Source organism: Colwellia sp. Arc7-D (assembly GCF_003061515.1).
Classification (GTDB): domain Bacteria; phylum Pseudomonadota; class Gammaproteobacteria; order Enterobacterales; family Alteromonadaceae; genus Cognaticolwellia.
In genome coordinates this window covers 403700-461370 of sequence record NZ_CP028924.1, presented here as the reverse complement: position 1 = coordinate 461370, position 57671 = coordinate 403700, and the positions used below count along the sequence as shown (strand labels likewise).

The following is a 57671-nucleotide window of genomic DNA, read 5'->3' as shown; positions in this document are numbered from 1 at the left end:
CCCATATTAAGGCAAGTACGTTAGGTAGTAATATTACTATTCCCTTAAAAAACGGCAGAATGAACCTAGGTATTTGGCAGGGAATTTACCTTGGTGAGCATAGAGATTATGGTGGTTCGAGAACGTTAGTCATTACTGTAAATGGTGAATAAATGTTGTGATATAACGAATGCCTTTGTTTACATCACACATTTTTAAACTGCGGTCTATTTTCTCATTCACTAATATTTTTTGAACGATTGAACTTATCTATACCATTAGGTACAATATAAGTGATGAATATAATTAATGGTGATAATTGTGGTAAGTGGACGTAAACGAAAGTTTGATGAGCAAACAGCATTGCAAGCTGCAATGGAGGTTTTCTGGGCTAAAGGTTTTGTCGGTGCGTCTTTGGCCGATTTAACGAAAAGCATGAATATCAACAAACCTAGTATGTACAGCACGTTTGGCAATAAAGAAGCTTTATTTATAAAAGCGACTCAACATTATATTGATCATAATATGAAGGTACACCTAGATGCTTTGTTTACGCCCGACACGCCATTAAAAATCCGTTTAAAAAACTATATGATGTCGATAGTCGGTATGCAATGTAGTACTGAACAGCCTAAAGGTTGTTATCTTGTATTGTGCCAATCAGAAATTGCTGGTGGCGATATTCCCGATGAAGCCAAAAAGTTACTTATTGATATTGAAACTGCGCCAAACGCTTTATTTACCGATTTATTTACTACAGATAAAGAATCGATATCACTAGGCTTAAATGTAAATGCCGAAGGTAACGCATTAAGTTTATACACCGCATTAAAAGGCTGTGCTGCTATGGCTCGCTCTAAAGTAGCATCTACCGATCTTTCGTTCGTTATTGATACTATTTTAGCTGGTGTGTTTATTAGTAATACTGATATCGAAGCAACAGCAAATAAATTGCAATCCTGACTTATAAGCTTTTGTTAATAAAGTTATTTTTATCTTTCATTACCTTAAGCTTGGCTTTTTTTAACAATAATTATTTAGACTTAATAGATATCAACTCGTTTTATCCGCCCTTCGAAAAATCATATAGCGCTTCATAAAGACAGGCTAACTTTTAAGCCTGTCATTACACAACTAAAATAATCGTATCAGCGCATTGTAAAATATTTACACAAATATTTTTCAAAATAACTGTTGACTTAAATATACCGATCGGTACAATAACAATTAATTACCGACCGGTATGAAAAATAATGTACTGGTTATTTTCTTTAAACTATAGATATATTATCTTCAAAAATATCTCAATAGATACTTTTGAAAGACATATTATTAAGGTACTTTGACATGACTACATTAACTACACACACAATCGAATCAGCACCAGAAGCAAGTAAAGCACTTTTAGAAAAGTCTGTTGGCGCATATGGCATGTTACCGAACTTACATGGCGTATTAGCTAGCGCACCTAATACATTAGATGCATATCAAATATTGCATGAGCTTTTCCTTAACACTTCATTTGACGCAGAAGAGCTTACCGTAGTATGGCAAGGCATTAATGTTGAACATGGCTGTAACTACTGTGTTCCTGCTCATACAGCGATTGCACACTCAATGAGTGTAGATGCGGATTTGATTCAAGCATTACGTGATGAAAAACCTATGCCAACCGCAAAACTACAAGCTTTACTTGATACAACATTAATTATTGTCCGTAACCGTGGTCACATTTCTGCTGATGAATTAGCAAACTTTTACGCAGCAGGTTATGGCGAGCAACAAGTATTGGAAATTCTTTTAGGCTTATCTCAAAAAGTGATCAGCAACTACACAAACCACATTGCTAATACCGTTGTTGATAAACCATTTAGTAAATTTGCTTGGGAAAAAGTAGCTAAGTAATTTAAGCATAGTTTGAACGACCAAAGCTTGATTTCATGCTTTGGTCATTTTTATATCTCCATTTAAATGTTAAATACTTACGACATACATTCAAGTAATGCTATTAGAACAATGGTCGCTAGAAAAGCCATCATGATAACGTCAGGTTCTAATATCCGTTTTTAACATCAAACATAACTATTGAAGAGAAATACTATGAGCAATAAAATCAAAATAGATATCGTTTCAGATGTCGTATGTCCGTGGTGTGTTATCGGTTACGGCAATTTAACTAAAGCAATTTCAGAATTAGGGCTAGAAGGTAAGGTAGAAATTGAATGGCAACCCTTTGAGCTAAATCCCGATATGCCGTCAGAAGGCGAAGAATTAGGTGCACATTCTGCACGTAAATATGGCTCTACCCCAGAAAGTAGCGCTAAATTTAGAACCGAAATGACAGCGCATGGTAAAACCGTTGATTTTGATTTTCACTACTTCGAAGGTATGAAAATCATTAATACGCGCGATGCTCATATATTACTTGAATATGCAAAAAAGCAAGGTAAGCAAACCGAATTAAAAATGCGCTTATTTTCTGCTTTTTTTACTGAGAAAAAAGACATTTCAATACGAGATGTTCTAGCCAATGAAATAGCGACTGTAGGGCTAAATGTGGAAGAAGCAATGGCGCATTTACAAAGCAGTAAAGCAATAGAAGCTGTTATTGAGCAAGAGTCTTATTGGCAAAAACTCGGTGTTTCTTCAGTTCCAACCGTGGTTTTTAACCGAAAGAGTGCCCTTGCAGGTGCCCAACCAGTTGAAGCTTTTAAACAAATTTTAGCCGAACACTTAGAAAATTCATGATGATTCATTTATGTTATGAGCTGTAAAGAATACAAGTAAATAATATTGATAAAGCGTAAAGTGAAACATTGATAACGTTTTAATAACGATCAATGTTTCATTTTTTCTCTTTTGTTTATTTTGAACCTAGTGTTTAGAAATAACTTTAGTAAACTCCCTTTAATCTTATTAATAATGACTACTCAGCTAACTGAACAAGTACCCGACGAGTAATATTACATAAAAGTTCATAAGGGATAGTTGTCGCAAATGCTGCAACTTCTTCCACGGGTAAATCTTTGCCCCATAACGTTGCAATATCACCTACTTTGTCTTGGCTTTGTGAGCCTAAATCTACTGAGATCATATCCATTGATACTCGACCAATTAACGGTACGCGACGATTATTAATAAGCACAGGCGTACCATTAGTTGCATGACGTGGATAACCATCTCCATAGCCAATGGCAACGACACCTATGGTTGTGCTTTTTTCACTTGTCCAAGTACCGCCATAACCTACAGCTTCTCCTGCCGCTAATTGGCGAACAGATATCAAGCTTGATTGCAAAGTCATCACAGGTTCAATACCTTCAATAACATTATCTGCAGATAATGGCGAAACGCCATACAGTAATAAGCCAGGTCTGATCCATTGATAATGACTTTCTGGCCAAAGTAGAACACCGGCAGAGTTAGCCATACTTTTTTCTGATGGCAGTGCTGACGTTAACTCATCAAATAAGCAAACTTGTTGCTGAGTTGCAGGGTTATCTTTATCATCAGCACAACCTAAGTGGCTCATTAATACTATGGGTTGTTGAACATTTTTTGATTGCGTTAATGCTTGATAAAATGCCGGTAGCTGCTCAGGATTAATACCTAACCTGTGCATACCAGTATCAATTTTCAACCAAACTTTTAACGGGGTAGCTAAATTAGCGTTAACAATTGCAGCAAGTTGCTGTTCGTTATGTACTATAGTTTGTAAATTATTAGCGGCTAAGGTGTTTATATTTTCTTCAGAAAAAAAACCTTCAAGCAAAACAATAGGTTTAACTATTCCCGCCTCTCTCAAGGCAAGCGCTTCATCAATGCGAGCGACACCAAAAGCATCAGCATGAGGTAACGCATTAGCAATTCGCTCTAAGCCATGCCCGTAACCATTAGCTTTTAAAACTGCTAGCACTTTTGCATGGGGAGATAACGATTGAATAAGGCGGTAATTATTGCTTAAAGCCGCTAAATTAATTACCGCGGTTGCTGTGTGTAATGCCATTAGTACTTAGTCTTCATCCAGTACATGCGGGCCAGCATAATTGTCGAAACGTGAGAACTGCCCTTGGAAAGTAAGTGGTACACGACCTATAGGACCATTACGTTGCTTACCTATAATAATTTCAGCCATACCTTTGTATTCAGAATCGTCGTGATAAACCTCGTCACGGTAAATAAACATGATTAAATCGGCATCTTGCTCAATGGAACCTGACTCACGTAAATCTGAGTTAATAGGTCGTTTATCTGCACGTTGCTCCAAGCCACGGTTAAGTTGCGATAGAGCGACAACCGGCACTTGTAATTCTTTAGCTAAGGCTTTTAATGATCGAGATATTTCAGCGATTTCTAGCGTTCTGTTATCGGAAAACTGTGGTGCACGCATCAGTTGAAGGTAATCAATCATAATTAAGCTGATACCTCCATGATCTCGAGCAATACGTCTTGCTCTTGAGCGCACATCTGTTGGTGTCAAACCTGCAGCGTCATCGATAAACATTTTACCTTTTTCGATTAATAAGCCCATGGTTGACGATAAACGCGCCCAATCTTCATCTTCTAATTGCCCGGTACGAATTTTAGTTTGATCAATGCGACCAAGTGAGGCAAGCATTCTCATCATCAACTGTTCTGACGGCATCTCTAAACTAAAAATTAGCGCGGGTTTATCTTCTGTCATCGCCGCATTTTCTGCCAAGTTCATCGCGAAGGTTGTTTTACCCATCGATGGACGACCTGCAACAATAATTAAATCTGATTTTTGGAAGCCAGCGGTCATTTTATCGAGATCAGTAAAGCCGCTTGAAACACCAGTAACACCGTTAGTGGGTGATGCACAAAGTTTTTCAATACGATCAACTGTTTTTTCCAATACCGAACTGATGTTCTCTGGACCTTCAGATTTATTTGCTCGTTGTTCAGCAATAGCGAAAATCTTGGTTTCAGCGAAGTCGAGTAAGTCTGCACTGGTGCGCCCTTGCGGATCATAACCTGCTTCAGCTACTTCATTCGCAACACTGATCATTTCACGCGTAACGGCACGCTCACGTACAATATCTGCATAGGCAGTAATATTGGCGGCACTGGGCGTGTTTTTCATCATTTCAGCGAGATACATAAAGCCACCGGCATCATCAAGCTTTTGATCGTTTTCAAGTGCTTCAGATAAGGTGATCAAATCGACAGGATTACCTAGCTCAATTAAGCGGCCAATAGTTTCAAAGGTAATGCGATGAGAACGGCTATAAAAATCTTGTGCAACTACACGCTCACTGACTCGGTCCCAAGTTTCATTATCTAATAATAAACCACCTAGCACAGACTGCTCAGCCTCTAATGAATGTGGCGGAACCTTTAATTCATCAATTTGTTTATCTCGAGGAAATTGGTTGTTTTTACTAAACTTGGCTGGCTTGCGATCGGCCATATCACACCTTAAATGCTTGGCGATAATCTCAGCTAATGAAAGAAAATAATCTTCAATAGCGTAATAAAATTATTCGAAAATAAAGAGAGCTAATGTAGCAGAAATTCACCTTAAGCAAAATGATAAAACAAAAAGATTTATTTCATATACATTAAGTTTTTCGAGATATTGAAAGTGTTATTTATAGTGCTGTGGAAGATAATAAATTTGATTAAAATATAATGGGATTTACCGGTAAAATTTAGGCTATTCAAATACCGTAGACGAACGCCTCAAAACATGAGGCGCTGCTGATATTATTTAACTTCTATACGACCACTCACGGTACTTGCTCGCACTGAGCCACTGGCATTACCGGTTTCAAAAGACAATTTAGAACTTGGACCATATTTAGCGCGTCTAGCTTTTGCTGATGTTAGGCCATTGACAATGTTTCCCCCGGCATTAGTTTTTAAATTAAAACTCGCTTGTACTTCATTTTTAAAGTCGACCGTTAAATCACCACTGACACTCGACATTTTCACCAAGCCATTTTCATTTAATGATAATTGGCTTTCAAATTCACCGCTCACCGTTGAAACAATTAATTCGTCAACTTTTGCGAGTTTTAATTCAATGTCACCCGACACTGAATTAGCTGATACTTCATTAGCTGTAGAACTTGAGGTTAAGTTGCCGCTCACCGTTTTAAAAAGTGCTCGCCCAGACGAGTTTCGATCATGAATGTCGCCACTTACCGATGACAAACGTAATTTTCCTGATAAGTTTGTACTTTCGATATTGCCACTGACCGTTGCTAACTCGATCTGTTGCATAAGATCTTTAGCATTAATATCACCACTAACAGTTTGTATTTCACTGCCATGAGTAAAGTGGCTAATATTAATATTTGAAGATACGCCTTTAAAGCTAACACGTACATGTTTAGGCATTACGATAGTAAGATCTGAACCTTCAACGCCCCATCCACTATGACTGTTGTTTGGTATTTCAACTTTAATAATGATACGCGAACCTGACTTTTCAAACGTTAAGCCTTCAGCTTTATTGTCTAACTCACCCGAAACTGAAACCGTATCGCCACTGTTACCTATAACCGTTACTTCACCGCGTAAATTTTCAATACTGACATTGGTAATATTGCCTAACAACATTGACTCATCGACACGTTCGCCAGCCACACTAGGTATTGCCGTAATCAACAGCAAAAGGGGTAAAAAATTACGTAAGCTTCTCATGTTAACCTCTTATATCGAGTCTAATAACGACTAAATTTTTTGCCACTGGGGGCTATATAATTGTGTCAGCAAATCTAACTCTTGCTGCTGTGTCCAACGTAATAAATTTAATAAATCACTATTATTAGGATCATCTGCTAAGGCTTTGCTAATCGTTTTTTGCGCAGAGCTTAGCTTAACTAATTCGGCCTGCATTGCCACCGGCAACTGCCTAATATCTGGTGTACCAAAACTCACCAACATACTTTGTTTTTGTTGTTCAAAGTCTTGTTGCATTGCAGCAACTAAGTTTACCGATGGCATACTTGTCAAAGGCTCAGGGCTTATTGTAACCCAAGTGAGCAATACCGCAGCAACTAGAGAAGCGGCCCATGCAACAGGCATAAAGGTTTTGCGCTTGCTATGATTATTTGTTGTGGTTACTTTTTGGTTAATTGCTTTGTCGATACCAGACCATAAATCACGCTCAGGCGTTATTTCTTTGGGAAGCTGTGCAATCGCTTCTTGTAAGCGTTGTTCCGTATTTTTATTAACATTCATCGTTTCTTTCATCATTTACTCACTTAACGACTCGCGTAATAAGCCTCTAGCTCTATGGTATTGGGCTTTACTTGTGCCTACCGCCATGCCTAACATATTGGCAATTTCTTCATGACGATAACCCTCAATAGCAAATAAAACAAAAACCAGTCGTGCTCTTTCAGGTAGTGTTTGAATTTTTTTATCTAAGTTTGAACAATCTGGCATTTCAACTGTAGCAACTTCAATAGTTTGATCTTCAATACTAAAAATACGTTGTATCCAGCTTTTATTTTTACGAATATGTCCTAAAACAATATTTGTGGCGACACTATGTAACCAAGTTGAAAACTTACTTTCACCACGAAAATTACTGATTTTTTGCCACAATTGTACAAAAACTTCCTGACAAACATCTTCAGCGCTGTCTTTGTCGGCTAGCATACGCCAACACAACGCATAAATACGCCGGTGGTAGTTTTTATAGAGATGATGAAATGCTTGCTGATCTCCTTGCTGAGCTTGCGCGATCCATTGCGGCTCCAGATCTGGGCTAAAACATTCATTGGCATCAATAATTTTCAACTTATCCAAAAAGTAAATTCTCGACGTATTTCATCATTATTAAGTTAGATGCAGTATGCCGCAAAAGGGTTTAAAAAAAAGTAAAAATAAAATAACTAAAAACAAAAGCGAGTGCGGTGATGCATTAAAAATACAATCATACTCATAAATATGAGCATATTATTAGCAGGTAGGAAAGTTAATTTTTGGCAAAAAAAAAGCACCAAAGGTGCTTTTTTCATCTGGTATATTAGCAGAATTACTTCTTGCTAAGAGCACCAAAACGCTTGTTGAATTTATCAACACGACCACCAGTCTCAGCAGCTTTTTGCTTACCAGTGTAGAATGGGTGACATTCTGAACATACGTCTAAATGTAAGTCTTTACCTACAGTTGAACGAGTTGTAATAACGTTACCACAAGAACAAGTTGCCTTGAACTCTACATAATTTGGATGAATACCGTCTTTCATGGGAAACCTCTGTTAAGGCCGTATCGCCACTTGATCAGTCATTATTGCTGCCAAGCACCATACGAGTTAAAAATAATGGAGGCGAATGTTATAGGATCATTATCGCTATAGCAATAAAAATCGCTAAAAAAGTAGGCACTTTTTAACATTATTACATTAAAACAAAAATAGCTTCATTTTGTAGCTTGGCATTGCGTCATTTAGCAGTAGAATAAGCACAACATTTGGTTTCAATATGGCAGTATTTTTGGCAATACCTTCTACAGACATTTATGTGCAAGTTGCAATACCGGTGCCTATGCGCCAGTTGTTTACTTACAAAGTACCTGCCGAATTAAATACTAAAACTATCACATTAGGTGAACGAGTAATTGTGCCTTTTGGCTCTCGCCAAGTGATCGCCATAGTTTTGTCGATAGATGAAAGCACAGAATATGCGCCAGAAAAAATAAAGTCTGTATTGAGTAGAGTCAGTGATAGCTTTAATTTTTCACCCACACTACTCAATTTCATTCAGCGCTGTAGCGACTATTACCATCACCCGATTGGTGATGTATTCCAACAAGCATTACCCGTGCTGTTGAGACAAATAAAGCAACCTGACGTTGAATTACCCCAAATTTGGTTAACAAAATCAGACTTAAGTAATGAAGAGCAAGCAACCACAGCTAAACGCTCACCCAAACAAGCTGAATTATTAACTATGCTTAAGCAACACCATGGCATGACATGGTCAGAGTTATTAACGCTTGGCTTTAATAAAGTACAGCTCAACGCTTTAGAGAAAAAACAATTTATTTACAGTAAAACCCGAACAGTTTCTCAATTTAAGTGGCAAGATCAAGCATTACAACAAGAAAATAAGCTCGCATTATCCCCGAGCAAGCCATTATTGTTGCTACCGTAAAAGAAATGCAATCGCAGTTTTCTTGTCACTTAGTCGACGGTATAACCGGCAGTGGTAAAACAGAAGTATATTTACAGGCTATTGAACAAATATTAGCAAAAAGTCAGCAAGTGCTAGTCTTAGTGCCTGAAATAGGGCTTACACCACAAACCCTAAGCCGTTTCGAACAACGTTTTAATGTACCTATTAGCTTGCATCACTCGGGGTTAAACGATAAAGAGCGTTTACAAACTTGGTTAGAAGCTCAGCGCGGTACAGCAGCGATTGTAATTGGTACACGTTCAGCTATATTCACACCGCTACATGATCTAGGTCTTATTATTGTTGATGAAGAGCACGACGCCTCATTCAAACAACAAGACAGTTTTCGCTATCATGCTCGCGACATTGCCATACTAAGAGCCAGACAACTTGATATCCCTATTATATTAGGCACAGCAACACCAAGTTTTGAATCGCTACAAAATGCCTTAACGGGAAAATACCATTATCATCAATTGCGCAAGCGTGCTGGTAATGCCTCAACGGCTAAAATAACCCTTATCGATGTTGCACAGCAACAAATGGAACATGGGCTTTCTGGCACCTTAAAGCAAGCCATTAAAAACACCCTTGCCCGTGGCGAGCAAGCCTTAATTTTTCTTAATCGTCGGGGTTATGCTCCAGCAATTAATTGTCAAGAATGCCATTGGGTAGCAGATTGTCAGCGTTGCAACAAACCTTACACGCTTCATCAAGGGCAAGGATTACTCATTTGCCATCATTGTGGCAGCCAAAAGCGCATACCTCCTCAATGCCCAAGCTGTGGAAGCGTACGTATTAAACCAATTGGCCAAGGTACAGAGCAATTAGAAGAAAAAATTAGCAGCCTTTTTCCTGATTACTCTACCGTAAGAATCGACCGGGATAGCACGCGTAAAAAAGGCGCATTAGCTAAGCTCTTAACCGAAGTGAGTAATAAAGAACACCAACTGTTAATTGGTACGCAAATGTTAGCCAAAGGTCATCATTTTCCAGATGTCACCTTAGTAGCGGTACTTGATGTAGACGGTGCACTTTTTAGTTATGACTTTCGCGCAGCAGAGCATATGGCGCAATTACTTGTTCAGGTATCAGGACGAGCCGGTAGAGCAAGTAAACCGGGTCGAGTAATGGTGCAAAGTAATTTCCCTGAACATCCTTTATTACAAGATTTAGTCAACAATGGTTATCAACATTTTGCTAAACAAGCATTGATAGAGCGCCAACAAGCCTTATTACCACCATTTAGTTTTCAAGCTTTATTTCGCGCCGACGCTAACTACCCTTCTTATCCAGAAAAGTTTTTACGCGCCATGACAGAAATGCCTTTTGAAGGCTGTCAGTTTGCGGGTCCTGTTCCTGCAGCAATGGAAAAAAAGGCCGGTAAATTTCGTTTTCACTTAATTTTGCAAGCAAAATCAAGAAAACAACTGCATCAGGCGGTCTTTAAACTTATTCATCAAAGTGCAAATAATGAATGGCAATCAAAAGTGAGATGGTCAATTGATATCGATCCAGTCGACTTGAGTTGGTAATTCGCTAAGTCTGAGAAAAGTTTATTTACAAGTTAATCAACTCAATGGGTGTTATTTCTTTACCAGTTGGTTAGAATTGGCGAAAGTCTTCAGGTATTTATTTTCCATGGCACATCAAGATTACGTTTCCCGCTCGCGAGCAAAAAATAAAAAGCAAAGTCCTTATAAAAAAAATGAGCAACCGCCTCAGGGACTTTCGACGAAATTGAAATTAATTACAGCATTTCTCATTATCGCTATACCTAGCTTTAGCTATATGTTGTGGAGTATTAAAGACAAACAACCTGAAACCGTTATTGAACCTAAAGTCATTAAGGCTAAGAAAAAAGCAGCAGAACTTCCTGAACTTCCGGAAGAAAAATGGACATACGTTGACGACCTAAAAAGCAAACAAGTTGAAGTGGGTGAATATGAAGTTACCCAAAGAGGTCCTTATAAAATGCAATGTGGTTCGTTTAGAACTCGTAAACAAGCTGAATCATTAAAAGCAAAAATCGCTTTTACAGGTTTAGAGGCGCAAGTGAGTAAAGCAACGGGCACCTCATCGGTCTGGTATAAAGTTTACTTAGGTCCTTATACGAAGAAGCGTGAAGCAGAAAAAGATAAACACAAATTAAAAAATAACTCAGTACATGGCTGTAAAATATGGGGCTGGGATTAATAAAGCTTAACAATCTACCAATATGAATACCTCCTGTGCAGCTGATAATCTTTGGCTGCTCATACCTCAATATAATATATACATTCAGGCAAGTGTAATTAGGCATTTATGCCAACAAATCAATCTTATAATATACCTTCATCAAGCGACCTTAAAAACTAAGCGTATTAACATCTAACTAGCCACTTAAAACGGCTAGCGAACAAGCGATTAAACTACTCGCTGGTTATTAATCATCGCTGCTCCCTTGAAAAAGCTCAAGCTACCCCTTATCTAATCTACATTAGACAAGCCGACTATCTCAGTTGGTAATATGTAAGAGGTTAATTGTGACTACTATTGTTTCTGTCAGACGTAATGGCAAAGTTGCCATAGGTGGTGATGGTCAAGTTTCCCTTGGCAACACTGTAATGAAAGGCAATGCGCGTAAAGTACGCCGCTTATACAATGGCAAAGTACTGGCCGGTTTTGCTGGCGGCACAGCTGATGCCTTTACTTTATTTGAACGTTTTGAAAGCAAGTTAGAAATGCACCAAGGCCATTTAACGAAAGCGGCGGTTGAGCTTGCAAAAGATTGGCGCAGCGATCGTGCACTGCGCAAACTTGAAGCTTTGTTAGCGGTTGCCGATGAAACAGCCTCGCTGATCATCACAGGTAATGGCGATGTAGTGCAACCTGAGCATGATCTTATTGCTATCGGTAGTGGTGGTAACTTTGCACAATCGGCTGCAACAGCACTACTAGAAAACACCGAACTTTCTGCGAAAGAAATTGTTGAAAAATCATTAAAAATTGCCGGTGACATTTGTGTATTTACCAATCAGCAACACGTGATTGATGAACTTTAACCGCCAATTGTAAGGAATTAATATGTCGAATATGACACCACGTGAAATAGTTCACGAACTCGATAGCCACATTGTTGGTCAAGCGGATGCCAAACGTGCCGTCGCAATAGCGCTAAGAAACCGCTGGCGTAGAATGCAACTTAATGAAGAGTTGCGCGATGAAGTTACCCCTAAAAACATTCTGATGATTGGCCCTACAGGTGTCGGCAAAACAGAAATTGCTAGACGTTTAGCCAAGTTAGCCAACGCCCCTTTTATTAAAGTTGAAGCGACTAAGTTCACAGAAGTAGGTTATGTTGGTAAAGAGGTTGAAACGATAATTCGCGACCTTGCTGACATGGCTATTAAAATGACCAAAGAACAAGAAATGACGCGTGTTAAGCACTTAGCCGAAGAAGCTGCTGAAGAGCGTATATTAGATGTTTTATTACCATCAGCACGTGATGGCTTTGGTAATGACGAACAGCCAGATAATAGCTCTACTCGCCAAGTATTTCGTAAAAAATTACGTGAAGGCCAACTTGACGATAAAGAAATTGAACTTGATTTAGCTGCCGCTCAAATGGGTGTTGAAATCATGGCACCTCCAGGCATGGAAGACATGACCTCGCAGTTGCAAAGCATGTTCCAAAACATGTCGAGTGAAAAAACAAAAAAGCGTAAGTTAAAAATCAAAGACGCTTTTAAGGCTTTACAAGAAGAAGAAGCCGCAAAAATTGTTAACCAAGACGACATCAAAGAAAAAGCGATATATCAAGTTGAACAAAACGGCATCGTATTTATTGATGAAATAGATAAAATTTGTAAACGCGGTGACAGCTCAGGCCCTGATGTTTCAAGAGAAGGTGTGCAACGTGACTTACTACCATTAATTGAAGGCTCTACCGTTAGCACTAAACATGGCATGGTTAAAACTGACCACATCCTCTTTATTGCTTCAGGCGCCTTTCAAATGTCAAAGCCATCTGACTTGATCCCAGAGCTACAAGGCCGATTGCCGATTCGTGTTGAATTAAAAGCGTTAACCACTGATGATTTTGTCAGGATATTAACCGAACCTAACGCTTCACTGACCGAGCAATATATTGCCTTGTTAGCGACTGAAGGCGTTGATATTTCATTTAGCAAAGATGGTATTCAAGCTATTGCGAATGCAGCATGGCAAGTAAACGAAAGTACTGAAAATATTGGTGCGCGTCGCTTACATACTATGATGGAGCGCTTAATAGAAGAGCTTTCGTTTACCGCGAATGACCGTGCAGGTGAAACGATCCTCATCGATGCTGATTTTGTTGCTAATATCTTATCTGATTTAATTAAAGATGAAGATCTTAGCCGCTTTATTTTATAATTAGCGGTTAGTATCAGGAGTTAAACATGAGTAATATAAGCCGCTTCATTATCAATAAGGCTGCATCGGTTTTATCTGTTTTTTTTGAAAATGATAAACAAGAAAGCCATAAAACTATTGATTTGAATATCGAATATTTACGTGTGTTTGCTCCAACTGACGACAAAGGTAAAGCCACAGGCGAAATACCTAAGGTCTATCATAAGAAACAAGTACAGTTAGTAGAAATTGAATCGGTAGGCAAGTATGGCTACCGGTTCATTTTTGATGATGGACACAGCAATATATATCACGACGATTATTTATTACTATTAGCGGCTGAATATCAACAACGTTGGCAGCGTTACCTTGCCAGTACAAGTACCGTAAGTAATAGCCGAGAGGCAATGATAGAGATTAAAGAAGTTAAATAACATCAGCTATATGATGCAATTAATAGCATCATATATCGTCACTAAATTCATGCTGAGTTATTTCCGTCTAAAGTATTTAGTAAACGCTTCTTCACTTATTGGTTTGCTAATAAAATAGCCCTGAACCGCATCACAGCCAATATTACGCAATAATTGTAATTGCTCTTTTGTCTCAACGCCTTCTGCCAGAACACGCTTACCTAAGCCATGTGAAAGTTCAATCATAGTTTTCACTATGGTTAAGTCTGAATCGTTAGAAGCAACTTCTTGAATAAAGCTCCGATCAATTTTTATTTTATCAATCGGTAACCTTCTTAAATATGCCAATGATGAGTATCCTGTACCAAAATCATCAATCGACACTTTAATGCCCATATTTTGTAACTCTATTATGGTTTTCATTACTAACTCAATATCCGTTATAACCACATTCTCTGTAATTTCTAATTCAAGATAAATAGGCGGAATAGCATATTTTTTAAGGAGAGTTTGAATATTTCGAATAAAGTTAGAGTTTTGAAACTCATCTGCCGTAATATTTATGGCTAAAGGGACTCGTCGATTATATTTTTTATACCATTTTTCAATTGTTTGACAGGTTTTTTCAAGCACATAATTATCTAACTCACTAAATAAATTAAGCGCTTCAATATCAGCAAAAAACTGCCCTGGTGCTAACACCCCCTTTTCAGGGTGTTGCCAACGAACTAATACTTCGGCGGCTTCTAAACGGTTTTGCTTCAAATTTAATTGTGGTTGAAAATGTAAAATCAGCTCTTCATTTGCTATAGCTTGGCGAATTTCTTTTTCCATTGCCATCAAATGTCGACCGTGTGACTGCATACCTGATTCATATTTAACAGTTCGAATATTAAGGCTTTCAGCTTGAAAAAGCGCTAGGTTAGACTTTTGCAGTAGCTCATCAGCATTATCGGCGTCAGTAGGAAATTCACAATAACCAATACTGCATTGTAAGTGCACCTCATGTTGCTCAATTTGATAAGGGTGAGCAATTAAAGCGTGCAGATGCTCTTCAGCTGTCAACTGCTGGCGCTCAGTACTGTAGTTAATAACATACATGAATGAGTCGCCGCTCAAGCGCCCTACAACTTTAGGTTGCAATAGGCTTTGCGTTAACCTGCGGGCAGTTTCACCCAGAATTAAATCACCAACTTTTAAGCCATAAGTATCATTAACGAATTTAAATCTCTTGAGATCAAGTAAGTAAACACAAAGTTTATCTCCGTTCTCGCCAGCAGTTTGCATTTCGTGTGTTAATTTTTCGAGTACCTGTTCACGGTTTAATGCGCCAGTTAGCGCATCGTGCTCATCTAAATATTTAGCGCGATTAATAGCTGTGTCCGCGATATTTCTTTCTGCGCCTTGCATCCATATAAGTATAATAAAACCTAATGTTGTATGAATGCCTAGGTCAACATAAATCAACCATTCAGTTAAATGCCTAAACCAGTCTTCGGTTAATGAAATAATAGAAGTAAATGAAAAGGCTAAATATCGAATGCCAACAAGCACACAGTAAACTAATAAAATTTTTCCAGAAAAATGTTCTACATCAGAGGAGTATAAATAGCATGCTGCAACAATAAATCCACAACCAAAAATAAATGCAGCTAAACTTTCACGTAGATAAAAGCGATTAAAAACATTTGCACTATCAAAGCCATAAGGCAGAACAGCGATGCAACTGAGAGTTATCACAACGAGCACACCAATAATAAGCACTCGAGGGTTAATTGGAGCTTTTTTTGTCGCGCTGTAAATACCCAACATCAAGAATAAGAAGTGAAAATATTGACTTATTTGTCTTATTAACGCTAGCGATGTATCAATGAGACTGCCAATGTTTTGTTGGCTCAAAGTACTTTCTAAAGCGAGAGATAGTTGGTTTACAGCTAAGGCGGTTAAACTAAATAGCCAATATTTAACATAGGTACGTCCAAAACCTCGATAATAAGCGAGGAGAAGTAAAGCAAGAATGCTAAAAATAAGAGTTTCTGTGGAATAGATTAAGCTATGGGCAAATTCCCGAACAGCCATAAATGCAACTATTAATAATAGATAATAATGGCTATTAAATAATGTTTTTTAATGAATTACAAGTTAGCAACACTTTCACTATTTTTACTATCAATAACAGCTTATCGGTTGTGCCTATGTATTCAGCCGTTATACTAGTTAAGAATAAACATTATTAGGAATACTTAACATGGAATACAACACTTCAGAGCTATGTGATATTTACACTGATTTAATCGATGTTCTTGAACCCGTATTTAGTAATTACGGCGGCAGGAGCTCTTTTGGCGGCAAGGTTGTGACAATAAAGTGCTTCGAAAATAATGGCTTAATTGCCGAAGTGGTAGACACTGACGGTACTGGCAAAGTATTGGTTATTGATGGCGGTGGTTCAACGCGCAGAGCACTTATTGATATTAATATTGCTGAACAAGCAGCAAAAAACAACTGGGAAGGCATAATCTGCTTTGGCAGTGTTAGAGATGTAGACGCTTTAGAAGATATTGATATTGGCATTCAGGGATTACTGTCTATTCCCGTAGGTGCAAGTACCAGTAATATCGGTGAAAGCGACCTCGCTATAAACTTCGCAGGGGTTACTTTTTTGCCTGACGACCATATTTATGCCGACAACACTGGGGTTATTTTATCACCTGAGCCCTTAGACATAGATTAATAAACTAACCCTAACAACATCAAGCCTAGCTAGGCTTGATCAGGGTATTGCTTATGCCATGCAGTTAACCAAGGTGGCAATTCTTCTAGCGTTATTCCTGAACTATATCTTTGCCCTTGACCAAACTCACCACCCATCGCAATAAACATTTCTTCAACAGCAATAGCATTAATATTCGTACCAATTAAGGGTAAATTCATTTTACGCGTCAGCGTTATTAACGCATTAATAATGGCCTTATCTGAAGAGCCCGCCGTTACAGTAGCCAATGAATAGCAATCTATTTTAATACCATTAACCGCCATACGACGAATATAACGCAACGCTTCATAACTCCCTGAAAACTGGTCAATCACAATGCTAATGCCGAGTGACTTAAGTTGATCAATACTTGCTTTAGCTTGAGGTGAAGACATCAAAAGAATCGCTTCTTGAACCTCAACGGTAAGTAACTGGCAATCTATACCATGAGCTTTACTCTGTTGCTCAATATAATCAACCAGATCAGGCTCAAGTAAACTCTGATCAGACAACTTAATCGCAACAGGAATAGCAAGATTTAAGTGCTGAAGTTCTACAAGTGCTTTAAAAGCTTGATTAATTATCTGCAAACTCAGCGCATACGTATCGCCACTTTGGTCTGCAATCAACAGCATTTCATCTAAACTGAGTAATTCGTTATCTTGGCGCTGCCAATTAACCTGCATTTCGAAACTTATTAACTGCTTGCTTTGAACTTTTACTTGAGGTTGAAGGTGCCATTGTAAACTTTTTTGTTCAATCGCCAGCTTAAGTTGTTCCATTTTATGTAACTGTTGTTGATTAAAAAGAGCAATGTCTTGATTAAAAAAGCTCACTAGCTGCTGTTCTTTTTCAGCTTGTAATAAAGCATCTTCTGCATAAGCAATAACTTCAGTAACGTTTAGGCTATCTTTCCCTAGAAACGCAACACCAAAAGCGAGTTTAAAATACGACGAAAAACTTTTAAAACTCATAGGACCAGGAACCGCCAGAGCGAGGTCTTTACAAAGCTGCTCAATGATAACGTTTTCATTGTGCTTAGTTTGAGATACATCTATTACGAGTAAAAAGTGCAGACCTTGCAGGCGAGCAATCCTAACCGGTGACTCTTGTGTTGAAAAATTAAGTAATTCAGTATTATTAACAATCGACTGTTGAAGACTATACGCCAACTGTAACAGTAAAATATCGGAATTATGATGGCCTAACACCGAATTTATTTGCTGAAAGTCTATTGGTTTACAGATAATAACCGCATAGCGAGCAGAGTCATTGATGGCAATGCTGTGCTCAAATAAAGATAAAGCATATTGGTAGTTAGGCAAGTTTGTTGTTGGATCATAAGATATTTGAGCTTGAGGCATTGTTGCCAGTATCTGCTGCTCATTTTCTCTGGTAATAAGGGTAGTAACAATATGCCAACAGCCGTTCGCCATGGCTAACAAGTAGGCAATAACACTCATCCCGACAAGTAAGTTTAATGATAGGCTTCCTGCTAGCCAAAAATAAACGCCTGTGGCAAAGGCGACATTAATGGTCAACAAAGATATTGAACGAACATTGACTTCACGACTGGTCTGCCGTGATAACCAAACATAACTCAGAGTGAGAATAATTTGTAGGCTTGCCAATATCAGCCAGGCCATTGAAATGCTGATAAAGTCTGTCCAAAGTAAAAGTATGAATATCGAAAAAAGCGCGATAAAAAGACTATTTTTCAATTTAAAACTGATAGCTGAAGCTTTATCTATAACGGGATAATTACATGACCAATAACTGATTATTTGGAACAATAAACCGCTAAAGATCAGGCTGAGGTATAAATGATTTTTCGGAAAAAAACTTAAAGAATAAAGTAAGCCAAGCAACGCTAAAGTGAGTAATACAGGTAAACGCTTTTTAATGGTAGGTTTTGGCTTAATAATAAAAACAATCAGTAATACCGGCAGACTAAGTCCTAAAACAAAGGCAATATTAAACTCAATAAAGGTGAAAGACTCACTTGAAGCATGAGCCTCAAACGGAATAAATCCTAAGCTTAAAAAGGTAGCAAACAAATAAAGCATAACAAGACGCGAAGTATTATAGCTAGCCATAACAAAACCCAAACCAACAACATTGACTAAGACTAATCAATTCGCCAGCTTTTGTACAGCAACAAGGTTTAAGCTCTGCTAAGCTTTTGTAATAACAATTAAATAACTACTTTTCCTGCCTGTATTAAGTTGACCAACGGATTGACACCAAACTGATAACATAATTCAGCAGGCTGCTCGATATCCCAACAAGCAATATCAGCATCATAACCAACGGCTAACTGCCCTTTTTTTCCTGACAACCCTAACGCTTTAGCACCATGACAAGTAACACCTGCCAATGCCTCAGCAGGCGTTAATCTAAACAGTGTACAAGCCATATTCAGCATAAGTTGAATGGAGTTAATAGGTGATGAACCTGGATTTGCATCTGTTGCAATAGCCATACTTACCTTGTGCTTACGTAATAGCTCCATTGGCGGTAATTGGGTTTCGCGTAGAAAATAGAAAGCACCCGGTAACAAAACCGCAGTCATATCAGCCGATTTCATTGCTTTTACACCCGCTTCATCTAAAAACTCTATGTGATCAGAAGACAATGCCTGATATTTAGCCGCTAATTCAGTACCACCAAGATTTGATAATTGTTCAGCATGTACTTTAACAGGTAAGTGATGCGCTTTTGCAGCGGCAAAAACTTTTTCGGTTTGCGCTAAGTTAAAGCCAATTCCCTCACAAAACACGTCAACTGCATCGACGAGTTTACTGGCCGAAATTTTAGGGATCATCTCTTCGCAAACTAAATCGATATATTCATCGGCTCGGTCTTTGTATTCAGTTGGCAGTGCGTGTGCGCCTAGAAAAGTTTTTAACACAGTCACCGGCAGTGTTTCACCTAAACGTTTTGCTACCTTTAACATTTTAATTTCGTTGTCAGTATCTAAACCATAACCCGATTTAATTTCAATACTGGTGACACCTTGCTGATGTAATGCTTTTAAACGTTTTAATGCACTTTTGAATAACGCTTCTTCACTGGCAGCACGTGTTGCTTTAACGGTAGAAATAATACCACCGCCGGCATTAGCTATTTCTTGATAACTTTTTCCTTCTAGGCGCATTTCAAATTCATTTGCACGATTACCACCATAAACAATGTGCGTATGACAGTCGACCAAGCCAGGTGTTAACCAAGTGCCGCCACCGTCAATAACTTTAACGGTATTAAAATCGAAATCTGGCAATTGAGCTTCAGTGCCTAGCCAAGCTATTTTTCCATTAGCAATTGCTATAGCACCATTTTCAATAGCGCCATAGCCTTTAGCTCCCTCGGTCATGGTAGCTAAATTGACATTAGTCCAAAGGGTTTGCCATGCAGTAGTGTTTATTGACATAAGAATTCCAGATTACCTGTTGAAGGCCAACGTTCATTTGTAATGAGTGAGGTCACAAGGGTTAGCGGGTGATATTTCTGGTTAATACTCTAACTGATAGTATTTTAACAATCAAGCTTGTATATACAAGTGTTGACCCTGAGTTAAAAAAATGAGATTGTATATACAAGTAAGAGTTTACTCTGCATATTATTACGTATTGGGCATGACAATGACACAAGTAAAAACAGCAAAATATAATATTATTAAACAACATATTTGTGAAAATATTGAATCTGGCGATTGGCAGGAACACAGTAAAGTTCCCTCAGAAAATGAACTAGCCGAGCAGTTTTCAGTCAGTCGAATGACCGCACGTCGAGCTTTACAAGAGCTTACCGAACAAGGTTTATTGGTGCGTTCTCAAGGCTCAGGTACATTTGTTGCTACGTTTAAGTCACAGTCATCCCTATTAGAAATTCGTAATATTGCCGATGAAATACAAGAGCGCGGACATCAGTATCATGCTGAACAGTTAACCTTACAAAGTGTCGAAGTTAATGACGAGGTCGCTATTCTTTTAGCCCTTAAAACCGGCGAAACCGCTTACTACTCGAGCGTATTGCATTTTGAGAATAATGCGCCTATACAATTAGAGCAACGTTTTGTTAATCCAAAATTGATCCCAAATTACCTTGAGCAAAATTTTACTCAAATAACACCACATGAATATTTATCATCTGAAGCACCATTAACTGAAGCAACTCATGAAGTTGAAGCGGTGTTAGCCAAAGATGAAATCAGTCAATTATTGGCTATTAGCAATACTACCCCTTGTTTACAGGTTAAGCGTCGTACTTGGTCGAGCCAAGGTGTTGTCAGCTTAGCCATATTAACGGCACCTGGTAATAAATACCGTTTAGGTAGCCATTTAATTTTTTAGTTTAGGAGCGTTAAGATGACATTTAAATACGGTATCGACCATCTAGATCTTGATATTGTTAATGGTATTGCCAACGGCAGTATCAAAGCAGAACTTTGCCAAGAAGCTTTAAATAACATTAATATCAGTCGTCAAAGAGTGGAAAAAATGGCCGCGTCTGATAAAGCGGTATACGGTATTAATACCGGTTTTGGTCCATTATGCGACACTCAAATCACACCAGCTCAAACCAACTTACTGCAAACAAATTTATTGATCACTCATGCTGTTGGTGTTGGTGAGCCAATAGCTAAAGCTATTTCAAAATTAATGTTGATCACTAAAGTGCACGCATTAAGTAAAGGTTTTTCAGGTATTCGACTAGAAACTGTTGAAAGAATGTTGGCGTTTATCGAACTTGACCTTATTCCTGTCGTACCAGAACAAGGTTCGGTTGGCGCATCAGGTGACTTAGCCCCCTTTCACATCTATTTTTACCTTTACTTGGCGAAGGCGAGTTCTGGCAGAGTGAAGATGGCCAAGCTGATAAAATCATCCCAGCCGCACAAGCACTAAAAGAACACGGTTTAATGCCAATGGAATTGCACGCTAAAGAAGGTTTGGCGTTAATAAATGGCACACAGTTTATTTTATCTCATGCTATTACTGGTTTAACGAAGATGCGTTACTTGCTAAATTTAGCTGACTTAACCGGTGCAATGAGTATTGAAGGCATGCAAGGTAGTCAGTCACCTTTTAGAGAAGAGCTACACGCGACTCGTCCATTCCCTGGCAATGTTGAAGTAGCATCACGTATGCGTAGGTTTTTTACTGGTTCTGAAAACATGTCATCACACACCAACTGTGATCGTGTGCAAGACCCTTATTCGCTTAGATGTATACCACAAGTTCATGGCGCATCTCGTAACGCCTATAACCATTTGAATGACCTAGCTGAAATTGAAATGAATTCTGTAACTGATAACCCTATAGTTATCAGCAGTGAAGAAGCTATTTCAGGTGGTAACTTCCATGGTCAGCCTTTAGCAATGGTGCTTGATTATGCTTCGATTGCCAGTGCAGAACTGGGTAACATCTCTGACCGTCGTTGCTATTTATTGTTAGAAGGTCTGCATGGTTTACCTCGCCTACTTACCGCTTCAGGTGGTTTGAATTCAGGCATGATGATCCCGCAATACACTACAGCCGCATTAGTCACCGAAAACAAATCGCTTTGTTTTCCGCCTTCAGCTGATAGCGTGCCTACGTCTATGGGTCAAGAAGATCACGTATCTATGGGCAGCATTTCAAGTCGACAGTTTAACCAAATCTTAGGAAACTTAGAAAAAATTATAGCGATTGAACTTATGTATGCTGCACAAGCAATTGAGTTTAGGCGCCCAAATAAATGTTCAGACATTATTGAGAAAAACTTCGCTGTGATAAGAGCGAAAGTGGCGAAACTAGAAGAAGATAGACTGTTAAAACCTGATATTGATGCCATGATCGCCTTAGTTCGATCACAAGCATTTACCGTTAGCTTTGATGAATAATTAGGGAGCTTTAATAATGGACACAACAATGAATCTTCAAGCGTCAACGCTTTTTAAAGAGAGTGTAAAGCAAGGCATTCCGGCTATATTACCAGAAGCTAAGCCTTACCCAATTGACGCTAACCGCGCACCTAAGCGTAAAGACATTCTTTCCGTAGCAGAAAAACAATTAGCCGTAAGAAACGCCCTACGCTATTTTCCAAAAGAGTGGCATCAGGAGCTAGCAACTGAATTTGCACAAGAGCTAAAAGACTTTGGCCGTATTTATATGTATCGCTTTAAGCCTAGCTATCACATGAAATCACGCTCAATTGCTGACTACCCAGCAAAATGTCAGCAAGCTGCAGCTATTATGTTGATGGTTGAGAATAACCTAGATCCAGCGGTTGCACAGCATCCTGAAGAGCTAATTACTTATGGTGGTAACGGTGCGGTGTTCCAAAACTGGGCACAATATTTATTAACCATGAAATACTTAAGTGAAATGGAAAGCGATCAAACTTTACATTTATACTCTGGTCACCCGATGGGCTTATTTCCATCATCGGAAGATGCACCACGAGTAGTTGTGACCAATGGTATGATGATCCCGAACTACTCTCAACCTGATGATTGGGAAAAGTTTAATGCCTTAGGTGTTACTCAGTATGGCCAAATGACAGCGGGGTCATTTATGTATATTGGCCCACAAGGCATAGTACACGGCACAACCATTACCGTCATGAACGCATTTCGTAAGGTGCTTAATAAAGGTAATAACAAAAATGAAACGACCAAAGGTAAGATTTTCCTAACGGCTGGATTAGGCGGTATGAGTGGCGCACAGCCAAAAGCAGGTAATATTGCAAACTGTGTCACTGTATGCGCTGAAGTTAACGCAAAAGCGGCAACTAAGCGTCATCAACAAGGTTGGGTTGATGAGTTAATTGATAACATGAGCGAACTTGTTACACGTGTAAAAGCAGCACAAGCCAATGAAGAAGTGGTATCAATTGCTTATATTGGTAACATAGTTGATGTATGGGAAAGCTTTTTTGAAGAAGATATTTTCATTCATCTAGGCTCAGACCAAACATCACTGCATAACCCATGGTCAGGCGGTTATTACCCAGTTGATATAAGCTATGAAGAGTCAAACCGTTTGATTCGCGAAGAGCCAGAAGTATTCAAAGAAAAAGTACAATCTACATTAAAACGCCATGCTGATGCGGTTAACAAACACACAGCACGTGGAACTTACTTCTTCGATTACGGTAATGCTTTTCTGTTAGAAGCGTCACGCGCAGGCGGAGATGTAATGGCAGAAAATGGCATTGATTTCAAATATCCATCATACGTGCAAGATATCTTAGGCCCCATGTGTTTCGATTATGGTTTTGGGCCATTTCGTTGGGTTTGCGCTTCAGGTAAACCAGAAGATTTAGATAAAACTGATGCCATTGCCGCCAGTGTATTGAAAAAAATCATGCAAGAGTCACCTGAAGAAATTCAGCAACAAATGCAAGACAATATCACTTGGATTGAAGACGCCAAACAAAACAAGTTAGTGGTGGGTTCACAAGCTCGTATTCTTTATGCTGATGCGCAAGGCCGTATGGAAATCGCTAAAGCTTTTAATGATGCGATTAACAATGGCGAAATTGGTCCAGTAGTCCTTGGTCGTGATCATCACGATGTTAGTGGTACTGATTCACCGTTTCGTGAAACATCAAACATTTATGACGGTAGCCGATTTACCGCTGATATGGCAATACACAATGTTATTGGTGATAGTTTCCGTGGCGCAACTTGGGTATCAATTCATAATGGCGGCGGCGTAGGCTGGGGTGAAGTGGTCAACGGTGGTTTTGGTATGTTACTTGACGGTAGCGAAGCGGCAGAACGCCGATTAAAATCAATGTTATTGTTTGACGTTAACAATGGTATTGCTCGTCGTAGTTGGGCACGTAATGAAGAAGCCAACTTTGCCATTAAGCGCGAAATGGCACGAACACCCAAACTTAAAGTTACCTTAGCAAACTTAGTTGAAGATGATATTTTAGATAACTTATCGCTGTAAGCTGCATTTGCTTAAATTTCAAAGCATGAATTTCCACACTTTGAATTAAGCGCCTATCAAACGAACTAAAAACCGGCATCAGCCGGTTTTTTTATGTACAGAAAGTACGGTGTTTTGTGAATCTGCGTAAAGCTTTCGCTATTTAACATCAAAGATAAACGAATCAGCAAGCTTGACATAATATGTCGCACTTGTTACTTTGAATGCATCGCTGTTAACTTTAGATTAACAGTACTCATATCTTGGAGATGGTAATGGAATACATACTATTTTTTGAAACTTGGATTATCTTGGCTATTTTATTTGCCTGTTTAGAGATTTTCGTACCCGGCGGTATCTTACTCAATTTAGGCATAGCGTCATTAATAGTCGCTGTTGGCGTACAACAAGAAATTCTTGATACTTGGATAATAACGCTAACCACATGGTTTATCGTTGCAACCTTCCTACTTATCCTTGTGTACTTTATTACCCAACGATACTTCCCTGGTGAAACTATCATTGAAAATATTTATGAAGAGGTAGATATTTACGGAAAATCCGTACTCGTTCTTGAACAAATAGGCCCAGGAACACGTGCAGGTAGAGTTGAATATCAAGGTACAACTTGGACAGCGTTAGGCGATGGCTCTATTATCGAAGCAGGCAGCCAAGCCGACATCGTTTGCAAAGAAAACATTTCATTAGTGGTTGAAGCCAGTAAAGAACACGCGCTAAATTAATCAATTTAATTCAATTCAAATAATACTAAATAAAATAGGAGAATACCTATGTTAGCGACTATTACATTTGTATTTCTAGCATTACTCTTTATCGTTTTAAAACTTGTACTGGTAGTACAAATGAAAGAAATTTGCGTGATCGAGCGTTTAGGAAAATTTCGCGCCGTTTTGCCTCCAGGATTGCATTTTTTAATCCCCTTTGTTGATCGCGTAGCTTATCGTCACGAAACCCGCGAGCAAGTGTTAGATATACCAGCGCAGAGCTGTATTTCACGCGATAACGTGCAAATTAGTGTCGATGGATTGGTTTATATTCAAGTAATGGACGGCGAAAGAGCCAGTTACGGTATTGAAGATTATCGTCGTGCTAGCATTAACTTAGCGCAAACTACGATGCGCTCTGAGATTGGTAAATTAAACTTGGGTCAAACCTTTTCTGAACGCGACACCTTAAATGAAACCATAGTACGTGAAATTGACAAGGCGTCTGATCCTTGGGGGATTAAAGTCTTACGCTATGAAGTGCGTAACATAACACCGTCAGTCAATGTTATTCATACATTAGAAAAGCAAATGGAAGCTGAACGCCAAAAGCGTGCTGAAATTACGCTAGCGGAAGCGGAAAAAGAGTCGACTATCAACTTATCTGAAGGTGAACGCCAAGAAGCAATAAACCTGTCAGAAGGTGACAAGCAAAAACAAATCAACGAAGCTCACGGTCGAGCACAAGAAATAGTTATTCTTACTCAAGCTTCAGCAGAAGGTATTAATTTAATTGCCAAAGCAGCGGCTTTACCTAGCGGAGACCAAGCGATAAAAATGCGTTTATTAGAACAATTTATCTCACAAACCGGCAATATTCTTAAAACAGCTGACGTGTCTATCGTGCCAAGTGAAGTCGCTAAATTAGAAGGTTTTTTCCAAGGCATGGAAAAAGTAACGCAAAATATTCAAGGAGCAAAATCATGATAGCACTCGATGGAAATACGCTCGATTTAGCCGTATTAGCTGTTTGGGCATTTATCTTTTTATACCTTGCCTATAAGTTTTTCCAAGCTATTTGTTTAGTACCCACCAAATCAGCTTATATTGTTGAACGTTTAGGTAAGTATCGCTGCACATTAGAAGCAGGCTTTCACTTGCTATTACCTTTTATTGATCGTGTGGCATTTATTCAAGATCTAAAAGAAGAAACCATAGAAGTACCGCCTCAAGAATGTTTTTCAAAGGATGAAGTTAATGTTGAAGTCGATGGTGTTATTTACATTCAAGTCATTGATGCGGTAAAAGCAAGTTACGGTATTACCGACTATCGCTTCGCTGCCATGCAACTTGCCCAAACCACAACGCGCTCGGTAATTGGCACCTTAGAGCTAGACCGTACTTTTGAAGAACGTGACATTATTAGCGCTAAAGTCGTAGAGGTACTTGATAAAGCAGGTGAAAGTTGGGGTATTAGAGTGCATCGCTACGAGATTAAAAATATCACACCGCCAGTAACCGTTCGCAATGCTATGGAGATGCAAGTGAATGCCGAACGAGAACGTCGTGCTATTTTAGCGAAAAGTTTAGGTGATAGAGCCAGTCGTATTAATCGCTCTGAAGGTAAAATGACAGAGTTAATTAACCTGTCTGAAGGTGAAAAACAACGCCGAATCAATTCTGCTGAAGGTAAAGCAGCAGAAATACTAGCGATAGCGCAAGCAACTGGTGACTCTATTAGCAAGTTGGCAGAAGCGATTGAACAACCGGGTGGTCAACAAGCTTTAGATATGCAATTAAGTGAGCAATACTTACAGCAAATGAAAGGCTTAAGCCAACCTTCAACTAAGGTTATTCTGCCAGCAAACTTACTTGATTTTAAACAATGGTTATCAACTGCAGGTATTCACAACAAGCTTTAATATCGTTTAATGACTCGTTAATGCTGATTGTATACATAAAAACCCGACGTTAAACTGTCGGGTTTTTATTTTTGATTCTAATAATAAATTAGTCGTTGGAGCGGGTCACTTCATTAAAGGCACTAGGCTAGTGGGTTAAATAATCAAAAATGTAATGGAAGCGAGTAAAAGTATAGAGCATAGCAACCAAATCTTATCCGATATCTTTACTTTTTTATGACGATTTATCATGCGTAATTTTGTCACTAATAAAAAAAATACGGTTGTAATCAGCGCAATAAAAAAGTGTGTTTGTATAGTCAATAATTGTGAGTTTTGTTCCCAGAGAAAAACCGGGCCGCTGTAATTTACAAAGAATAAATTTAACAATGAAACATGCGCCCACAAGATAAAAAACAACAACACCATTTTATATTGATATATTGCTTTTAATGTTTTGGTAATTACATTTTTCGCCATAGTGCTTAAACCTTACATGTTATCAATTGCCGTTAACTCTTATAGAGCGCGGCTAGCTTCTTTTAACCAAGTTAACAAATCGTCTTTCTTATAAGAATAATTCAACTTACTTCGTAATCGTTCACCTATAATTTTTTTACCGGTAGTTTTTTGCTGCTCAAAGCTGAATTGTGGCAATGGCAAACCTAATGATTCAGCAGCGACCTGATAATACTGTTGGCGATTACTATCGGTATTACTGACCACATTATAAATATTTGGCTTAATATGAACATTATCATCACCGATCAGCTTTTCTATAATTTGTATAACATCAACTTGGTGCACTAAATTTACGGGTGCGCCAGCATTTTCGAATACACGTTTTACCTGCAAGAACTTACCTGGATGTCGATTAGGCCCAACGAGCCCTGCTAACCTTAAGATAGTTAAACCTTTAGTAAATTTTTTAGCCGCTTGTTCTGCATCAACTAACGTTTCAACTTTTTCAGCGCTTAAATTCAGCTCACTTGTTTCATCAACTCGCCCATACAAGCCATTATAAATCGCAGTCGAATTAAGTAAAATAATGTGCGCAGTGTTACCCAGTTCAGCCATGTGTATCAGCTGTTGAATTTTCAATGGATAATCTAAACGCCCTTTTTTCAATTGCGGGGGAATAGCAATAATCAGTACCCGTTTTTGAAATAACTGAACATCAATATTCGCAATATCATCAAGGCTTTGACAACTCAACACTTCATCTTCAAGGGGCAAACTGAGCTTTGCCGCAGGTATATCAAGTTCAATCAGCTTTTCATGCGTTTTTTTTGATTGGTAGCTGGCAATAATATCGACTTTATTAGTCATTAAATGCTTAGCTAACGCTTGCCCTAACCAGCCACAACCTATAATACTAACACTCATATTTAACTCTTCTCCGCTACAAATAGCATCTAACAAGTACGTTTAACCTAACATTAATTAGTGGTTAATCGGTGAGTCTTAATTGACTCAACCACTTCTTTGGCAATAGCATTGGGCACGACAATGGATAAATTATATTGTAATATTTTCCAACCTTTTGGCGTGTTAATTAACACGCCCGTACCTCGGCATAAGCCGTAGTTTTTATTTTCCAATAACTCATCAAAAAAAACAATATGACTGGCCTGTGTTCCCGTTACATTTCGCTCAATTGGTTTATATAACCAGCCATTACCCTGACTAAAATAAGGTTTTACGAATGCAGAAAATTCATTTTTATTCCAACGTTCACTACTATCGGTACCGAGGTAAATAGCATCTCTAGCGAGTAAACTCATGTATTTTTCAAAATCAGCTTCACTCGCTGCTTGGTGAAAACCATCAAGCACTTCATCAAGTTCACCATGAACCGTTTTAGTTAACGTTGCTGCTTGGGTAAATAAGCTGAAAAATATAAAACCGAACAATACTTTATACATAATGAATGACCTCATTGTTTAATCATTTTAGCCGTGTAATTTAATACCCGCTTTACGCGAGTATAGGTCGCTAAACGGCTAATTTTAACCACCTTGCTCATTGCGTTTTGCAATCGCAACATACGAACCGCTAAATAATGCCGCCACTTTATCACCACAACACACTTCTACATCAATATTAAAACGTGCATTTTTTCCAGCAATTAAAGGCTCTGTGTTACCCGTAATTAGATTCAACGTTGTTTGAGCATGTGCTATGCCCTCAAGTGGTGCAACATAACGAATACTCCCTTCAGCTAATACTATATCAGCGTGGTATGTTTGTTTTTGCAACAAAAAATATACCCACGCCCAGCCTGTTAGCGTTGCCAAAGTATAAATACTGCCGGCAAACATTGTATTATGAAGGTTTTTATTAAAACTTGGTTCACAGCTTGTCAGTAACTTCTGTTCATCAAAATAACAAATATTGATATTCATCGCCTTACTTAGCGGTATCGTTTCATGCCAAAGTTGCTGTAAATCAACTGCATTGTGAATTAGATGCTCATTAGCGTGTGAGATACTTTTAGTCATTTTAACGTGCTCAACATCGCCATAAAGCGTATGAGAGTATCCACCATTGGCATATCCTAGCTGTTGATAAAAACCTACAGCATTGCTGCGAGCATTTAACTCTATCGTTTTTATTCCTGCTACTGCAGCTATCTGCTCTAATTGACTTACCAGCAGTTTTCCAAGCCCTTGACCACGTAAATCGTCACTTATTGCCATGTAACGAATTTGTGCATGATATTGACTACTTTTATGTATTCGACCAACACCAACAATGTTATCCATATCGTCTACAATTACACGATGGTATGATTGGGCTTCTAAATCATCCTTTTCACTACCTAAGGGCTGTTGCCAAGGCGCACGCAATACTTGCCAACGCAGTTGATAATAGTGTGCTAGTTCAGCTTTATTTTTTGGAGCTCTACATGTGTACATTGTCTATGATTAATCTTATGCCAATGAAATATATTTATTTCAGGAATTTAATAACACGTGAAACTTACTCAACATGTTAACCAAGGTCGCTTAGTTTACCTCAGTAATACTGAAGACCAAATAACCATTAGCGAAAATAAGCACTATCGTTGGTTAGCATTTGACGATGTTATTCAGAGCGTTATGCATTTACGTTGCACATCAAAATTAACCTTACCTCACCAATACGCCGCCTTAATGCCTTTGTTATTTTTTCGACCAAATAAAGTGATAGAGCTTGGGCTCGGCGGAGGTAATTTAAGTCGATTCTTAAGTGCCTTGCAACCTAATATGACTATTTTAAGTATAGAGCTATCACAAACGGTTATCACTTGCTTTAAACGCTACTTTAACCCTCAACAGCATCCAATAATAATCGAGAATAGCGAAGCTTTAGAGTGGCTTCAACAATCACAACTTTCAACTACACCAGCAGCTGATTGGCTAATTTGTGATGTTTATCAACATCATGCTAAAAGCTTTCAAAGTCGAGTTGTGCTGCTAACCGCGCTAATAGATAACTTACAGAACAATGCTTGTTTAACTTTTAATTTGCCTGATCTTGACGATCATGAAATTAATCTCTGTTTGACTATTTTAAGGCAGCTGCAAAGCTCGCATCATATTATCTACTTTCATATCCCACGTTATCTCAATGTAGTTGTTCATTTACTACCAAAGCATTGGATAATTGATAATCTTAAAAAACGCTCAAAAAGTACTTACCTTTCACCCATTCAATATCTTAGGTGGCGAAAGTTATTCAGTCATCATATGAGTGCAAATTAACTAAAACTAGCCTTGTAGGTTGATAGTAACAGGGCCGTCATTTAACAACCTGACTTGCATGTCAGCCCCAAAAACACCTGTTGGCACTTTAAATCCCAAGTTGCGCAATTGCAGACAAAAATATTGATAAAGCGTATTGCTTAACTCTGCAGGTGCTGCGCTGGTAAAGCTTGGACGTAAACCTTTTGTTGTATTCGCTGCCAAAGTAAATTGTGAAACAACCAATATTTCACCTCCAACTTGTTTAACATTTAAATTCATTTTGCCATTTTCATCAGAGAAAATTCTATAGCCTGCTAAACGTTCAGCTAGGCGCTTAGCTTTTGCCTCTGTATCTTCAGGCTCAATGGCTAACAGCACTAATAAACCCTGTTCGATTTCGCCAACAATATTATTATCAACGCTGACACTGGCTTCTGTTACTCTTTGCATTAATGCGATCATTTACTAACACTCTGTTCGGCAATAAAATTAGCCATGGTATCTGTTGCTTTACAAAAGCCATCAATTGTTTGTGATTCAAAACCGCTATGCCCCGCATTAGGCAGAATTTGTAATTGTGCAGCAGGCCAGTTTTTCACTAACAAATCGGCACTACGTAATGGGCATACCATGTCATAACGACCATGAAGAATAATGGCAGGTATGGTACTAATCTTATCAATTGAGGCTAATATTAGGCCTTCTTCAATAAAGCATTTATTGACAAAATAATGACTCGATATTTTCGCCATACATAACGCTCGATGCGGGTAGTCATCAGCTTGAATATCAACTGGACTATGTTCTATTGTAGATAACCTTAACTCCCATAAACACCAAGCTTTACTAGCGGCTATCGCGGCAATTTCATTATTTCCGGTCAGCACGTCATAATAAGTTTGCAAGGTATTTACATCACTCAGTTCAGAGATTTGCTCTTTAAACTCACGGTAATATTCAGGAAAGAAGCTTGCAGCGCCATGCGGTTTATAAAGCCAGTCATACTCTGCTTTTGTGCCAAGAAATATACCTCTTAAAATAAAGCCTAATATTACCTCGGGATATTGAATACCATAAAGTAATGCTAACGTTGTTCCCCATGACCCACCTGCAATTAACCAATGCGAAATAGATAAATGCTTTCGAATGGCTTCAAGGTCTGACACTAAGTGAGGCGGAGTATTGTGACTTAAGCTAGGAGATGGTTTTGAGCGTCCACAGCCACGTTGATCGAATAAAATGATACGATATTTTTCAGGGTCAAAATATCGTCGATGATTTTTACTTGAGCCACCACCTGGACCGCCGTGAAGATAGACTACCGCGATCCCATTTGGGTTACCCGATTGTTCAATATAGAGTTGATGTCCATCGCCAACGTCAAGCCACTCTTGATGATAAACCGCAATATTTGGAAAAAGCATTCTAGACATATACCGTCCCTTATATAAAATCTATTCGGTTGAATATAATACTGTATAAAGTAATAAGCGTTTAATCTGCTTCTTGCTCAGATAATTTAGCTTTTTGTGCCTCGTCAAAATCTTCCAGTGACACGGTAAACAAAGCGCCAATTAACACGACTAACCAGCTCAAATATACCCATAAAAATAAAATAGGAATACTGGATAATGCTCCGTATATAGCTTGGTAAGATGGTATTTGAGTCACATAAATCGCAAACGCTTTTTTCGCGATTTCAAATAAAACAGCCGCTAATGCTGCCCCCGCCAAAGCAAATTTAACGGGTATAACTTTATTAGGTACTACCATGTATAAAATGAAAAAAGCCGTCGTAGATGCAATTAAAGGCAGTGCTCGTACAAAAATATTAGTAACGCCTAATAGGTCGTAATCACCTATAGATACCAGTGAGATAATATAAGAGCTAATAACTAAACTACTGCCCACCAATACAGGCCCTAACGTTAATACCATCCAATACATTGAGAATGAAGTGATGACTCTGCGCTTTTCATTCACACGCCATAATTTATTTAAACATTTATCAATAGCGGAAATCAGCATCATAGCCAAAACAAATAATGCACTTATTGCCACAGCAGACATTTTAGATGCATTACTTACAAAGCCTGCAATATGTTCTTGAACAACATCTCCAGAAGCAGGCACAAAATTTATATAAACGAAGTTTTCAATCAGTTGTCTTATTTCGGAGAATATAGGAAAGGCAGTCATCATAGATAACATAACGACCATTAATGGCACCAATGACATCAAAGTAACATAAGATAAATAGCCCGCCGTGACATGGATACGTTCAGTTTTAAAATTCTCTATAAATAAGAGCAAAAAGCCAAAGCCATTTTCTACAAAACGATGTTGTTTTACTTTTTCTAATTTAGGATGCATATATATTACTAGTTAGCGCTATTACATTTATAGTAAGGCAATGTATAAAATAACGGTAGTGAAAATCGAAAAATTTTACCTTTCAGCTACTTATTTCGCCAGGTAGCCACTTATCTAGGTATTTTTTCAAATTGCCACTTCTCCAGATAAGCGATGCACAATTAAATAAATAGACTATTTACACTCAAATTATTTAATGTAGTCTCGCAATGATAAATTCAGCGCCTTAATTAACTGAATCAATGAGCTAAAATTATCAAAAAATTTTTAAGAGGTAAAAATGGTGTATTAATTTACAAGCTTACTCTCGTAATAAGATGAAAGTAAGCTTGTAAATAACCTAACCAATCTTGTTAGGTTACTTCAAAGAATTGAGTCAGTACGAGGATGTAATTTGTTCTATATTTTCATCTGGCCAGCTAGATAATTGATTAATTTCCGCGAGCAGCGTCGACAGTTGTTTTATATTATTTGGACTAGCAATTCCTTGCTCAAATAATTCACTCAATCTTTGTAAGGTTTTCAATTGCTCTGGTGACATTAAGAAATCTCCCTTTTCTCTCATTATTCAACAAATGGTTATAAAGCTAGCTTGCTGTTCTTATAGCAGCGGTTGGAAAAGTCATCACTTTACTTTTTATATGATCTCGCCCTTCATTGATATATTCACTATACAACTCTGCAAGCTCCCCTTTTTCTAATAATTTTGCATTATTATTAACAGCTTTCTCAAATAGGTAATTTAGCCTAGTTAATTTATTAGCACCCATGATAATTACCCTCCTGATATTGAAACGATAATAAACACTTCATAAATTAAATATAGCAGTTAATACCATGACTAAAAGGTAGGGAAATACAATTTAAGAAATAAATTTACAGTAGTGATAAGTGCTCATTAAAAATAAAGCCTAATAAATTGAATTTATTGACTTTATATGATTGTAGAAATATTCAGAGTGGATATTAAGAGGTATTGATTGAGATATGTCTTACATTGACTGCCGATATAACTTCATTTATTAACATGTTGAAATAAAAAAGCCACCTGAATTACTTCAGATGGCTTGATATTAATTAACTTTTAACGTTATTTAGGTGAACGACCTTCACGTTTACGATCATTCTCTTTCAAGAATTTTTTACGTATACGAATACTTTCCGGTGTTACTTCTACCAATTCATCGTTATCGATAAATTCTAATGCTTGCTCTAAAGACATAACAATAGGTGGCGTTAATGTTTGTGCTTCATCAGTACCTGATGAACGAACGTTAGTTAACTGCTTACCTTTAAGGGCATTTACTGTTAAATCGTTATCACGGCTATGAATACCAATAACTTGACCTTCATAAATATCAACACCGTGTCCGATTAACATACGACCACGAGACTGTAAGTTAAAGATAGCGTTAGTTAATGCTTTACCTGTTGCATTACCAATCATTACACCATTTTTACGTTGGCCAATTTCGCCACCTTTATGAGGACCGTATTCGAAGAATGTATGGTAAATCAAACCAGAACCAGACGTTAATGTCATGAACTCAGTTTGGAAACCAATTAAACCACGGCTTGGCATGATAAAGTCCATACGGATACGACCAGTACCATCTGGTGCCATATCAGTTAACTCTGCTTTACGAACACCCATTTTTTCCATGATAGGACCTTGATGCTGTTCTTCAACATCAATAGTTACTGTTTCGTAAGGTTCTTGCAATTCGCCATTAACTTCACGAATAATTACTTCTGGACGTGAAACAGCAAGTTCAAAACCTTCACGACGCATATTTTCAATTAGGATACCTAAATGAAGTTCACCACGACCTGATACTTTAAATTTATCCGCATCATCTAACTGTTCAACACGTAAAGCAACGTTATGAATCAATTCTTTTTCTAAGCGGTCTTTAATGTTACGTGAAGTAACATACTTACCTTCTTTACCACAAAATGGTGAAGTGTTTACTTGGAAAGTCATGTTGATTGTAGGTTCATCAACAGATAGTGCTGGTAAGCCTTCAACTTCTGTAGGACAACATACAGTATCTGATATTTTCAATTCGCCCAAGCCAGTGATAGCGATAATGTCACCAGCAAAACCTTCAGCAATATCGTGACGCTCTAGACCTAAGTAACCAAATACTTTACCAACTTTAGCGTTATGAACGCCACCGTTTGCTAATTTGATAGTAACTTGTTGATTCGGTTTTACAGAACCACGTGTAATACGACCAACACCAATTACACCTAAGTATGAGCTGTAATCAAGTTGAGAGATTTGCATTTGGAATGGACCATCTGGATCCGCTGTTGGTGCTGGCACTTCTTTAAGAATAGTATCAAAAAGTGGTGTCATATCTGTACCAGTTGCGCCTTCTTCAAGCGTAGCCCAACCATTGATTGCTGAAGCGTATACAACTTTAAAATCAAGTTGTTCATCAGTAGCACCAAGGTTATCAAACAATTCAAAAACTTGATCCATAACCCAATCAGGACGAGAACCAGGCTTATCAACTTTATTGATAACTACAATTGGCTTTAAACCTTGAGCAAACGCTTTTTTCGTTACGAAACGCGTTTGAGGCATAGGGCCTTCTTGTGCATCAACAATAAGTAGCACTGAATCTACCATTGACATAACACGCTCAACTTCACCACCGAAGTCAGCATGGCCAGGAGTATCTACAATGTTTACACGGTAGCCATTCCAGTTAATAGCCGTGTTTTTAGCTAAGATTGTGATACCACGTTCTTTTTCGATATCATTTGAGTCCATCGTACGTTCTTCTAGACCGCCACGGGCGTCTAGCGTACCTGACTGCTCAAGTAATTTATCAACTAAAGTGGTTTTTCCGTGGTCAACGTGAGCAATAATTGCCACATTTCTTAATTTATCTAACACAGGCGTTACTCGCTGTTACTATCGTTTATTGCTACTTCAAGCAGTTTAACGAAATAGGGCTACAATTGGGCGCGTATTATACAGTAGAAGTCTCAGCAAAGACACCATGATAAGAAAATATAACCAACAAAATATTATTCAATTGATATACTGAGTTGGTTAAATTACCTTATACGCACCACAATAACGCAGGCATTGCACAATGTCGGTGCAGCAGCCGGTAATTAAAAACATTAAAGTCATATATTTCAATGGCTTTAGCATTGGCACAGTATTCGCTTTAGCACAATCATATAAAATTAAGTTTTTCAAAATTTAAGCAATAACTTCACTGGAGACTTTCAATGTCAAACGCAGTTTTAGATCTAATTAAAGAACATGACGTTAAATTTATCGATTTACGTTTTACGGATTCAAAAGGTAAAGAGCAACACGTTTCAATTCCTCATCATCAAGTAACAGAAGATTTCTTTGAAGACGGTAAAATGTTTGATGGTTCTTCTATTCAAGGATGGAAAGGTATCGACGAGTCAGACATGGTTATGATGCCAATTGCTGAATCTGCTGTACTTGACCCATTCACTGAAGCGGTTACATTGAACATTCGTTGTGACATTCTTGAACCTGCGACTATGCAAGGTTACAGTCGTGACCCTCGTTCAGTAGCTAAACGTGCTGAAGATTACATGCGCAGCACTGGTATTGCAGACACCGTATTAATTGGTCCTGAGCCTGAATTTTTCGTTTTTGATGATGTGCGTTTCCACACAGATATGAGTGGTTCGTTTTACAAGATTGATGATAAAGAAGCCGCTTGGAATTCTGGTACAGAATACGAAGAAGGTAATATGGGACATCGTCCAGGCGTGAAAGGTGGTTATTTCCCTACATCGCCAGTAGATTCGTCTCAAGATTTACGTTCAGCTATGTGTCTAGTTATGGAAGAAATGGGCTTAGTTGTTGAAGCACATCACCATGAAGTAGCTACAGCAGGACAAAATGAAATTGCTTGTCGCTTTAACACTATGGTATTAAAAGCGGATGAAGTGCAAATATACAAATATGTTGTTCATAACGTTGCTCATGCTTACGGAAAAACAGCTACATTTATGCCTAAGCCTCTAGTAGGTGATAACGGTACAGGTATGCATGTTCATCAATCTTTAGCCAAAGACGGTGTGAACTTGTTTTCTGGTGATAAATACGGTGGATTGTCTGAAATGGCTCTTTATTATGTTGGTGGTATCATCAAGCATGCTAAAGCACTTAATGCCTTTACAAATGCGTCAACTAACTCGTACAAACGCCTAGTACCTGGTTTTGAAGCTCCTGTAATGCTAGCTTACTCTGCACGTAACCGTTCAGCGTCAATTCGTATTCCAATTGTACCATCACCTAAAGCAATGCGAATCGAAGTTCGTTTCCCAGATCCTACAATGAATCCTTACCTAGGTTTTTCAGCTATGTTAATGGCTGGCCTTGACGGAATCAAAAACAAGATCCATCCTGGCGATGCTATGGACAAAGATTTATATGACCTACCAGCGGAAGAAGCAGCAGAAATTCCACAAGTAGCATCATCATTATCAGAAGCATTAGACGCTTTAGAAAATGACATGGATTTCTTAACTGAAGGTGGTGTTATGGATAAAGACATGATCGATGCCTATATCAACATTAAACGTTCAGAAGTAGAATTATTAAACTCAACAACTCACCCAGTTGAATTTGATATGTACTACAGCGTGTAGTGAATTCAAATAGATAGATTTAAAAAAGCTCACCTAGGTGAGCTTTTTTTGTGGTACATTTGTAATAATTTGGATAGATTATACGTAATTAAGATAAAACCTACGGAACAGGAATATCACTTTTGATTCACATTGCGCGTTTTTGCATTTTTTATATTTTAATGACACAAGCTTTTTCTGTTTTTGCAGGCTCAGCTAAGGTTTATGTGTGGCGAAACGAGCAAGGAGTATTAGTATTTTCTGATAGCCCTAAACCTGGTGCTGAAGAAGTTGATATTAAAGAACCTAACACCATAAAATCCTCCGTCGACACTTCTATTTTAGACATTAAACCTAAAGTCATCGACAACAGTTATCAAGTCGAAATTATTCAACCCGAAAATAATGCCACCATAAGAGACAACACTGGCTCTGCTTACGTGTCTGGTCGTATAAAACCTATTTTTAAGCGTGGCCTGCAAATACAATTGTACTTAGATGATAAACCCTATAAAAAACCACAAACTCATTCAATGTTTGTACTAAGAGATATAGACAGAGGCGAGCACCAAATAAAAATGTCACTACTTGATGATAAAGGCAAGGTTATTGCAACGTCATCTCCAGTAACGTTTTATATGCATAGAATATCGGTTAATAAGGCAAACTAGCCGGATTTCAGTGCATATTGCACCAACTTTATTTACACTCGTTACTTAGCGCACCAATTTAGTGCAAGGAAAAGTAATGACTAAAACTGTGGTAAATTTAAAAGAAATAAAAAGACACTATCAACAAGCATTACCAAATCAAATGGTAACGGCCATCGTTGTCTTAGATCAAGACCTGTCCATATGTTATGTCAATCCAGCAGCTGAAGCTCTATTAGTTAAAAGTTTAAGTAAAATTTACTTATTACCCATCGACCAAGTTTTTTACAACACCCCCATTAGTAACAAGCGCTTGCAACAGTTGTTGACTACCGGCCAAGAGTTCAGTGACAGCGATGTTTCTATTGAATTTTTCGACCAACGACAAATAACCGTTGAAATAACCGCATCATCTGTAAGCTTTGATCAATCTCCACATATTTTATTAGAGTTCAAACAAATTGATCAGCAAAAACAAATCAGTGCCGAAGCCTTTCAACAACAACAGTGGGAGTCTGCGCGAGATCTTATTCGTGGCCTAGCCCATGAGATTAAAAATCCATTAGGCGGCTTACGCGGTGCAGCTCAATTATTAGATTTAGAACTAAATGAAGAGCAAAAAGAATATACCGCAATGATCATCGAGCAAGCTGATAGATTAACAAACTTAGTGGACCGTTTATTAGGCCCTAACTACCTGCCAGTGATGAAGTTACAAAATATACATATGGTCATCGAAAAAGTATTCCAACTGACAAAATTTGATAACCCTAAAAATATTATATTAGCGCGTGATTATGACCCTTCCATTCCTGAGTTAACATTTGATCAAGACAAAATTCAGCAAACCGTGATCAACATTGTACATAACGCCATACAAGCTTTAGACAGTGAAAGTAAAATTACGCTTAGAACAAGAGCAGCAAGTAATAAAACCATTAATGGCAAGCGTATTAAACTGTGTGCAGAAATCAGCATTATTGATAATGGACCCGGTATTCCTGAACATATTCAAAGTACATTGTTCTACCCTATGGTTTCAGGACGAGCTTCAGGCACAGGCTTAGGGCTATCTATTTGCCAAACTATAATCCATCAACATCACGGTAAATTATCCTGTATAAGTCGACCTGGGCATACAGAGTTTACTATTTTGATACCTTTTGAAAGCGAGATAAAATAATGATCACCGAACAAGTATGGATCGTCGATGATGATAGTTCAATTAGATGGGTGCTAGAAAAAGCGCTTTCAAATGCCAATATAAGTGTAGGCACATTTCATAATCCAGAAGACCTATTGGTTGCATTAGAACATACCCAACCTGAAGTGATTATTTCAGACATACGTATGCCAAATATTGATGGTATGACCTTATTAGGTCAAATTAATGATGAGTACCCTTATATACCCGTTATTATCATGACTGCACATTCTGACCTTGATAGTGCAGTAAATGCATACCAAGGTGGTGCGTTTGAATATCTTCCTAAGCCTTTTGATATTGATGATGCTGTTACATTAGCCAATAGAGCGTTAACACATGCTCGCGAGCAAAAATCTAAAAAGCAAAACGTAGTCCCATCAGCTGATACTGTTGGTATAATTGGCGCAGCGCCATCTATGCAAGAAGTTTTTAGGACGATAGGACGCTTATCGCGTTCGAGCATCAGTGTATTAATTAACGGAGAATCAGGAACAGGTAAGGAATTGGTTGCTCATGCGTTACATATGCACAGCCCCCGTTCATCTGCACCTTTTATCCCTCTTAACATGGCCGCCATACCAAAAGATTTAATTGAATCTGAGTTATTTGGTCATGAAAAAGGTGCCTTTACGGGTGCTAATGCTGTTCGTCATGGACGGTTTGAGCAAGCACATCAAGGGACATTATTCTTAGATGAAATTGGTGATATGCCACTTGATATTCAAACAAGGTTATTACGAGTCCTCGCTGATGGACAATTTTATCGAGTAGGCGGACACTCTCCTATACAAGTTGATGTTCGTATTATTGCTGCTACACATCAAAATTTAGAAGAACGAGTAACGAATGGAGATTTTCGTGACGATCTTTTTCATAGACTCAACGTTATCAGAATTCAAATACCAAGTTTACGTGAAAGAAAAGAAGATATCAGCCAACTGGCTCAACATTTCCTCAAGCAAGCAGCAAACGAATTAGCCGTTGAAGTTAAAACATTGCATAAAAGTACACTTTCATATTTAGAACATTGTGAATGGCCTGGAAATGTTAGACAACTTGAAAATATATGTCGATTCCTTACTGTTATGGCAAGCGGAAAAGAAATTCTAATGTCAGACTTACCTAGCGAACTCACGGTTAAAGCTGTAACGGTAAAAAGTTCTAATGGCAGCTGGCAAGATAACTTAAAGAAGTGGGTTGATACTGAATTATCATCAGGTAAAAGTAATATTATAGAACAAGCATTACCAGAGTTTGAAAAAGTATTATTGGAAAGTGCCTTAAAACATACTCAAGGACATAAACAAGAAGCAGCTAAACGTTTAGGCTGGGGAAGAAATACATTAACACGTAAATTGAAAGAATTAGACATGCCAGATTAGTTTATAAATCTGGCGGCAATTTGTATCTTAGGCATTGGATAACGGAAAAGTTATAACATCATCAATCTTGTTTACTGATAATGCAATCATAACCAATCTGTCAATGCCAAGTGCTACACCGGCACATGCAGGTAAACCCTGTTCGAGCGCAGCAATAAAATTTTCATCTATCTCAAGAGTAGGCTTACCTAATTGTTTTCTAAGGTCGTTGTCTTGCATAAATCGTAGTTTTTGTTGCTCTACATTCGTTAATTCATTAAAACCATTAGCGAGTTCTACCCCCTTGTAATAACATTCAAATCGCTCAGCTACGCGTATATCTTTACTCGATATTTTTGCTAATGAGGCTTGGCTAGCGGGAAAGTCATACACAAAACATGGCGTGTCCTTGCCAATATCAGGCTCTATTAATTCTGCCATAATAAACTGTAGTAAGGTATCAACAGACTCTTCTTCCTGTAACCAATCACTTAGTTTATCAAACTGTGTAATAACACCTATCAGTTCTTTAATATTAGTATTTAATGGATCAAGGTTAACTTTATTAATAAATAGCGCTTGATAGCTAATTCTTTCAATTTTATCGCACTTAAGAATTAACTGCATGAGTTCTTCAACCTCATCCATCAGGTCAAAATGGTTAAAACCTAATCGATACCATTCCAACATAGTAAACTCAGGATTATGGTACCTTCCTTGCTGTTCATGACGAAATGCTTTACATATTTGATAACAACATCGATAGCCACTTGCTAACAGACGTTTCATTGCAAATTCTGGCGAGGTTTGAGCATATAAGACTGTTGACTCACTACAGTGACTTTCTGCTGAGTAATTAAAGTGAGTAACAAAGGCATCTAGGTGTGGATCAGTTACTGATGAACTTGATAAAAGTGGGGTATCGACTTCAATAACATCACGTTCTGAAAAAAATAACCTGATTAAAGATAGCACCTGCGAACGTTGCTTAGCATGGTGCCAATCCATAGTGGGTTGCCATGACATAAAAGTTACCTACCTTAAGGAAGAAATATTATTGGAATATTGACTAACAGTGTAATCAAAAGGCTAAAAGATGAACAATTGGTTTTACTACAGTCGCTGTTGTTAGGATACGATAAATAAAAACGCATAAACAGCAAAAAGCCCGACTCTTTCGAATCGGGCTTCTTAAATAGGAGCCTGATAATGTCCTACTCTCACATGGGAACTCCCACACTACCATCGGCGCTAACACGTTTCACTTCTGAGTTCGGAATGGGATCAGGTGGGACCATGTCGCTATTGTCATCAGACAAAAAACTTTATGAATTAATTAACTTAAAAATTAGCTAAGTCATAAGGTTTTAGACAAAAAACCCGTAGCGTCAGCTACGGGTTTCTCTAAATAGAAGCCTAGCAATGTCCTACTCTCACATGGGAACTCCCACACTACCATCGGCGCTAACACGTTTCACTTCTGAGTTCGGAATGGGATCAGGTGGGGCCATGTCGCTATTGTCGCTAGACAAAAAGGGTACAATCTTGAAAGCTGTTCATTAAGACGTGTCTCAATGATAATAAATACGTTTTGACGTGCACGGATGCACTAATGTCGTGTTGGCATGGATGCCAAAGAACGACGCTTCTCTTATTCACACAATTGTCATGCGTGATGCGTGTATTCCTACACTTTTGTCAAACTTCATACAACAAAACCACTTGGGTGTTGTATGGTTAAGCCTCACGGGTAATTAGTATTGGTTAGCTCAATGCCTCGCAGCACTTCCACACCCAACCTATCAACGTTGTAGTCTCCAACGACCCTTTAGGGAGCTTAAAGCTCCAGTGAGAACTCATCTCAAAGCCTGCTTCCCGCTTAGATGCTTTCAGCGGTTATCAGTTCCGAACGTAGCTACCGGGCAATGCTATTGGCATAACAACCCGAACACCAGCGGTTCGTCCACTCCGGTCCTCTCGTACTAGGAGCAGCCCTCTTCAATTCTCAAACGCCCACGGCAGATAGGGACCGAACTGTCTCACGACGTTCTAAACCCAGCTCGCGTACCACTTTAAATGGCGAACAGCCATACCCTTGGGACCGACTTCAGCCCCAGGATGTGATGAGCCGACATCGAGGTGCCAAACACCGCCGTCGATATGAACTCTTGGGCGGTATCAGCCTGTTATCCCCGGAGTACCTTTTATCCGTTGAGCGATGGCCCTTCCATACAGAACCACCGGATCACTATGACCTACTTTCGTACCTGCTCGACGTGTCTGTCTCGCAGTTAAGCTGGCTTATGCCATTGCACTAACCGTACGATGTCCGACCGTACTTAGCCAACCTTCGTGCTCCTCCGTTACTCTTTAGGAGGAGACCGCCCCAGTCAAACTACCCACCAGACAGTGTCCCCAAGCCCGATAAGGGCCCTAGGTTAGAACATCACGCATACAAGGGTGGTATTTCAAGGTTGGCTCCACCGCATCTGGCGACACGGTTTCAAAGCCTCCCACCTATCCTACACATGTAGGAGCAATGTTCACTGTCAAGCTATAGTAAAGGTTCACGGGGTCTTTCCGTCTAGCCGCGGGTATACGGCATCTTAACCGCAATTTCAATTTCACTGAGTCTCGGGTGGAGACAGTGTGGCCATGATTACGCCATTCGTGCAGGTCGGAACTTACCCGACAAGGAATTTCGCTACCTTAGGACCGTTATAGTTACGGCCGCCGTTTACCGGGGCTTCGATCATGAGCTTCTCCGAAGATAACCCAATCAATTAACCTTCCGGCACCGGGCAGGCGTCACACCGTATACGTCATCTTTCGATTTTGCACAGTGCTGTGTTTTTAATAAACAGTTCCAGCCACCTGGTTACTTCGACTCTCCTGTGCTTACTCCGCAAGGGATTCACACGAGAGAGCGTACCTTCTCCGAAGTTACGGTACTATTTTGCCTAGTTCCTTCACCCGAGTTCTCTCAAGCGCCTTAGTATTCTCTACCTAACCACCTGTGTCGGTTTGGGGTACGGTTCCTATATATCTGAAGCTTAGAAGCTTTTCCTGGAAGCATGGCATCAATGACTTCAACTCCGTAGAGTCTCGTCTCGTATCTCAGCGTTGAATGAAGTCCCGGATTTACCTAAGACAACCGCCTACATACTTTCACACGGACTACCAACGCCGTGCTCACCTAGCCTACTCCGTCCCTCCTTCGCAATATATAGAAGTACAGAAATATTAATCTGTTTCCCATCGACTACGCGTTTCCGCCTCGCCTTAGGGGCCGACTTACCCTGCCCTGATTAACATGGGACAGGAAACCTTGGTCTTTCGGCGGGGGAGTTTTTCACTCCCCTTATCGTTACTCATGTCAGCATTCGCACTTCTGATACCTCCAGCAAGCTTTACAACTCACCTTCAACGGCTTACAGAACGCTCCCCTACCACTTGTTCCTAAGAACAAATCCGCAGCTTCGGTGACTAGTTTAGCCCCGTTACATCTTCCGCGCAGACCGACTCGACTAGTGAGCTATTACGCTTTCTTTAAAGGATGGCTGCTTCTAAGCCAACCTCCTAGCTGTCTATGCCTTTCCACATCGTTTCCCACTTAACTAGTACTTTGGGACCTTAGCTGGCGGTCTGGGTTGTTTCCCTCTTCACAACGGACGTTAGCACCCGTAGTGTGTCTCCCGCATATCACTCATTGGTATTCGGAGTTTGCAAAGGGTTGGTAAGTCGGGATGACCCCCTAGCCTTAACAGTGCTCTACCCCCAATGGTGTTCGTGCGAGGCTCTACCTAAATAGATTTCGGGGAGAACCAGCTATCTCCCGGCTTGATTAGCCTTTCACTCCGACCCACAAGTCATCACCGCATTTTTCAACATACGTGTGTTCGGTCCTCCAGTTGATGTTACTCAACCTTCAACCTGCCCATGGGTAGATCGCCGGGTTTCGGGTCTATACCCTGCAACTAAACGCGCAGTTAACACTCGCTTTCGCTACGGCTCCCCTATTCGGTTAACCTTGCTACAGAATATAAGTCGCTGACCCATTATACAAAAGGTACGCAATCACCGGACTAAATCCGGCTCTCACTGCTTGTACGTATGCGGTTTCAGGTTCTATTTCACTCCCCTCACAGGGGTTCTTTTCGCCTTTCCCTCACGGTACTGGTTCACTATCGGTCAGTTAGGAGTATTTAGCCTTGGAGGATGGTCCCCCCATGTTCAGTCAACGTTTCACGTGTGCCGACCTACTCGATTTCATGATAAGTTTATTTTCGTGTACGGGCTATCACCCTGTATCGCTCTACTTTCCAGTAGATTCCACTAACTTACAAACCACTTAAGGGCTAATTCGCGTTCGCTCGCCGCTACTAACGAAATCTCGGTTGATTTCTTTTCCTCGGGGTACTTAGATGTTTCAGTTCTCCCGGTTCGCCTCATTAAGCTATGTATTCACTTAATGATACCCAAGTTACCTTGGGTGGGTTTCCCCATTCGGACATCTTTGGCTATAACGGTTTTTATCACCTCACCAAAGCTTTTCGCAGATTAACACGTCCTTCATCGCCTCTAACTGCCAAGGCATCCACCACATACGCTTAGTCACTTAACCATACAACCCCAAGTAGTTTCCTATTTGGTACAAGCAGGTGACAAAACCCGCTCAATTGTAAAGTCTGACATTTTCACGCACACAAAGTGTGTCTTGAATAAGAGTGGTAATAAATTTAACTCGTAAAAGTAAATTTACTACCGGGTTGATTACGTTTCCGAGGAGGAACCGTAATCACCATCATTAACAGGCGATATTCCCGTTAATAACAGCTTGGTATTTATAATTTACAAACAACAGCGCGACACCGTGTTTGTCATATAAATACCGGTATTTATATCAGCTTTCCAGATTGTTAAAGAACTAAATTCATACGCGCATTCGGTATAAATCTTGGTTTAAAAAACCAAACTTAACTTATCAACTTGAGATAGTTTAAGTTTGGTCTCTTTCTTTATGAAGAAGAATTGGTAGGTCTGGGCAGACTTGAACTGCCGACCTCACCCTTATCAGGGGTGCGCTCTAACCAGCTGAGCTACAGACCTGCATCGCATCAAAAATCGATACTACATAATAAGTGGTGGAGCTAAGCAGGATCGAACTGCTGACCTCCTGCGTGCAAGGCAGGCGCTCTCCCAGCTGAGCTATAGCCCCTTATTATGCTAGGGTTTTACGTTTTCTTCTTCTAATTTGTTATCATGTAATTTGTGTAGACACTCTGAAACCGAGGTTTCCATTAAGCTGCTTTACTTCAAGATAAGGAGGTGATCCAACCCCAGGTTCCCCTAGGGTTACCTTGTTACGACTTCACCCCAGTCATGAATCACAAAGTGGTGACCGTCCTCCCCGAAGGGTTAAACTAGCCACTTCTTTTGCAACCCACTCCCATGGTGTGACGGGCGGTGTGTACAAGGCCCGGGAACGTATTCACCGTAGCATTCTGATCTACGATTACTAGCGATTCCGACTTCATGGAGTCGAGTTGCAGACTCCAATCCGGACTACGACAAGCTTTGTGGGATTCGCTCCACCTCGCGGTATTGCTGCCCTCTGTACTTGCCATTGTAGCACGTGTGTAGCCCATCCCGTAAGGGCCATGATGACTTGACGTCGTCCCCACCTTCCTCCGGTTTATCACCGGCAGTCTCCTTAGAGTTCCCGCCACTACGCGCTGGCAAATAAGGATAGGGGTTGCGCTCGTTGCGGGACTTAACCCAACATTTCACAACACGAGCTGACGACAGCCATGCAGCACCTGTCACAGAGTTCCCGAAGGCACAAGTCTATCTCTAGTCTCTTCTCTGGATGTCAAGGGATGGTAAGGTTCTTCGCGTTGCATCGAATTAAACCACATGCTCCACCGCTTGTGCGGGCCCCCGTCAATTCATTTGAGTTTTAACCTTGCGGCCGTACTCCCCAGGCGGTCAACTTAGCGCGTTAGCTACGCCACCCACAGATCAAGTCTACAGACGGCTAGTTGACATCGTTTACGGCGTGGACTACCAGGGTATCTAATCCTGTTTGCTCCCCACGCTTTCGTGCCTCAGTGTCAGTCTTTGTCCAGGTAGCCGCCTTCGCCACTGATGTTCCTTCCAATCTCTACGCATTTCACCGCTACACTGGAAATTCCACTACCCTCTACAAAACTCTAGCTTGCCAGTTCAAAATGCAGTTCCCAGGTTGAGCCCAGGGCTTTCACATCTTGCTTAACAAACCACCTACGCACGCTTTACGCCCAGTAATTCCGATTAACGCTTGCACCCCTCGTATTACCGCGGCTGCTGGCACGAAGTTAGCCGGTGCTTCTTCTGCGAGTAACGTCACAGCTAGCAGTTATTAACTACTAACCTTTCCTCCTCGCTGAAAGTGCTTTACAACCCGAAGGCCTTCTTCACACACGCGGCATGGCTGCATCAGGCTTTCGCCCATTGTGCAATATTCCCCACTGCTGCCTCCCGTAGGAGTCTGGGCCGTGTCTCAGTCCCAGTGTGGCTGATCATCCTCTCAAACCAGCTAGAGATCGTCGCCTTGGTAAGCCATTACCTTACCAACTAGCTAATCTCACTTGGGCTAATCAATGAGCGAGAGGTGCCGAAGCGTCCCCCCTTTGGTCCGTAGACGTTATGCGGTATTAGCAGTCGTTTCCAACTGTTGTCCCCCACTCAAAGGCATATTCCCAAGCATTACTCACCCGTCCGCCGCTCGTCAGCAGATAGCAAGCTATCTCTGTTACCGCTCGACTTGCATGTGTTAAGCCTGCCGCCAGCGTTCAATCTGAGCCATGATCAAACTCTTCAATTAAAAATCGTTTGTGATGCTCACCTTAACTAACCGAAGTTAACCAAGAAAAGACATCTGCTCAATGAATTCTGTCGTGTTACTTTCTATCCGACTAAAGAAGAAAGTAACTACATAAAACGTATATTTAAACTCGAAAGTCTAAATGATACTTATTTTTTGTGTGACATCATATTAAGCTGTTTTTTTGTTACCCGAGGGTAACTATGTAAAATCAACGTTAATGTGAGTGCCCACACAAATTGCATGATAACTAATTGTTAAAGAACGTTAGTTGATACTCGAAGTAAAAAACTAACCGAAACAAAATCTCATTCGCTTTGCTTCGTTGCTGCAGGCCTTGCCTGAAGCGAGATGCGCATTCTACGCAACTCAGTTTTAATGTCAACGTTTTATTTGAATTTATTTTAAAAGTTTTTAAAACTTTCAAAACCTTTCTTTAAAACGTTAAGTTAACCAATTCAGCCTAAACCGCGCTAGATAACTTATTAAAACAGTTCGTTGGGGTGACCCCTTGGAACTGGAGCGCATTTTAGAGATTTTTGACCTCACGTCAACACCTAAAGTGCATTTAATTTCGAAAATGCGTTTGTTTGCTTTTTTATTGAACTAATAGCCTAGTTTACAGACTAATTAGTATGAAGTTGGCCAAGTTTGGCTAGCAGTTTATTTAAAGTATTTGTTCTTATGTACAAATAAACAGGAGATATATAGTAATTTATACTCTATATTGTTTTAAACATAAGAATAATAATACAAACATACAGGAACTTTCCTTAGTGTTTGTTCAGAGAGCATAACAAATGAAAAAATTAATCATCTTGTTAATGCTTGCTGGCATTAGTAGTACAGTTATGGCAAAGGATATTGCTGAGTATAAACAGGAACGTTTAATAGCTAAGATATTAAACCAACAAGTAAAGAAACATAGAACAATTCAAAGCAGTGTACATTCTATACTTTCACGTTACCCTGAAAAAGTAGATACCGTTATGGCAGTTGCTTTTAAGCGCTACCCTGAAGAGTATCGTCAAATTATGTTAGGAGCGTTATCAGCCCAACCCGTTTTGGCTTGTGATGTAATTGCTAATTCAATTAAAGCTAAAGTTGCTCCAAGCAGTGAACTAGTTGAAATAGCGATAAAAGCTGAACCGGCATATGCTCAAGAGATAGTTAATACTGCTGTAAAGTTTAATCCTAGTGAAATTGAAAACATTGTTCGAATCGCCATACGAACCGAGCCTTACGATACGAGTAACATCGTCAATAACACAGCATCTAGTTATCCTAGTAAAATGTTGAATATACTCACCGCAGCTATTACTGCGATACCTGAACAAGCCAGTAATATAGTTAAGGATATTTTAGCTATATTCCCTAATCAGGCTGACACGGTAGTTAAAACAGCGATTACTCAAAGTAAAGATAACCAATACGAAGGTATAGTAAATGCAGCTATAGATTCTGGCTTTGATAAAGACTCAGCCATTGCAGCTGCAATTGCTGGCGGTGCCAATAAAGATACCTTGGCTAATTTAAAGCATTAAGCTGATATCTTTACAATAAGTTTGTAATACGAAAAAGCCCAGTAATTACTGGGCTTTTTATTGTCTGCTATTAAGTGATTATATTAGCTTTGTTCTCGCTCAATCGCTCTGTATGCAATATCAGTTCGATATTCAACACCCTGCCATGAAATTTGCTGTAATAATTCATAAGCTGCCTGTTGCGCTTTAGTAACATTAGCACCTAATGCAGTTGCACATAACACACGACCACCTGCGGTAACTATGGCGCCATCTTTTTCAGCTGTACCGGCATGAAATATTTTTCGATCAGATGCTTTATTAGTATCTAGTCCCGAAATAATATCGCCTTTTGGATAACTTGCTGGATATTTAGCTGCCGCCATTACAACGCCTACTGCCGGACGTGGATCAAAATCAATCGTTGCTTTGTCTAATTCACCACGGCAAGCCATCATACATAATTCAACAAGATCAGATTTTAAACGCATCATAATAGGTTGAGTTTCTGGATCACCAAATCGGCAATTGTATTCAATCACTTTTGGTGTGCCATCAGTATCAATCATTAGTCCTGCATATAAGAATCCGGTATATGACGCACCTTCTCTAGCCATACCTTCGACCGTTGGCATAATAACTTCATTCATTGCACGTTGATGAATTTCTGGGGTAACAACTGGTGCAGGAGAATATGCGCCCATGCCACCAGTATTTGGACCTTGATCACCATTGTATGCACGCTTATGATCTTGGCTGGTCGCAAATGCTAAAACATTCTTTCCGTCAACCATCACTATAAAACTAGCTTCTTCACCTTCTAAAAACTCTTCAATTACTACGCGATGTCCTGCGTCACCAAAGGCATTTCCAGCGAGCATATCTTGAATTGCATCTTCTGCTTCTGCCAGTGTCATTGCTACAATTACACCTTTACCCGCAGCAAGACCGTCGGCTTTAACAACAATGGGAGCACCTTGTTCACGAACATAGGCCAGAGCAGGTTCAATTTCAGTGAAGTTTTGATAACTACCAGTAGGAATATTGTTTCTAGCTAAAAAATCTTTGGTGAATGATTTCGAGCCTTCAAGTTGCGCTGCTTTTGCACTAGGTCCAAAAATCATTAAACCCTCAGCTTGAAAAGCATCAACCACGCCATCTACTAGCGGTTGTTCAGGACCAACAATCGTTAAAGCAACTTTATTATCTTTAGCAAAATTGACTAAAGCTGGAATGTCGCCAGCAGAGATCGCAATATTTTCTAATTTAGCTTCTGTAGCCGTACCTGCATTACCTGGTGCAACAAACACTTTTGTTACTGAAGATGATTGTGCAGCTTTCCATGCTAACGCATGCTCACGACCGCCACTACCAATGACCAAAACATTCATTCAATTACATTCCTAGTTTGTTAAATCGCTATAGCCTATTGAAAACAGACCATAGCGGTTCAATATTATTTTACAAATTTTAATGTCATGCGATCACTTTCGCCAATCGCCATATATTTAGCTTTATCTTCATCGCCTAAACGTAATACCGGCGGTAAGGTCCAAACACCTTTTGGATAAACAGCCATATCTTTTGGGTTAGCATTTATTTCACTGCTTGCTGCAAGGGTAAAGCCAGCCGCTTTTGCTTGTTCAATCGTTTTACTTTGCGAAACATAGCCGATTGCTTTTTTAGGGTCAACGCCTTCAGGTAAACGATGCTCTACTACACCTAATATGCCACCTTTTTTCAACGCTTTGTATGCATCTTTAAACGCTTGTTCGACACCTTCATCGCGCCAGTTGTGTAGGTTACGAAATGTTAATACCATATCAGCAGTACCTGCAGGAGCAAGTTCACTTGTTTGACGTGGTATAAAGTTTGTTAACTCAACTTCACTAAAAACGTCATTGCTCGCAAGCATTTTAACTAATTGCTTACGTGAATTACTGTAATAGTTATCTTCGCCAGTATCTGGGTAATGTGCTCCATAAAGTTTACCTTTACCTTTAAGGGCTGGCGCTAAAATTTCGGTATACCAACCACCGCCTGGTGTAATCTCAACAACAGTCATCATTGGGTTAAAACCAAAAAACTCTAAGGTTTGTTTTGGATGACGGTATTCATCACGTGCTTTGTTTTTTGCTGAACGGTGATCGCCCGCAATAGCTTTTTCAAGTTGGCCTTGATGATGAGCATCTTGATGGGCGGCAACGAAACCTGAACATAATAAAGTTGCAGACACGATTGACGCGGTAAAAACTTTTTTGAACGTTTGAGCTGTTGTATGCATTTTATCTTCCATTAACGAGTAAATTTTTATAGAAGCTAGTTATAGCAGATTTCTACCAGATGTTCAGTGCCGAAAGTTTTATCTTATCGACAAAAAGCAGCATTTAAACTTAATTACATGTCACAAAATATTAATTTTACTTCAAACAGGCAAATTTCAACCGATTTAGAAAAAATGATAGCTGAATAACTACACCCAGATAAAAGGATTACCTGAGCATAGTTTACTCATTCAGACTTATTAATGACGAAAATGGCGCATACCGGTAAATACCATTGCGATATTATGCTCGTCTGCTGCAGCAATAACTTCATTGTCACGCATTGAACCACCTGGCTGAATTACCGCCGTAATACCGGCTTCAGCTGCAGCATCCAAACCATCACGAAATGGGAAGAATGCATCAGATGCCATTACCGAACCTGCCACTTCTAAGTTTTCGTCCGCAGCTTTAATACCAGCAACTTTCGCAGAATATACACGGCTCATTTGACCAGCACCTACACCGATAGTTGAGCTATTTTTAACGTAGACAATGGCGTTAGATTTAACATATTTCGCTACTTTCCAACAAAACTGTAAATCGCGCATTTCTTCAGACGTAGGTTTACGTTTAGTAACAACGGTTAGTTCATCACTTGTTACACTACCTTGGTCTGTGTCTTGTACTAATAAACCACCATTAACACGCTTAAAATCAAAACCTGTGGTTTTCGAAGACCACTGGCCACAAGCTAGTAAACGTAAATTAGGTTTAGTGGCTACAATTTTTGCCGCCGCATCAGAAATACTAGGGGCTATAATAACTTCAACAAATTGGCGAGAAACAATAGCTTGTGCAGTTTCTTCATCTAATTCACGGTTAAAAGCGATAATGCCACCAAAAGCAGACGTTGGGTCTGTTTTATAAGCACCTTCATAAGCCGCTAAAATATCATCACCAATAGCCACACCACATGGGTTTGCATGTTTAACAATAACGCAAGCCGGCTCATCAAACTCTTTAACACATTCTAGAGCAGCATCAGTATCAGCAATATTATTATAGGATAATGCTTTACCTTGAAGTTGCTTCGCGGTTGAAACCGATGCTTCTTCAGGAGACGCTTCTACATAGAATGCAGCATCTTGATGTGAGTTTTCACCGTAGCGTAAATCTTGCTTTTTAATAAACTGGCTATTAAAAGTGCGTGGGAATTTTTGACTCTCTAAATTAACGGTTTCATTACTACCATGTGCTGGTAACATTTTACCAAAGTAGTTAGCGATCATGCCGTCGTATGCTGCAGTGTGTTCATAGGCAGCAATGGCTAAATCAAAGCGTGTTTGATAAACCAATGAACCATTGTTAGCAGTCATTTCAGCTAAAACGCGGTCGTAATCATGAGCATTAACGACAATAGTGACATCTTTATGGTTTTTAGCAGCAGCACGAACCATCGTTGGTCCACCAATATCGATATTTTCAATCGCGTTTTCTAAAGAGCAATTTTCATCAGCAACAGCATTAGCAAATGGATAAAGATTGACGACAACAAGGTCAATCGCATTAATGTCATTTTCAGTCATTACTGCTTCGTCAATACCACGACGTGCTAAAATGCCGCCATGAACTTTTGGATGCAAAGTTTTAACACGGCCGTCCATAATTTCTGGGTGACCTGTGTATTCAGATACTTCTGTTACTTTAATGCCATTTTCAGCCAATAACTTCGCGGTACCACCTGTAGATAAAAGGTCGACGCCTTTTTGTGATAGTGAGCGAGCAAATTCAACAATACCGGTTTTGTCTGAAACACTTAATAGTGCACGTTTGATTGGGCGTGGTGTATCCATGGTTTTTCTAATTACCTATAAATTAAAATAAAATGGTTGTCTTACCTATAATAGATGCCTGCAGCGCGGTGTAGCCCGCTAATACACATCCATTATCATTGTTATGCTTTATTACTCTGACCTAGATGCTAAAGTTGACTAACTGGATAACTTTTACATCTCTAAAAACAAAAAAGCACCCGAGGGTGCTTTTAATTGACAGGCTAACCTGTCGTACTTTTTAGTTCATGCCGTATTTTTTTAACTTCTTACGCAAAGTACCGCGGTTGATGCCTAATAAGTTAGCTGCGCGGGTTTGGTTACCACGCGTGTATTGCATTACTTCTTCAAGCATTGGCGCTTCAATTTCTGAAAGTACAAGGTCGTACATATCATCAACGTCATTACCGTTTAACTGTGACAAGTAGTTTTTAATAGCTACTTTCGCTTGTGTGCGTAAAGGCGAGGCCTTTGTCTGAGTTTGTAGATCACCGGTAATAAATGGAGAGGAAATATTTTGTTCAAACATAAAGTTCAGACTCTTTCTAAAGTTAAATTATCAAAATACATAGTTAATGCGTCAAGTTGTTGTGAAACTGACTCAAGTGCATTAAAAATAGAACGAAACGATTTTCCTTGTTCATGCGTTTGCATGTACCAAGAAACATGTTTACGGGCAAAACGTACACCCATAAATTCACCGTAAAATTTGTGTAATTCCATTACATGCCCAATTAAAATTGAACGTACTTCATCCGTTGAAGGAGCAGGCAAATGCCTACCCGTTTTCAAAAAATAATTAATTTCTCGAAAAATCCAAGGTCTCCCTTGGGCACCACGACCAACCATAATGGCATCAGCCCCAGTGTAATTCAGCACTTGTTCCGCTTTTTCCGCACAAGTAATATCACCGTTAGCAACAACAGGAATAGTCACACTTTGCTTAATTGCTTTTATGGTGTCGTACTCTGCATTACCTTTATAAAAGTCATTACGAGTACGGCCATGCACAGCAAGTGATTGTATTCCGTTATGTTCAGCAATATTGGCTATTTCAATACCGTTACGAGTGTTTTCACACCAGCCAGTTCGAATTTTCAACGTTACGGGAATATCTACCGCATTAACCACAGCTTTAACAATTTGCTCGACTAACGCGGGTTCTTTCAGTAACGCTGAACCTGCTAATTTTTTATTTACTTTTTTTGCTGGACACCCCATATTGATATCAATAATTTGAGCGCCATTATCAGCATTGAACCTAGCAGCAAAAGCTAATTCTTCAGGATCTGAGCCGGCAATTTGCACGGAACGTATACCTGCTTCTTCGCTATGCAACATACGACGTTGAGATTTACCGGTATTCCACACTTTTGGATTAGACGACATCATTTCTGATACTGCTAACCCTGCCCCCATCTGACAACATAATTGTCTGAATGGTTGATCTGTAATTCCCGCCATGGGTGCAAGCATAGTATTGCTTGCTAAAGTGTATGGACCTATCTTCACGCTGTTGTTTTTTTGAGCTACTAGTCAAAAGGGCGCTAAGTTTACGCGTTTTTTTTAGGATTGAAAAGGATATAAATTGAACAAAAAGCGCTTTTTTTCACGTTTTTTATATTGACATTTTATAAAGTGTTAATGCGAGCAGATTTTGTACAATTTGATAACAAAACCTGCTCACTTTTTAAGACATTTATAAAAAACTATTTGCGAACACCTGACAAGCGAACCCACTCTTCTTGAACCTTTATCGGATCCATCTGACAAAACTCACCATAAATAGTTTGTAATTGCTGAGCCTGCTCTTCTAAAACGCCTGATAAAGCGAGTACGCCGTTACTGGCAACATATTCAATTATCACAGGAGCAAGCTCGCGTAATGGTCCTGCTAATATATTTGCCACCACAACGTCGGCTTTAAATTTGGGTTGATCTTTTGGGAGAAATAATTCTAAGCGGTCTTCACATTGATTGCGTTTTGCATTTTCTAAACTGGCTTGTAGTGCTTGAGGGTCAATATCAATACCAATGACTTTTTTCGCCCCTAATTTAAGCGCAGCTAATGACAAAATTCCTGAGCCACAACCGAAATCGACCACGGTTTTACCCACTAGGTCTAAACCATCAAGCCATGTTAAACATAAAGCCGTTGTTGGGTGAGTACCAGTACCAAACGCTAAGCCGGGATCAAGCATAACATTTACCGCACTCGGGTCAGGCACTTCACGCCAACTTGGGCAAACCCATAAACGTTGACCAAACTTCATCGGATGAAAATTGTCCATCCATTCGCGTTCCCAGTCTTTGTCTTCCAATTGCTCAAGTTTGTATGCCATATTGGCTTTATCTGGATGAATACCTTTTAAGTAATTAAGTACTTTATCCATATCATGACTTGCATCATATAAGCCCATTACGACTGTATTGTTCCAATAGATAACTTCGTCACCGGGTAAAGGTTCATATATAGGTGTGTCTTTAGCGTCGATAAAAGTAACGGCTTGTGCACCACACGCGCTAAGCCAATCACTATATTTTTCGGCAGTGTCTTCATCAGCACTTAATCTAAGCTGGATCCAGGGCATGTTTCTTCTCATTAAAATTTTTTTGCTAGTTTATCATTCTCTACCGCGACAAAATAGCTTCTTTAGCCATATACTAAGCTAATAACCTTCGGTAACTTAGTGCGTTCATAAAAATCACAAGCTTAGTAATCACCCCTTATTTAAATACAATTACTTGCTTGAATTAAACAAACCTTAAGGATAAAAAATGTTAGATTTACTACCCGATTTATTCGACGACCACGCTGATAAGCTTTCTTTGGCCGCCCCTATTTTTAAAGACTATGGTGGTAACACTATATTTCATGGCGAAATAGTCACAGTGAGTTGTTACAACGATAATTCCAAAGTTAAAGAGCTAGTCGCCACTGACGGTACCAATAAAGTGATGGTTGTTGATGGCAAAGCCAGTATGACAAACGCTTTGCTTGGCGACATGTTAGCCGAATTGGCTGTAAAAAATGGTTGGCAAGGCATTGTTATTAATGGCTGTATTCGTGATGCAGGCACAATAGCCACCTTACCTATAGCAGTAAAAGCATTAGGTTGTAGCCCTATAAAAACTGAAAAGTTAGGTAAAGGCGAAGTAAACCAACAAATTAACTTTGCGGAGTTAAGCTTTTCACCTGGTCAATACATTTATGGTGATCTTAATGGCTTAGCCACCAGTACAACATTAATATCTTTTTAACGCCTAGCATCTTAATTCATTTAACACAGATAAAATTAACATTGACCCCGAAGGTTAGAGATTAACAATGAAGTACTTCCCTATATTTTTAGACGCCAAATACATTAACGCTATAATAATAGGAGGCGGTGAAGTCGCGGCTCGCAAAATAGATTTATTATTAAAGTCGACCACTGATATTACTATTATGTCGGAAACATTGAATAGCAGTGTAGAACGACTAGTCAATTTACATCAATTGACCTGGCTTAAGCATAATTATCAACCAGGCCACCTTAGCAACGCCAATATTGTTATTGCCGCTACTGACAGTATCGAAGTTAATAGCGCCGTTGCAGCTGAGAGCACACAACTAAAGTTACTCACTAATGTAGTCGATCAACCTGAGCTTTGTAACTACATCACGCCAGCCATTATTGATAGAACTCCCATGATAATAGCTATGTCTAGCTCTGGTAGTGCGCCTATTCTCTTACGTATGTTACGAGAGCAGATCGAAAAAACGTTACCTAACGGTTATGGCAAGTTAGCCGAATTTTCATTTAAATTTAGAGATCATGTTAAAGCACGGGTGAAAAGCATACGTGACCGTCGTACTTTTTGGGAACGCACATTACGAGGTAGCATAGGTGAAGCTATATTAGCTGGCGAAACAACCTCGGCTGAGCAACAATTAATTGCCAGTTTAAAAGTTCAAGTTCCGCCTCCAAATGGCGAAATAGTCTTTATATATACAGGTGATGGT

At 39.3% G+C, this 57671-nt stretch carries 49 protein-coding genes, 2 tRNA genes, 4 rRNA genes and 1 pseudogene (2 of these 56 running past the window's edge); 25 read left to right on the top strand and 31 right to left on the bottom strand.

Translation table 11 applies throughout. The annotated features are described in order from the left end of the window. From DBO93_RS02025 to DBO93_RS02010, 4 genes are all read left to right on the top strand, one after another. Window positions 1–152, top strand: partial view of a secondary thiamine-phosphate synthase enzyme YjbQ gene (locus DBO93_RS02025; protein ID WP_108454837.1) — the final stretch only. The gene continues 268 nt to the left of window position 1, outside the view; 152 of the gene's 420 nt are visible here — the last part of the coding sequence; its start codon lies off the left edge, out of view; it ends in the stop codon at window positions 150–152. Between the two features lie 136 nt (window positions 153–288). Continuing rightward, complete coding sequence (locus DBO93_RS02020) at window positions 289–942, top strand: TetR/AcrR family transcriptional regulator (protein WP_239059076.1); 654 nt, start codon at window positions 289–291, stop codon at window positions 940–942. A 384-nt stretch (window positions 943–1326) separates the two neighbouring features. Further along, window positions 1327–1884, top strand: a complete 558-nt coding sequence (locus DBO93_RS02015; protein WP_108454836.1) for a carboxymuconolactone decarboxylase family protein — start codon at window positions 1327–1329, stop codon at window positions 1882–1884. 195 nt (window positions 1885–2079) lie between these two features. Beyond that, window positions 2080–2727, top strand: a complete 648-nt coding sequence (locus DBO93_RS02010) for a DsbA family oxidoreductase (protein WP_108454835.1) — start codon at window positions 2080–2082, stop codon at window positions 2725–2727. Window positions 2728–2905: 178 nt separating this feature from the next. On the opposite strand, the gene alr is transcribed toward DBO93_RS02010, so the two are convergent. The 6 genes from alr to rpmE all read right to left on the bottom strand — a co-directional run bounded on the left by alr (window position 2906) and on the right by rpmE (window position 8203). Beyond that, on the bottom strand, window positions 2906–3985 hold the full coding sequence (gene alr / locus DBO93_RS02005; protein WP_108454834.1) for an alanine racemase: 1080 nt from the start codon (window positions 3983–3985) through the stop codon (window positions 2906–2908). A gap of 6 nt (window positions 3986–3991) precedes the next feature. After that, window positions 3992–5410, bottom strand: coding sequence for a replicative DNA helicase (gene dnaB, locus DBO93_RS02000; RefSeq protein WP_108454833.1), 1419 nt, complete (start codon window positions 5408–5410; stop codon window positions 3992–3994). A gap of 296 nt (window positions 5411–5706) precedes the next feature. Beyond that, complete coding sequence (locus DBO93_RS01995) at window positions 5707–6648, bottom strand: DUF4097 family beta strand repeat-containing protein (RefSeq protein ID WP_108454832.1); 942 nt, start codon at window positions 6646–6648, stop codon at window positions 5707–5709. Between the two features lie 30 nt (window positions 6649–6678). Then, window positions 6679–7203, bottom strand: a complete 525-nt coding sequence (locus DBO93_RS01990; protein WP_239059075.1) for a hypothetical protein — start codon at window positions 7201–7203, stop codon at window positions 6679–6681. Next, complete coding sequence (locus DBO93_RS01985; protein WP_108454831.1) at window positions 7204–7752, bottom strand: RNA polymerase sigma factor; 549 nt, start codon at window positions 7750–7752, stop codon at window positions 7204–7206. A 238-nt stretch (window positions 7753–7990) separates the two neighbouring features. Continuing rightward, on the bottom strand, window positions 7991–8203 hold the full coding sequence (rpmE, locus tag DBO93_RS01980) for a 50S ribosomal protein L31 (protein ID WP_077286181.1): 213 nt from the start codon (window positions 8201–8203) through the stop codon (window positions 7991–7993). Between the two features lie 235 nt (window positions 8204–8438). Here rpmE and DBO93_RS18855 point away from each other — a divergent pair, with 235 nt between their 5' ends. The 6 genes from DBO93_RS18855 (at window position 8439) to DBO93_RS01955 (ending at window position 13939) form a co-directional block, all read left to right on the top strand. Further along, on the top strand, window positions 8439–9110 hold the full coding sequence (locus DBO93_RS18855) for a hypothetical protein (protein ID WP_239059074.1): 672 nt from the start codon (window positions 8439–8441) through the stop codon (window positions 9108–9110). 5 nt (window positions 9111–9115) lie between these two features. Then, window positions 9116–10666 (top strand): primosomal protein N', encoded by a 1551-nt coding sequence (locus tag DBO93_RS01975; RefSeq protein ID WP_239059073.1) that lies wholly within the window; start codon window positions 9116–9118, stop codon window positions 10664–10666. A 205-nt stretch (window positions 10667–10871) separates the two neighbouring features. Beyond that, the gene (locus DBO93_RS01970; protein WP_239059072.1) at window positions 10872–11327 is read left to right on the top strand and encodes an SPOR domain-containing protein; all 456 of its coding nucleotides are present in this window, start codon (window positions 10872–10874) and stop codon (window positions 11325–11327) included. 329 nt (window positions 11328–11656) lie between these two features. After that, complete coding sequence (gene hslV, locus DBO93_RS01965) at window positions 11657–12175, top strand: ATP-dependent protease subunit HslV (RefSeq protein WP_085306175.1); 519 nt, start codon at window positions 11657–11659, stop codon at window positions 12173–12175. Window positions 12176–12197: 22 nt separating this feature from the next. Continuing rightward, window positions 12198–13526 (top strand): HslU--HslV peptidase ATPase subunit, encoded by a 1329-nt coding sequence (hslU, locus tag DBO93_RS01960; RefSeq protein WP_108454829.1) that lies wholly within the window; start codon window positions 12198–12200, stop codon window positions 13524–13526. A 26-nt stretch (window positions 13527–13552) separates the two neighbouring features. Continuing rightward, window positions 13553–13939, top strand: coding sequence for a gamma-butyrobetaine hydroxylase-like domain-containing protein (locus DBO93_RS01955; protein WP_108454828.1), 387 nt, complete (start codon window positions 13553–13555; stop codon window positions 13937–13939). A 57-nt stretch (window positions 13940–13996) separates the two neighbouring features. Here DBO93_RS01955 and DBO93_RS01950 read toward each other — a convergent pair whose 3' ends face one another. Continuing rightward, window positions 13997–15997: a GGDEF and EAL domain-containing protein gene (locus DBO93_RS01950; RefSeq protein ID WP_108454827.1), complete on the bottom strand. Its 2001-nt coding sequence runs from the start codon at window positions 15995–15997 to the stop codon at window positions 13997–13999. A 169-nt stretch (window positions 15998–16166) separates the two neighbouring features. Between DBO93_RS01950 and rraA the strand changes: the two genes are divergently transcribed. Continuing rightward, on the top strand, window positions 16167–16652 hold the full coding sequence (gene rraA / locus DBO93_RS01945; RefSeq protein ID WP_108454826.1) for a ribonuclease E activity regulator RraA: 486 nt from the start codon (window positions 16167–16169) through the stop codon (window positions 16650–16652). A 29-nt stretch (window positions 16653–16681) separates the two neighbouring features. Here the strand turns inward: rraA and DBO93_RS01940 are convergent, their stop codons facing one another. Together DBO93_RS01940 and hutI are read right to left on the bottom strand one after the other, a co-directional pair. After that, complete coding sequence (locus DBO93_RS01940; protein ID WP_108454825.1) at window positions 16682–18769, bottom strand: bifunctional diguanylate cyclase/phosphodiesterase; 2088 nt, start codon at window positions 18767–18769, stop codon at window positions 16682–16684. A gap of 98 nt (window positions 18770–18867) precedes the next feature. Then, window positions 18868–20103, bottom strand: coding sequence for an imidazolonepropionase (gene hutI / locus DBO93_RS01935; RefSeq protein ID WP_108454824.1), 1236 nt, complete (start codon window positions 20101–20103; stop codon window positions 18868–18870). A 211-nt stretch (window positions 20104–20314) separates the two neighbouring features. On the opposite strand from hutI, the gene hutC reads away from it, so the two are divergent. The 6 genes and pseudogenes from hutC to DBO93_RS01905 all read left to right on the top strand — a co-directional run bounded on the left by hutC (window position 20315) and on the right by DBO93_RS01905 (window position 27242). Next, window positions 20315–21025: a histidine utilization repressor gene (gene hutC / locus DBO93_RS01930; protein ID WP_108454823.1), complete on the top strand. Its 711-nt coding sequence runs from the start codon at window positions 20315–20317 to the stop codon at window positions 21023–21025. Window positions 21026–21040: 15 nt separating this feature from the next. Continuing rightward, a pseudogene (hutH, locus tag DBO93_RS01925) lies at window positions 21041–22557 on the top strand (histidine ammonia-lyase). Window positions 22558–22573: 16 nt separating this feature from the next. Next, window positions 22574–24616 carry a urocanate hydratase gene (locus tag DBO93_RS01920; protein WP_182255730.1) on the top strand — a complete coding sequence of 681 codons (2043 nt, stop codon included), beginning with the start codon at window positions 22574–22576 and terminating at the stop codon, window positions 24614–24616. Between the two features lie 254 nt (window positions 24617–24870). Further along, window positions 24871–25338 (top strand): NfeD family protein, encoded by a 468-nt coding sequence (locus DBO93_RS01915; RefSeq protein ID WP_162533700.1) that lies wholly within the window; start codon window positions 24871–24873, stop codon window positions 25336–25338. Between the two features lie 48 nt (window positions 25339–25386). Next, window positions 25387–26307: a stomatin-like protein gene (locus tag DBO93_RS01910; RefSeq protein WP_108454821.1), complete on the top strand. Its 921-nt coding sequence runs from the start codon at window positions 25387–25389 to the stop codon at window positions 26305–26307. After that, complete coding sequence (locus DBO93_RS01905; protein ID WP_108454820.1) at window positions 26304–27242, top strand: slipin family protein; 939 nt, start codon at window positions 26304–26306, stop codon at window positions 27240–27242. The genes DBO93_RS01910 and DBO93_RS01905 overlap by 4 nt, the downstream gene beginning before the upstream one ends. 498 nt (window positions 27243–27740) lie before the next feature. Here DBO93_RS01905 and DBO93_RS01895 read toward each other — a convergent pair whose 3' ends face one another. The 3 genes from DBO93_RS01895 to DBO93_RS01885 all read right to left on the bottom strand — a co-directional run bounded on the left by DBO93_RS01895 (window position 27741) and on the right by DBO93_RS01885 (window position 30139). Next, window positions 27741–28607: an SDR family NAD(P)-dependent oxidoreductase gene (locus tag DBO93_RS01895; RefSeq protein WP_162533699.1), complete on the bottom strand. Its 867-nt coding sequence runs from the start codon at window positions 28605–28607 to the stop codon at window positions 27741–27743. Between the two features lie 53 nt (window positions 28608–28660). Next, the gene (locus DBO93_RS01890) at window positions 28661–29146 is read right to left on the bottom strand and encodes a nuclear transport factor 2 family protein (RefSeq protein WP_162533698.1); all 486 of its coding nucleotides are present in this window, start codon (window positions 29144–29146) and stop codon (window positions 28661–28663) included. Window positions 29147–29230: 84 nt separating this feature from the next. Beyond that, complete coding sequence (locus tag DBO93_RS01885; protein WP_108454816.1) at window positions 29231–30139, bottom strand: bifunctional GNAT family N-acetyltransferase/hotdog fold thioesterase; 909 nt, start codon at window positions 30137–30139, stop codon at window positions 29231–29233. 57 nt (window positions 30140–30196) lie between these two features. On the opposite strand from DBO93_RS01885, the gene DBO93_RS01880 reads away from it, so the two are divergent. Further along, a complete protein-coding gene (locus DBO93_RS01880) occupies window positions 30197–30967 on the top strand; it encodes a hypothetical protein (protein WP_108454815.1) in 771 nt (256 codons plus the stop codon). A 6-nt stretch (window positions 30968–30973) separates the two neighbouring features. Here DBO93_RS01880 and dtd read toward each other — a convergent pair whose 3' ends face one another. From dtd to typA, 6 genes are all read right to left on the bottom strand, one after another. After that, entirely contained in the window at window positions 30974–31411 is a 438-nt protein-coding gene (dtd, locus tag DBO93_RS01875; protein WP_108454814.1) for a D-aminoacyl-tRNA deacylase, read from the bottom strand. After that, window positions 31408–32382 carry a prolyl aminopeptidase gene (gene pip / locus DBO93_RS01870; protein ID WP_239059071.1) on the bottom strand — a complete coding sequence of 325 codons (975 nt, stop codon included), beginning with the start codon at window positions 32380–32382 and terminating at the stop codon, window positions 31408–31410. The genes dtd and pip overlap by 4 nt, the downstream gene beginning before the upstream one ends. A gap of 61 nt (window positions 32383–32443) precedes the next feature. Further along, on the bottom strand, window positions 32444–33322 hold the full coding sequence (locus DBO93_RS01865) for a virulence factor BrkB family protein (protein ID WP_108454813.1): 879 nt from the start codon (window positions 33320–33322) through the stop codon (window positions 32444–32446). A gap of 376 nt (window positions 33323–33698) precedes the next feature. Continuing rightward, window positions 33699–33863, bottom strand: a complete 165-nt coding sequence (locus DBO93_RS18665; RefSeq protein WP_162533697.1) for a hypothetical protein — start codon at window positions 33861–33863, stop codon at window positions 33699–33701. Window positions 33864–33909: 46 nt separating this feature from the next. Continuing rightward, window positions 33910–34092: a hypothetical protein gene (locus DBO93_RS01860; RefSeq protein WP_108454812.1), complete on the bottom strand. Its 183-nt coding sequence runs from the start codon at window positions 34090–34092 to the stop codon at window positions 33910–33912. 320 nt (window positions 34093–34412) lie between these two features. Continuing rightward, the gene (gene typA, locus DBO93_RS01855; RefSeq protein WP_108454811.1) at window positions 34413–36230 is read right to left on the bottom strand and encodes a translational GTPase TypA; all 1818 of its coding nucleotides are present in this window, start codon (window positions 36228–36230) and stop codon (window positions 34413–34415) included. Between the two features lie 344 nt (window positions 36231–36574). Between typA and glnA the strand changes: the two genes are divergently transcribed. From glnA to glnG, 4 genes are all read left to right on the top strand, one after another. Next, window positions 36575–37981: a glutamate--ammonia ligase gene (gene glnA / locus DBO93_RS01850; RefSeq protein ID WP_108454810.1), complete on the top strand. Its 1407-nt coding sequence runs from the start codon at window positions 36575–36577 to the stop codon at window positions 37979–37981. Between the two features lie 122 nt (window positions 37982–38103). After that, window positions 38104–38631 (top strand): DUF4124 domain-containing protein, encoded by a 528-nt coding sequence (locus DBO93_RS01845; protein ID WP_239059070.1) that lies wholly within the window; start codon window positions 38104–38106, stop codon window positions 38629–38631. A 76-nt stretch (window positions 38632–38707) separates the two neighbouring features. Beyond that, window positions 38708–39793: a nitrogen regulation protein NR(II) gene (glnL, locus tag DBO93_RS01840; RefSeq protein ID WP_108454809.1), complete on the top strand. Its 1086-nt coding sequence runs from the start codon at window positions 38708–38710 to the stop codon at window positions 39791–39793. Continuing rightward, window positions 39793–41199 carry a nitrogen regulation protein NR(I) gene (gene glnG, locus DBO93_RS01835; RefSeq protein ID WP_108454808.1) on the top strand — a complete coding sequence of 469 codons (1407 nt, stop codon included), beginning with the start codon at window positions 39793–39795 and terminating at the stop codon, window positions 41197–41199. The genes glnL and glnG overlap by 1 nt, the downstream gene beginning before the upstream one ends. Before the next feature lie 27 nt (window positions 41200–41226). Here glnG and epmA read toward each other — a convergent pair whose 3' ends face one another. From epmA to DBO93_RS01800, 7 genes are all read right to left on the bottom strand, one after another. Next, window positions 41227–42204, bottom strand: a complete 978-nt coding sequence (gene epmA / locus DBO93_RS01830; RefSeq protein WP_108454807.1) for an elongation factor P--(R)-beta-lysine ligase — start codon at window positions 42202–42204, stop codon at window positions 41227–41229. A 175-nt stretch (window positions 42205–42379) separates the two neighbouring features. Continuing rightward, a 5S ribosomal RNA gene (rrf, locus tag DBO93_RS01825) occupies window positions 42380–42494 on the bottom strand. A 98-nt stretch (window positions 42495–42592) separates the two neighbouring features. Then, window positions 42593–42707, bottom strand: a 5S ribosomal RNA gene (gene rrf / locus DBO93_RS01820). Between the two features lie 204 nt (window positions 42708–42911). Beyond that, window positions 42912–45802, bottom strand: a 23S ribosomal RNA gene (locus DBO93_RS01815). A 408-nt stretch (window positions 45803–46210) separates the two neighbouring features. Then, a tRNA-Ile gene (locus DBO93_RS01810) sits at window positions 46211–46287 on the bottom strand. 33 nt (window positions 46288–46320) lie between these two features. Continuing rightward, window positions 46321–46396 (bottom strand) — tRNA-Ala (locus tag DBO93_RS01805). Window positions 46397–46499: 103 nt separating this feature from the next. After that, a 16S ribosomal RNA gene (locus DBO93_RS01800) occupies window positions 46500–48043 on the bottom strand. Together the 16S, 23S and 5S rRNA genes with 2 tRNA genes alongside form the textbook arrangement of a ribosomal RNA operon. An 800-nt stretch (window positions 48044–48843) precedes the next feature. On the opposite strand from DBO93_RS01800, the gene DBO93_RS01795 reads away from it, so the two are divergent. Next, on the top strand, window positions 48844–49587 hold the full coding sequence (locus DBO93_RS01795) for a hypothetical protein (protein ID WP_108454806.1): 744 nt from the start codon (window positions 48844–48846) through the stop codon (window positions 49585–49587). Window positions 49588–49670: 83 nt separating this feature from the next. Here DBO93_RS01795 and purD read toward each other — a convergent pair whose 3' ends face one another. From purD to prmA, 6 genes are all read right to left on the bottom strand, one after another. After that, window positions 49671–50957, bottom strand: a complete 1287-nt coding sequence (gene purD, locus DBO93_RS01790; RefSeq protein ID WP_108454805.1) for a phosphoribosylamine--glycine ligase — start codon at window positions 50955–50957, stop codon at window positions 49671–49673. Window positions 50958–51022: 65 nt separating this feature from the next. Further along, entirely contained in the window at window positions 51023–51850 is an 828-nt protein-coding gene (locus DBO93_RS01785) for a class I SAM-dependent methyltransferase (RefSeq protein ID WP_108454804.1), read from the bottom strand. A gap of 240 nt (window positions 51851–52090) precedes the next feature. After that, the gene (gene purH / locus DBO93_RS01780; RefSeq protein WP_108454803.1) at window positions 52091–53686 is read right to left on the bottom strand and encodes a bifunctional phosphoribosylaminoimidazolecarboxamide formyltransferase/IMP cyclohydrolase; all 1596 of its coding nucleotides are present in this window, start codon (window positions 53684–53686) and stop codon (window positions 52091–52093) included. Between the two features lie 220 nt (window positions 53687–53906). Next, window positions 53907–54194: a DNA-binding transcriptional regulator Fis gene (fis, locus tag DBO93_RS01775; RefSeq protein ID WP_044832893.1), complete on the bottom strand. Its 288-nt coding sequence runs from the start codon at window positions 54192–54194 to the stop codon at window positions 53907–53909. Window positions 54195–54199: 5 nt separating this feature from the next. Next, entirely contained in the window at window positions 54200–55177 is a 978-nt protein-coding gene (gene dusB / locus DBO93_RS01770; protein ID WP_108454802.1) for a tRNA dihydrouridine synthase DusB, read from the bottom strand. Between the two features lie 197 nt (window positions 55178–55374). Next, a complete protein-coding gene (gene prmA / locus DBO93_RS01765) occupies window positions 55375–56256 on the bottom strand; it encodes a 50S ribosomal protein L11 methyltransferase (RefSeq protein ID WP_108454801.1) in 882 nt (293 codons plus the stop codon). A gap of 187 nt (window positions 56257–56443) precedes the next feature. Between prmA and DBO93_RS01760 the strand changes: the two genes are divergently transcribed. Beyond that, on the top strand, window positions 56444–56926 hold the full coding sequence (locus DBO93_RS01760) for a putative 4-hydroxy-4-methyl-2-oxoglutarate aldolase (RefSeq protein WP_108454800.1): 483 nt from the start codon (window positions 56444–56446) through the stop codon (window positions 56924–56926). A 67-nt stretch (window positions 56927–56993) separates the two neighbouring features. After that, on the top strand, window positions 56994–57671 hold the 5' portion of the coding sequence (locus DBO93_RS01755) for an NAD(P)-dependent oxidoreductase (RefSeq protein WP_108454799.1). It continues 288 nt past the right edge of the window; the window shows 678 of its 966 coding nt (coding positions 1–678); its start codon is at window positions 56994–56996; the stop codon falls past the right edge of the window.

What these genes read in the sequence shown, in the direction of transcription:
- DBO93_RS01890 (WP_162533698.1), bottom strand. Translation starts at nt 29,146, where the DNA reads ATGTATAAAGTATTGTTCGGTTTTATATTTTTCAGCTTATTTACCCAA.
- DBO93_RS01905 (WP_108454820.1), top strand. Translation starts at nt 26,304, where the DNA reads ATGATAGCACTCGATGGAAATACGCTCGATTTAGCCGTATTAGCTGTT.
- DBO93_RS01975 (WP_239059073.1), top strand. Translation starts at nt 9,116, where the DNA reads ATGCAATCGCAGTTTTCTTGTCACTTAGTCGACGGTATAACCGGCAGT.
- DBO93_RS01795 (WP_108454806.1), top strand. Translation starts at nt 48,844, where the DNA reads ATGAAAAAATTAATCATCTTGTTAATGCTTGCTGGCATTAGTAGTACA.
- purD (WP_108454805.1), bottom strand. Translation starts at nt 50,957, where the DNA reads ATGAATGTTTTGGTCATTGGTAGTGGCGGTCGTGAGCATGCGTTAGCA.
- DBO93_RS01895 (WP_162533699.1), bottom strand. Translation starts at nt 28,607, where the DNA reads ATGAGTGTTAGTATTATAGGTTGTGGCTGGTTAGGGCAAGCGTTAGCT.
- purH (WP_108454803.1), bottom strand. Translation starts at nt 53,686, where the DNA reads ATGGATACACCACGCCCAATCAAACGTGCACTATTAAGTGTTTCAGAC.
- hslU (WP_108454829.1), top strand. Translation starts at nt 12,198, where the DNA reads ATGTCGAATATGACACCACGTGAAATAGTTCACGAACTCGATAGCCAC.
- dtd (WP_108454814.1), bottom strand. Translation starts at nt 31,411, where the DNA reads ATGATCGCATTAATGCAAAGAGTAACAGAAGCCAGTGTCAGCGTTGAT.
- DBO93_RS01910 (WP_108454821.1), top strand. Translation starts at nt 25,387, where the DNA reads ATGTTAGCGACTATTACATTTGTATTTCTAGCATTACTCTTTATCGTT.
- glnG (WP_108454808.1), top strand. Translation starts at nt 39,793, where the DNA reads ATGATCACCGAACAAGTATGGATCGTCGATGATGATAGTTCAATTAGA.
- DBO93_RS01950 (WP_108454827.1), bottom strand. Translation starts at nt 15,997, where the DNA reads ATGGCTGTTCGGGAATTTGCCCATAGCTTAATCTATTCCACAGAAACT.
- DBO93_RS02015 (WP_108454836.1), top strand. Translation starts at nt 1,327, where the DNA reads ATGACTACATTAACTACACACACAATCGAATCAGCACCAGAAGCAAGT.
- DBO93_RS01940 (WP_108454825.1), bottom strand. Translation starts at nt 18,769, where the DNA reads ATGGCTAGCTATAATACTTCGCGTCTTGTTATGCTTTATTTGTTTGCT.
- DBO93_RS02010 (WP_108454835.1), top strand. Translation starts at nt 2,080, where the DNA reads ATGAGCAATAAAATCAAAATAGATATCGTTTCAGATGTCGTATGTCCG.
- DBO93_RS01760 (WP_108454800.1), top strand. Translation starts at nt 56,444, where the DNA reads ATGTTAGATTTACTACCCGATTTATTCGACGACCACGCTGATAAGCTT.
- pip (WP_239059071.1), bottom strand. Translation starts at nt 32,382, where the DNA reads ATGTCTAGAATGCTTTTTCCAAATATTGCGGTTTATCATCAAGAGTGG.
- alr (WP_108454834.1), bottom strand. Translation starts at nt 3,985, where the DNA reads ATGGCATTACACACAGCAACCGCGGTAATTAATTTAGCGGCTTTAAGC.
- DBO93_RS01990 (WP_239059075.1), bottom strand. Translation starts at nt 7,203, where the DNA reads ATGATGAAAGAAACGATGAATGTTAATAAAAATACGGAACAACGCTTA.
- prmA (WP_108454801.1), bottom strand. Translation starts at nt 56,256, where the DNA reads ATGCCCTGGATCCAGCTTAGATTAAGTGCTGATGAAGACACTGCCGAA.
- epmA (WP_108454807.1), bottom strand. Translation starts at nt 42,204, where the DNA reads ATGTCATGGCAACCCACTATGGATTGGCACCATGCTAAGCAACGTTCG.
- dnaB (WP_108454833.1), bottom strand. Translation starts at nt 5,410, where the DNA reads ATGGCCGATCGCAAGCCAGCCAAGTTTAGTAAAAACAACCAATTTCCT.
- DBO93_RS01785 (WP_108454804.1), bottom strand. Translation starts at nt 51,850, where the DNA reads ATGCATACAACAGCTCAAACGTTCAAAAAAGTTTTTACCGCGTCAATC.
- glnA (WP_108454810.1), top strand. Translation starts at nt 36,575, where the DNA reads ATGTCAAACGCAGTTTTAGATCTAATTAAAGAACATGACGTTAAATTT.
- hutI (WP_108454824.1), bottom strand. Translation starts at nt 20,103, where the DNA reads ATGTCAATAAACACTACTGCATGGCAAACCCTTTGGACTAATGTCAAT.
- DBO93_RS01915 (WP_162533700.1), top strand. Translation starts at nt 24,871, where the DNA reads ATGGAATACATACTATTTTTTGAAACTTGGATTATCTTGGCTATTTTA.
- DBO93_RS01860 (WP_108454812.1), bottom strand. Translation starts at nt 34,092, where the DNA reads ATGGGTGCTAATAAATTAACTAGGCTAAATTACCTATTTGAGAAAGCT.
- DBO93_RS01885 (WP_108454816.1), bottom strand. Translation starts at nt 30,139, where the DNA reads ATGTACACATGTAGAGCTCCAAAAAATAAAGCTGAACTAGCACACTAT.
- fis (WP_044832893.1), bottom strand. Translation starts at nt 54,194, where the DNA reads ATGTTTGAACAAAATATTTCCTCTCCATTTATTACCGGTGATCTACAA.
- DBO93_RS01865 (WP_108454813.1), bottom strand. Translation starts at nt 33,322, where the DNA reads ATGCATCCTAAATTAGAAAAAGTAAAACAACATCGTTTTGTAGAAAAT.
- DBO93_RS02020 (WP_239059076.1), top strand. Translation starts at nt 289, where the DNA reads ATGGTGATAATTGTGGTAAGTGGACGTAAACGAAAGTTTGATGAGCAA.
- DBO93_RS01955 (WP_108454828.1), top strand. Translation starts at nt 13,553, where the DNA reads ATGAGTAATATAAGCCGCTTCATTATCAATAAGGCTGCATCGGTTTTA.
- glnL (WP_108454809.1), top strand. Translation starts at nt 38,708, where the DNA reads ATGACTAAAACTGTGGTAAATTTAAAAGAAATAAAAAGACACTATCAA.
- rpmE (WP_077286181.1), bottom strand. Translation starts at nt 8,203, where the DNA reads ATGAAAGACGGTATTCATCCAAATTATGTAGAGTTCAAGGCAACTTGT.
- DBO93_RS01995 (WP_108454832.1), bottom strand. Translation starts at nt 6,648, where the DNA reads ATGAGAAGCTTACGTAATTTTTTACCCCTTTTGCTGTTGATTACGGCA.
- DBO93_RS01920 (WP_182255730.1), top strand. Translation starts at nt 22,574, where the DNA reads ATGGACACAACAATGAATCTTCAAGCGTCAACGCTTTTTAAAGAGAGT.
- DBO93_RS18855 (WP_239059074.1), top strand. Translation starts at nt 8,439, where the DNA reads ATGGCAGTATTTTTGGCAATACCTTCTACAGACATTTATGTGCAAGTT.
- hutC (WP_108454823.1), top strand. Translation starts at nt 20,315, where the DNA reads ATGACACAAGTAAAAACAGCAAAATATAATATTATTAAACAACATATT.
- rraA (WP_108454826.1), top strand. Translation starts at nt 16,167, where the DNA reads ATGGAATACAACACTTCAGAGCTATGTGATATTTACACTGATTTAATC.
- DBO93_RS18665 (WP_162533697.1), bottom strand. Translation starts at nt 33,863, where the DNA reads ATGTCACCAGAGCAATTGAAAACCTTACAAAGATTGAGTGAATTATTT.